Source organism: Levilactobacillus yiduensis (genome assembly GCF_024718525.1).
Taxonomy (GTDB): Bacteria; Bacillota; Bacilli; order Lactobacillales; family Lactobacillaceae; genus Levilactobacillus; species Levilactobacillus yiduensis.
Map to the genome: position 1 here is coordinate 1 of NZ_JAMXAZ010000018.1, position 56,812 is coordinate 56,812.

A 56,812-nucleotide genomic window follows, 5' to 3' on the forward strand; every position below is an offset into this window, starting at 1 on the left:
AAGCATCATTTATTTAAGTTAGATACATATTATATGTACGAAGGCATTTCGTTTACACAAGATTCTTGACGCTACCGATTTATTTCTGTTTTTAATTAACTTGACCATTATAGGGGTTACACCTTAAGGCAACTTAAGTTCCGCTCAACCTTAAGAAAAAAACAAAGCGTCACCGCCGTAGCAGTGGCGCTTCTCCGGTTGTTAAATTGTGTGGACTGGCCGCCTACCGTTCGGCAAATATGGGACTGGAACGCTGTGGGCGGACCGGACCGAGCCTGAGGAGCGGTCTCGGTCTCGCTTTGAGCCAATAGCCCGCGTCTCAAAGACGCCAGTTCCCTAAGCGGGTAAAGAACCACCCACTAAGGGAACTTCCACGGCTGAACCCATATTTGGCGAACTCTCGGCTACGATTGCTGATAACCAATCGCCAACTTGTCTAGCGCAATTGCTGGCTTTTCAGTTGAATTAGGACTAACACAACATCAAGCCCTAACTCGCCGACACTCTAGATGGCTCAGCCCTAGTTTCACCCATTACCCTGGTAGCTACCAACTCAGGACTAGGCTTGCGGCTGCTTACTCAGTAGGTCGACCAAATCAGTGGCCGGAATCTTGCCGAAGTAGCTAGGAACATCTAGGTCGTCGAACACGGCTTGAATGGCCGCTGGCGAATAGGCGACGCCGGTCAGCTTGGCCGTGACGTCTTCAATCGGTAATTGGCCGAAGAAGTCGCCGTGGATTTGAATGGCCTTGATCTTGCCCCCATCGACGTCCAGGTCGAACTCGACCGTGCCTGCTGGGAAATGTTGCCGGCGGTTCAGGGAATAGGCCGGATCATTGCCGTAGATCCAATCCCAATTGTTAAAGTACTGGTCAGCGAGTGCCTTCACGCCCGCTTGATCCTCAGACGTCAATTCGTAGTGATGGGCCTGCGTCAGGTCAGTCACCCCGAGGATTTCCTTGGCCAAGGTGTCGCGGAATTCTTCAATCGTCAGATTTTGGAATTCGGGTGCACAGTACGGTTTCAAATTGGTGACCCGGCTCCGTACCGACTTGATGCCCTTGGTCGCCAGCTTGTCGGCCGGTACCTGTAGGGCGTGTGCAATCTGCGTTTGATCCACGTCATACATCAAGGTGCCGTGAGAAAACATGCGGCCATTTTCCACGTGCATGGCGTTGCCGGAGAACTTCTTACCGTCAATCGTCAGGTCATTGCGCCCAGTCATTGCCGCGCCGGTCGCCCCCATTTGATGAAGGGCCTTAATCACGGGATCCGTAAACCGCTTGAAATTGCCGACAGCATCCCCGTCATCCTTGGTGATGAAGCTAAAGCTGACATTGCCCAGGTCATCGTAGACCGCACCACCCCCGGAAGTTCGCCGGGTCAAGATGATGTTGTGGTCCTTGACATACTGCTGGTTAATTTCTGCCAGCACATTTTGGTAGCGCCCCACAATGATGCACGGTGAGTTCACATAGAAGTACAGGATGGGCTCCGTCAGGTCGGCGTGCTCCATCAGGTAGGTCTCAATCGCTAAATTTTGTCGAATATCTAAACTTGGACTTGCTAAGTAACGCATCCAGTCATCCCTCTCGAATAGTCTGTCAATATTCTACCACAAAATGAAAGCGTTACCGTATCAGGCGTTCAACCGCACGCGGCTGTGATGATAGCCATAGCTCACGTAGACGATCAATCCAAGGACGACCCAGACGCCAAAGGCTTGCCAGGTAAAGGCTTGCAGCTGCGTCATCAAGTAGACACAGGCTAGGAATGAAGCAATCGGCAGATACGGATACCAGGGCACCTTAAACGAGGTATCCAGGTTTTTGAAGCGTTCGTCATGCCGTAAGAAGACGATGCCCAGAGACACCATGGCGAAGGCCGACAACGTCCCGATGTTAACCAGTTCGGCAATCTTGTCAATCGGGATCACAGCTGCAAAGAGACTGGCCACGACGCCAAAAATCCAGGTGTTGGCGACCGGCACGTGGGTCTTGGGATTGAGCCGTTTCAGTGGTGCCGGTAACAGGCCATCCCGACTGATGGCAAACAACAACCGAGTTCCGCCGTAAGACATGACGATCAGCACCGTGGTCATCCCCACGATAGCCCCCAGGGAGATCACGCCGGACGCCCAGTTTTGATGGACCAAGGTCAACGCCAGGGCCACTGGATCAGCGACGCCCAACTTGGTGTAGTGCACGACGCCCACCAGAACAGCGGACAGGCTAATGTACAGCACGGCCGCCACCAGCAGTGAACTGATGATACCAATTGGCATGTTGCGCTTGGGGTCCTTGACCTCTTCGCTCGCGGTCGATACGGCGTCAAACCCAATGTAGGCGTAAAAGGCCACGGCCGCACCCTTGAAGATACCGCTGGTCCCAAATGGCAGGAACGGGTCATAGTTGGCTGGCTTCACGTAAAAAATGGCAATACCGATAAATAACAGAATAACCAGAATCTTCACGATAACCATGATGTTGTTGATGCGGGCGGATTCTCGAATCCCCTTGGACAACAGCCACGCCACCAGCATGGTGATCACCAGTGCCACGATGTCGACGCCACCACCATGTACGCCGGCAGTGCCGGCCGCTGCCTGAAAGAAGTTGGGCAACTTGATGCCGAATCCTGCCAGCAGATTTTGAAAGTACGACGACCAGCTGACGGCCACCGAGGACACCGCGAATAAATATTCCGAGATCAGGGCCCAGCCTAAGATCCAAGCGGCAAATTCACCGAAGACGGCATACACATAGGTATAGGCACTCCCGGCCAACGGAATCGTTGAGGAGAATTCTGAATAACACAATGCCGCCATCGCACAGACCACCACGGCAATCAGGTAAGACAACATGACCCCCGGCCCAGTGTAGTTCGCCGCAATCAGCCCCGGTGTAATGAAGATCCCGGAACCGACAATGGCGCCAATCCCCATGGTCGTCAGACTAAAGGCGGTCAGCGTCTTCTCCAGCCCAGTCTTCTTGTATAAGTCCGTTTGCACCTGCTTTTTAATAAAGAGTTGCCGTGGTCGTCCCACTGACATCCCCTCCTTCCAAATATTTAATTAGAATACGATTAAAACTAATTTATATATTCTAATTTCATTTGGCTAAGATGTCAATAGACAATCCGCTGAAAACGTTTTGTTCCTAGGATTATTCGCCCTGATTTTCTTGTCAACCCTAAAATTATTTACATCGATTTTTTTCACAGAAGCGTAGTTAGATCCGGGGGCGTTCCCGCCGACCACCGCCCGCTGGCGCCTGGTCCAGAAACGCGCTGAGCTTATTTTCAAAGGCGGCCTGCTTACTGGGAAGTTGCGGCCGCTGCTGCGCCAACTGGACCAGACTACGGTAACCGGCCGTTCCCCCTAGCTGTGTCACCTTATGGTCCCGGTCGGCCACGACCTGCGCCACCACCGTCAACGCGTTATTCAGGCCATACTGAAAGCACCGTGTTTCCGCCGAATAGCGCCGGTGGCGGTCTTGCGTGATCGAGATGTCATAACCGACTCGGTGCCGGGATTTTTGCCCCATCGGGTGGTCGCTGATCCGAATCTCCTTTAAGACGTCGTGGTCCAGGTGCAAGTAGAGACTGGGCGTCCGGTGATGGGTCATGGTCACGTGGATGCCGGCGTTACGCAATTGCACCAATAGCGTATGAATCAGCCGCCGGATCTGCTCATCGTCTGGGTTCATCGGCGGCCTCCTTTACGCGGATCCGGTCGGTGACGGTCTCCCCCATCTCAAGGGTGCGGGCCGCGCCATTCAGCTGGCCGTTCAAGGTAAACAAGTCTTCAAAATGCATGTTGGTCATCCCCTACTCCTAAAAGTTAGTCCCAGCATACCGTGCTCGTGACGACTGGTCTAGACCCACGCATTTAGCTACAGATAAACTTAAACTCTAATAATTTAATTTATACCAACCGCCATTGGAAAATTTATTTCCCCCGTGGCGGCGCGCTATTTTTACTATAAATGTCCGCGACACACGTCAGTCGTCTCCGGAAAAAATCTCGTCAAATTTTAATTTAAGTATTTACAATTTGAAAATTGGTGCTAGTATTAATGCCACAAGATAAAAAACGCAGGAAAGACCAGTACGTTTGATCACCCCGTCAGTGAGTTGGGAACTAGTGCAAACCCAATCGGCCGTGAGCTTACCGAATAACACTTTCTTAGTTGCTGCCTGAAATGACGTTGTCACGTTAGGGTAAGCCGTTAACCGGTACGTTACCATCGGTAGAGTATGTTTGTACTCTAATTGAGCTGGCCGATCATCTGGATCGACAACTTGGGTGGTACCGCGAAAAGGTTTTTCGTCCCTTGATTCTACAAGGGATGGAAAACCTTTTTGTTTTATCTTAAAAAAATTGGCCCACAAAAGGAGAACGTGCTTATGCATTTAATCATTCCAAAATCATACGATCCAAAATTATCCGTTCGGGAGACCCAGACTGCGATTCGCTACATCCGGGAAACCTTCCAAGAAGAATTTGGTCAGCAATTAAATCTGTCGCGGCTGTCCGCACCAATGTTTGTCGAAAAGTCAACTGGCCTAAACGACAACTTGAACGGGGTCGAAAAGCCGGTCTCCTTTACCATGGCCGACATGGGCGACGAAACCATTGAAATCGTCCACTCCCTGGCCAAGTGGAAACGGGTGGCCCTGAAGCGTTACGGCTTCAAGATGCACGAAGGCCTCTACACCAACATGAACGCCATTCGTAAGGACGAGGACCTGGACAACTTCCACTCCGCTTACGTGGACCAATGGGATTGGGAAAAGGTCATCGCCAAGGACGAACGGACCGAGGAAACATTGAAGCAGACGGTGCGGACCATCTTCAAGGTCATCAAGCACATGGAACACGAGGTGTGGTACAAGTTCCCTGAAGCCGTCCACCACCTGCCAGATGAGATTCACTTCATCACGACGCAAGAACTGGAAGACATGTACCCCACGATGACGCCGCGCGAACGGGAAAACGCCATTGCCAAGAAATTGGGCTGCGTCTTTCTGATGAAGATCGGTGACGCCTTGAAGAGTGGCAAACGTCACGACGGCCGGGCCCCCGACTACGACGACTGGACGTTAAACGGCGACATTTTGTTCTGGTACGAACCGTTAGACCAGTCCATCGAAATCTCCAGCATGGGGATCCGGGTCGACGCTGCGGCCATGAAACGGCAATTGAAGTTAGCACACGCCGAAGACCGCGCCAAGCTGCCTTACCATCAAATGGTCTTGAACGAAGAAGTTCCTTACACCATCGGCGGTGGCATTGGCCAATCCCGCTTGTGCATGCTGTTGCTGGGTAAGGCCCACGTCGGTGAAGTACAAGCTGCATTGTGGCCACAGGAAATGATTGATCAATGTGAGGCTCACGGGATTCATTTGTTGTAAACGATTGTATTAAAAGAGCACCCCCAAAGGACGGCTGACGTCTCTCCTGGAGGTGCTTTTTGAATTCTCTATGACTTAGCTAATTCTGGAAATGAAGCAACTTGACGTAACACGCGAATGCCCTCTTGATACGTATCCGCTAAAATCTGCGCCACTGTTTTCTGTTCATTAACGAGCGGCGCAATCTGACCAGCCATTACAGCGCCTTTGTCCGTCACATTCCCCTGTTCAGATGCTTCTCGAAGTGAACTAGTTGCCACCGCTTGTAATTTCTCAGCGGCAACGCTAGGCTTATCTGACTGCTCAATCTGGGCCATTCTCTTTGATAAGTCATTTTTCAACTGCCAGCACGGTGCGCCCGTGGATGCTCCTGTCATAGTGACATCGCCATCAACCGCATGAACAACGGCATCCTTGACGTTTTGGTGGGTACTGCCTTCCGTGGCGACCATGAATGCCGTCCCCATTTCAATACCGGCATACCCAAATACTCTGGCTGCAGCGTAGCCCTGACCATCGGCGATCCCGCCAGAAGCCACTAAAACGGCATGCTTCACCACTGCACGCACTTGCGGTAACAGGGCAAACGTCCCCTCTTTAGAAATGTGGCCGCCACCTTCCCAGCCTTTGGCAATAACGACATCAGCACCACACTCATCAGCCACCTGAGCTTCTTGACTCGTCATGACTTTCGTTAATACCGTCATCCCCAAGGCGTGCCAACAATCAAACCATTTTTGCGTAAAATCATGGACTAGCCCAGAAAAATTATCCGCATAGATGTAGCCGACCTGTTCTCGGGCGGCAATTTCTGTGATCCGTTCTAAATTGGCTTCTGCTTCAGGAAACAGTGTCACGTTGATGGCAAACGGCTTATCGGTCAATTTCCGGGTTGCCTTAATTTCTCGTTCAACAACCTCAGTTGGTGCGAAGCCAACACCCAGAACACCAAAACCACCGGCATTGCTAACCGCACCTACCAGTGGTGCCATCGAGGTCCACGCCATCGGGCCACAAATAATCGGGTATTTTACATTCAAAGCGCTTTCAAGAGACTTCATCAAAATCACTCCTCATTTAGAATACCCTAAGTGTAGCGAGTCTTGCGGCAACAAGGTAGACACTTTTGCTAATCTGTCAAAAGCTTGGCGAGCCCTTGGAAAACACAGGTGTTGATCACCTGAACTAAATCCGCCTCAGAGACGTCTTGATGCTGAAAGAACCAGAGAATCGTCGCAATCATCGAAGCCGCGAACAACTGCGAAAAGTAATCCTGTTGCTGCGGCGGTGTTTTCGGCCAATAACGGCGGACTTGTTCCGAAATAGATTGGGCGACTTGATCCTGAAACTCGGCACGCAAATGCAGCTGCGTGCGTTGAATGGCAAATAGTCGGCGAATATCATCTTGCTTCGACCGTAAGACACGCAAACTTTCTGCCGTCGTTTGCATGTTCATCGTGTGTGCACTCGTAAAGACCCGGCTCACGTGTAAGATTACATCCTCTAACTGCGCGGATAGGGTCTCCCGGGCAAGGTCATCCTTGTTATCAAAATAAACGTAAAACACCGTCCGCGTCACCCCAGACTGCCTCATGATGGTCCGCACCAACAATTTTTCGTATGGCGTGGTCTTTAATAGCACTAAAAACGTCTGCATTATTCTATCGTCTTCCACGGTCATCGCCCTTTCCCAGCACCACCTAAAAGTACCATCCGTTTACCCCATATTAGGCGATAAACAGGTGGCACTATTTTATAAACAACTTACAATCTCTCACAGCGATGTCTATCGCGCAATTCCCAACTGCTTGCGAGCCTCTTCAGCTGAAACTGTTCCACCTTGCTCAGCCTTTTTGAGCTCAGCTAAGAGCGCCTGATCAATGTCTTCACGATTGTACTCGTCTCGATTGACCTGAACCATCGTCCTCACCCACCTCATTGATTTGCTCAAATATACCATATTCATCAGGCAAAGCAACAGTCTTCATCACGCTCCTACCAGCTATCAACCGACCAAATCATTAGCTGATTAAATAGCTATAGCTTATTTCTTCAACGTCGCATCAAGCTTCTCCACATTGGCAATCGGCCCGACCACCGTCAGTACGTCATGGAGCTGCACGATGTCCGTTGGTTGCGGGGAGATGTTGATGGCGTGGCCGTGCTGGATGGCAATGACGGTCAGGTCAAAGCGCCGCCGTAAGTCGAGCTTGACCAGGTCCTGGTTGACGAAGTTAGGATCGGTAATGACGACCTCGGCCAACGTGTACTCATCACTCAGGTCGATGAAGTTCAGGATGTGATTAGACAACAATTTGCGCACGATGCTGTGCCCCATGTCCCGTTCGGGGAAGATAACCTGGTCCGCCCCCACGCGTTTCAACACGCGCCCATGATCGCTGGTTTCAGCCTTGGCAATCACCTTCTTGGCACCCAGTTCCTTGGTCAACATGGTCGTCAGAATGCTGGCCTCCATGTTGTTGCCGATACCGACGATCACGTAATCAAAGGTATCGATGTTCAGGCCGCGCAGCACGTCTTCATCCCGAGTATCCGCAATCAAGGTCTGCGTGGCGATGTCCATCATCTCGTTGACGGGCTCTTCTTTGACGTCGACCGCCAAAACATCCTGATGGGACGCCACTAGTGTTTGCACGACGCTTTGGCCAAACCGGCCGAGCCCCAGCACCGCAAAACTCTTTTTCGTCATTTCAAAAACTCCTTAGCCAATTAAAATGTTTTCTTCAGGGTAACGAATCTGGTTGAACTTGGTCTGCCGCTTCGATAACGAGTACAGCGACGTGAAGATACCGACCCGCCCAACAAACATCAGCAGCATGATGACCAATTTGCCGATGACCGTCAGATGCGGTGTCAATCCCAGACTCAGGCCAACCGTGCCGAACGCCGAGAGCACCTCAAAGACGATGTATTCCAGGCCAAAGCCCTTAGGAATCCGCTCCGTTTGCGTCAGGATCAAGGTCGCGACCACGACGACCACGCTGGCCAAAAAGACCAGCAGTAAGGCCCGGCTGATATTGGTTTGGCTGAAGCGCCGCCGACTGAACTCAACGTCCTTTTTCCCCCGCAGCTGCGCAATGCTTTGCAGCATCAGGACACCGAACGTGGTGGTCTTGATCCCACCGGCCGTCGATCCTGGCGTCCCACCGACGAACATCAAAATCATCAACAGGAAAATACTCCCAGCTTGCAAGTCGTTGGTCGGCAAGGTCACCAGCCCCGCGGTTCGCGGCGTTACGCTCAAGAACAGCGTATTGACTGTCCGGTTGAACCACGACGTGTGCTTGGGCAGCAGTGACAGGTCCTTTTCCGTGACCAGCAACAGCAAGAAGCCCACCACGAATAACGTGCCCGTCGTGACCAGCGTCAACTTGGAGTTCAAGCTCAGGCGTTTGCGCTCATGGAACAACAGCAGGTCGCGCCAGACCAGGAAGCCCAGGCCCCCACCAATAATCAGGAGAATCGTCACAATCAACAGGTAGGAGTCACTCTGAAATCCCATCAGACTGTTGCCGAAGATATCAAAGCCGGCATTACAAAAGGACATGACGGAATGGTAGACCGACGCGTACAGGCCCCATTTCCAGCCGTAACGCGGAATGAAGTCAAACATCAGTAACAGTGCCCCACCGACCTGAAAGAGCGCAGAGAGGCCGACAACGTACTTCATGACGCTCTTGGTGTCGCTCAGGTTCTCCAGGTTCAGGGATTCCTTGACCATCAGCTGCGTCGACAGGTCCAGATTACGCCGAATAATGTTAAACAACAAAACGGCAAAGGTCATGTAGCCCAACGCCCCCACTTCGGAGAGCACCAGAATCACGACCTGACCGAAAAACGACCAGTGCTCGGCCGTGTTGACCACCGTTAGTCCGGTGATACAGGTCGCCGACGTCGCCGTAAACAACGTATTAATGAAGCTCGTCCCCCGCATGCCGTTGGTTGCCACGGGCAGGCTCAGCAGGATGGTCCCCACCGTGATCAGGAGAATGAAGCCCCAGACCATCTTTTTTGACAATGTATCGAATAATTTTGAATGCGAAATTTTTTCCATAAGTCTTCCAGTCCTATTAAGCTATTCTCTTCAGCTTAAGCCAAACGTAGCGGGAAAACAATACCCATTTCGCCTGGAATTTACGATGGGCGAGCGTACCGGTGACCAATCGTTTCGGGGTTATCGCTTTCACAATGAATACAAAAAATCCCCACCAAATAACTGGTGAGGATTTCCCAATTGCTAATATCGAAATATTAACGCTTGGAGAATTGTGAAGCCTTACGTGCCTTCTTCAGACCTGGCTTCTTCCGTTCCTTCATCCGGGCGTCACGAGTCAAGAGACCCGCACGCTTCAGCGGACCACGGAAATCTGGGTCAACTTCGAGCAATGCCCGAGCGATCCCGTGACGAGTTGCGCCGGCTTGACCGGAGAAACCGCCACCGCGCACAGTAACTAATGCATCATAGTTACCAAGCGTTTCCGTAACGTTGAATGGTTGTAAGACAACTTCCCGAATACTTGCGAATGGGATGTAGTCTTCGATTGCCTTGTTGTTCATAACGATTTTACCTGAGCCGGGTACTAAACGTACACGTGCAGAGGAGTTTTTACGACGGCCAGTGCCGCGATATTGAACTTGTGCCAATTTGGTTTTCCTCCTTAGATAAGGTTAGTAATGTCTAATACTTCTGGCTTTTGTGCTTCGTGCTTGTGGTCTGCACCAGCGTACACGTGAAGCTTCAATGCCATTTGGTGACCTAAGGAGTTCTTAGGGAGCATACCTTGTACAGAAGTTTCGATCAATTTTTCTGGGTTCTGTTCCCGGAAGTTACCAGCAGTCCGTGACTTCAAGCCACCAGCGAAACCAGAATGGTGGTAGTAGACTTTATCGTTGGCCTTACGACCAGTTAAAGCGATTTTTTCAGCGTTGATGACGATTACGTTATCACCAGTGTCCACGTTAGGGGTGAACGTTGGCTTGTTCTTACCACGTAATACAGAAGCAACGACTGAAGCAAGCCGACCTAAACTCACGTCGGTTGCGTCGACAATGTACCATTTGCGGTCAATGTCGTTAGGTTTTGCCATATAAGTTGTACGCACGTTAAATTCCTCCATAAATCTGTGTTTGTCTGACACCAAGTAAACTTTCCGGGGCTTATCGTGGGGCAAACAATACCAACAACCATAATACAAAGTTTTTCCCATAAAGTCAATGATTGTTTGCCCCTAAACCTAAAATTACCGTTGATGTTGCGGCAATTTCGTCGGATGTTCGGGGTCCTCCCCCTGATAATACACGTGTTTTAAATACAGGCCAGCCGCCGGTACGGTCCGCCGTGCCTGCTTGCGATCTTTGACCTGATACAGCCGCAAGATGTCGTGGACCGGCCGCGTTCCCGAGCCGATTTCGACCAGCACGCCGACCATGATGCGGACCTGATTGTACATGAAGCCATTGCCGTAAAATTCAAAGACCAATTCATTGTTGGCGTGATCGATGTGGCAAGTGGCCTCGTAAATGGTCCGGACAAAGGTCCGTGTCTGCGCGCCCGAGGCAACGAAGCTGGTATAGTCGTGCTCACCCACCAGATCTTTTAGGGCGATGTTGATTTTGTCCAGGTCAACGGGAAATTTCCACTGACCGGTATAGTGGCGTTTGAACGGGTTTCTGAACTCGCCCATGTCCATGCGGTACAGGTAGCGTTTGCCAGACACATCATAGCGCGCGTGAAAGTCAGCGGAGACCAGCTCGACCTTTAGGACCTCCATATCCATGGGTAACATGCTGTTTAAGCCCTTGCGCATGTTGTCCGCGGGAATCACGAAGGGAAAGTCGAAGTGGGCCACCTGGGCCAGCGCATGGACGCCTGCGTCGGTCCGCCCTGAGCCGTAGATAACGATGGCGGGATCAGGGTTCTTGGCCATTTTGTTAACGACCTTGGTCAAGACGCTTTCCACGGTCCGTTTATTGGGCTGCCGCTGGAACCCGGCAAAGTCGGTCCCGTCATACATAAAGGTTACTTTGTAGCGTTGCATTCAGTTCCTCCTACCAACGACGACAAGCGAGAATCGCCGCAAATCCAATCAAAAATAAAATCCAGGTTATCGTGTCACGCTTTTGCCAGGTCAAGATGCGGTACTGGCTCCGGTGCTCGCTGTCTTGATAACCGCGCGCTTCCATGGCCGTTGAGAGATCTTCGGCCCGGTTGAAGGCACTCATGAACAACGGCACCATCAACGGAATCAGGGCCTTGGCTTGCTTGAACAGGCCGCCCTCCCCGAAGTCGACACCACGGGCGCGTTGGGCGTTCATGATCTTGGTCGCCTCATCCATCAGCGTTGGCACGAACCGCAGCGCAATCGACAGCATCATCGCCAGCGTGTCTACGGGCACGTGGAGCCACCGCAGCGGCTTCATCAGCGATGCCAAGCCAGTTGCAATATCCAGCGGCTGCGTCGATAACGTTAATAACGTCGACATCATGATAATCAACAGGAACCGGATGAAGATATAACCAGCATTGATCAGCCCGAACTGACTGATGTTGATGAAGGCCCAGTGAAAGTAGGTGTGCCCACCCACGGGGCTAAATAAGAGCTGTAAGACCACGGTGAACACAATCAGCCACAGCAGCGGCCGAATGCCCCGTAGAAAGAAGCCTAGGCTGATTTTAGACGCCAGGATCGACCCCAACGTCAGTCCAATCAAAATCAGATAACTCCACGGATTGTTCGCCAGAAAAACTAAAATAATATAGCAAAAACTCAGCATTAATTTGGCCCGCGGATCTAAGCGATGCACGACCGAGTTCAGGGGCAGGTACCGCCCAAAGATAAATTTAGACATGGTCAGCCCCCTTTGCTGGCCAGCGTGCCGCAATTTGGTCGGCCAACTGGTCGGCCGTTAGCGGCAGGGTGTCCCAGGTCAAGCCACGTTGGCGTAGCTGTTGGGCAAATTGGGCGGCACGGGGCACGTCCAGCTGGTTGGCACGCAACCAGTCGGGATCGGCGAAGACCTCGCTAGGCGTGCCAAATTTGACCAGCTTACCTTCCCGCATGACCGCGACCTGTTCGGCGTACTGGGCGACGTCTTCCATCTGGTGAGTCACCAGCACGATGGTCAGCCCCTGTTCACGGTGGAGCCGCTCAAAGAGCCCCATCATGGCTTGGCGACCCTGGGGATCGAGTCCCGCCGTCGGTTCGTCTAAGACCAAGACTTGGGGCTTCATGGCCAAGACACCCGCAATGGCCACCCGCCGCATTTGCCCGCCGGAAAGCTCAAATGGGGAGCGTTCCGCGTAACTGGTATCAAGACCCACTGTCGTCAACATCTCGTCGGCCAACGCATTGGCATCGGCCTCACTCATGCCAAAGTTCTTCGGGCCAAAGGCAATGTCTTGACGAATCGTTTCCTCAAAGAGCTGACTCTCAGGGAACTGAAAGACCATGCCGACGTGTTGCCGCAGCGGCTTTAAGGCCGCGTTGGTCGTCGCCGGGGTGACGGTAAAGTCGTCAACGTGGATCGTCCCCGCGCTGGGTTTATACAACGCGTTGAGTTGTTGGATCAGCGTGGATTTGCCACTCCCCGTATGTCCGATGATGGCCAGATAGCCATGATCCGGCACCTGAAAGGAGACGTCCTCGACCGCAGTGTGGGCCATGGGTGTTCCCGCCTGATAAGTATAGGTTACGTGTTCGAAAGCGATTGCCACAGCCATTCCTCCATTTCTGCCGTCGTCTGGTAAGTCGTGGGTGGGGTGATGCCCCGTTGCTTCAGCGCCGCCTGTAATTTGACCGAAAATGGCACATCCAACCCCATGTCGATCAGGGCCTCACCGCGCGCAAAAATGGTCGCCGGCTGGGCCTCCTCAATCAGCTTACCGTCGTCAATGACTAAGATGCGATCAGCACCAGCAGCCTCGTCAATGTCGTGGGTGATGGAGATCACGGTCAGGTCCTGCTGCTCACGCAACTGCCGCACCAGCGCCAACATGTCCTGGCGCCCCTGGGGGTCCAACATGCTCGTAGCTTCATCCAAGATCAAAATATCCGGGGCAATGGCCACGATACCGGCCAACGCCACCCGTTGTTTCTGCCCACCAGATAGGGAGCTGGGTTCGCGTTGCGCAAACTCAGCCATGCCCACTTCATCTAACGCCGCCTTGACCCGTGGTACCATCTCCGAGCGAGCAATCTGCCGGTTCTCCAAGCCAAAGGCCACGTCGTCTTCCACCGTGGCACCCACGAACTGGTTGTCGGGGTTCTGGAAGATCATGCCGATCTTCTCGCGCACGTCCCAGACGGTCTCGGGGGTCAGGGCGATGCCGCCCACGGTGACCGTCCCTTCCGTAAACGGCAGCAGGCCATCTAGGGACTTGGCCAGAGTCGATTTACCACTCCCGTTGTGGCCCACGATTGCCAGCCATTCACCGGTGTGGACATCAAAACTCACGTCCGTTAATGCCGGCCGCTGGTCTTCGCCATATGCATATGAAAGGTGTTTTACTTCAATGATATTTGCCATCCGCGTTTTTAATTCTCCTAGTAAAATGTCACCGCTAATTATAGCAAAGTTTTGTGAATTTCCGAAGTGTTCCGGCAAATTATCCGTAATCTCAATCCGGGACTGCGTCAGATCAAAAAAAGTGTACAAAAAAAATCACTAACAAACCAGCGGCGCTGAGGCGTTAGCCCCCATTCAAGCTAGACTCGGAAAGAATTTCCTCCATCATCGTAGCGCTCTATACCACATGGTTCTAGTGATTAATTTGTAACTATTATTCCCCGTTTAAGGACGCGGACACTCCCGAATCGCTTGACTAAAAATTAGTCAACGAATTCCAAGATGGCCATAGCAGCGCCATCACCGCGACGAGGCATCGTCTTCAAGATACGCGTGTAACCACCGTTACGATCAGCGTACTTAGGTGCCAATTCGCTAAATACCTTTTGCAATGCGCTAGTCACGACAACATCATCGCCGTCTTCTTTAACATCTGCAACCACGTTACGGATGAAAGCAGCAGCTTGACGCCGGGCGTGTAAGTCGCCTTGCTTACCCAAGGTAATCATTTGGTCAGCCGTCTTGCGAACTTCCTTAGCGCGTGCTTCAGTCGTTTCGATGCGGCCGTTCAAGATTAAACTAGTGGTCAAATCGCGTAACAAGGCACGACGTTGAGAACTAGTCCGTTGTAATTTACGGTAACTCATAACCAGAAACCCTCCTTTGAGTGTCTAAAATTAGTCTTCCTTCCGAAGTGACAAACCTAAGTCAGCTAACTTAGCCTTAACTTCTTCAAGGGACTTGCGACCCAAGTTACGAACCTTCATCATGTCTGCTTCGGTCTTGTTGTTCAATTCCTGAACCGTGTTGATACCAGCACGTTTCAAGCAGTTGTAAGAACGAACGGACAAGTCGAGCTCTTCGATGGTCATCTCAAGCATCTTTTCCTTGTGCGTTTCTTCTTTTTCAACCATGATTTCCGCATTCTTAGCTTCGTCGGTCAGGTCGACAAACATAGCCAGATGTTCGGTCAAGATCTTTGCAGCCAATGCAATGGCTTCGCTTGGATTAATTGAACCGTTTGTCCAAACATCCAGGGTCAATTTATCGTAGTCAGCCCGTTGGCCAACCCGTGCATTCTCTACTTGGTAGTTAACCCGTTCGATCGGGGTGTAAATGGAATCTACAGCTAAAACACCAATTGGCATTTCTGTATTGCGAGCTTTGTTCTCGTCAGCAGAAACGTAGCCTCGGCCCTTATCCGCAGTCATTCGCATGTGGAACGTTGCCCCATCAGCAACTGTAGCAATGTACAGATCTGGGTTCAAAACGTCAACGTCAGCACCTGCCACAATATCACCAGCAGTGATCTGAGCGGGTCCCTTAACGTTGATTTCCATCGTTTCTTCCTGATCGTCAGCACCGTTCAACTTCAGCGCAATCTTCTTAACGTTTAAGATGATTTGCGTGACGTCTTCTACGACACCTTCGACAGTCGAAAACTCATGCAGAACCCCGTCGATTTGAATGCTGGTAACAGCTGCACCAGGTAATGATGAAAGTAAGATCCGCCGTAAGGAGTTGCCTAAGGTTGTCCCGTAACCACGTTCCAACGGTTCAACAACAAACTTACCGTAGTTGTTACTCTCATCAATTTTATGAATGTTAGGCTTTTCAAATTCAATCATTCTTATCGTTTACCCCTTTCAAACCGCGTTGAGCTCCTATAAGTCAATCCCATCATGAAGGTTGCCCTCATTAATGAAACGCTCACGTTAGACCCGACGGCGCTTTGGAGGACGAGTACCATTATGAGGAACTGGGGTAACATCGCGGATAGCCGTGACTTCGATCCCAGCAGCTTGGATTGCCCGAATAGCAGCTTCACGTCCTGAACCAGGACCCTTAACAGCAACTTCTACGGACTTAACACCGTGTTCTTGTGATGCCTTGGCAGCGGCTTCAGCGGCCATTTGTGCAGCAAATGGCGTTGACTTCCGACTACCCTTGAAACCTAAAGCACCGGCAGATGACCAAGCAATAGCGTTCCCTTGAACGTCAGTGATCATAACCAAAGTGTTGTTAAACGTAGCATGGATGTGTGCAACACCGGATTCAATATTCTTTTTGACCCGACGCTTGCGACTAGTTTTTCTAGTAGCCATAAAGTGATAAACCTCCCTTACTTCTTCTTCCCGGCGATCGAAACGGCTTTACCCTTCCGAGTGCGGGCATTGTTTTTGGTGTGTTGGCCGCGAACAGGCAGTCCACGACGGTGACGCATACCGCGGTATGAACCGATTTCTTGCAAGTTCTTGATGTTCAGGCTAACTTCACGACGTAAGTCACCTTCGACCTTGTACTTGTCGACTTCGGCACGAACCTTATCTTCTTGTTCAGGGGTTAAATCACGAACCCGAACATCTTCTGAGACGCCTGCATCAGCAATGATCTTGTGTGCAGTGTTGATCCCAATTCCAAAAATGTAAGTCAAACCGTAAGCGATTCGCTTATCACGTGGTAAATCCACTCCAGCAATACGTGGCATTTAAGTGCACCTCCTATAAATTGAATTACTTACCCTGGCGTTGTTTGTGCTTAGGGTTGGCTGAGCAAATAACCATTACTCGACCCTTACGCTTGATAACCTTGCAGTGTTCGCACATTGGCTTAACTGATGGTCTTACTTTCATGAATATCCCTCCTACATCTGTCCAGGCGGTTACTTAAACCGATAAGTAATCCGGCCTTTAGACAAGTCATACGGTGACATTTCAACAGTTACTCGGTCACCAGGCAGAATCCGGATGTAGTGCATCCGAATCTTACCGGAAACGTGAGCGAGAATCTCATGACCGTTTTCTAATTCGACCCGAAACATTGCGTTAGGTAATGTTTCGGTAACTTTACCTTCGACTTCGATGACATCGCTTTTCGCCACGAAAGTACCTCCCTTTTAATTGCGTGTAAAATACACGTAAAAGCGGTGGGGACAAGGACCTGCCCCCGCCTAGCACCTGTGAATTGCGACAGCGCGCCATTTACAGGCTAAACCTGAATAAGCTTACCATAATTCTAACGAAGACGCAAGAATTAAGCGACCTGTTACAGGTTCTTCAGGATTTTTTCGATGTCGACATAAACATCATCGATGTCACGGTCACCATCAACAGTGAACAATAAGCCCTTCTTGGTGTAGTAATCCACCAGCGGCGTATTCATTTTCAGATTAACCGCTAACCGGTTCTTCACCGTTTCTGGCTTGTCGTCTTCACGTTGATAGAAGTCATGCCCACCACAGACATCACACGTGCCGGCAACTTTAGGTTGCTTGTAGAGCTTGTGGTAAGTTGCGCCACAAGTCCGGCAGATGTAACGACCAGAAAGGCGTTCTACCAAGACATCTGGTTCGACGTGAATGTTGATCACGGCGTTGATGGTCCGGTCCAGTTCAGGGCCAAAGGTGTCTAACGCTTCGGCTTGAACTAAGGAACGGGGGAACCCATCCAACATGAACCCGTCTTTGGTATCATCCTGAGCTAACCGGTCGCGAACGATACCGTTAGTGACTTCGTCCGGTACCAATTCACCCTTGTCGATAAATTTCTTCGCAGCTAAACCCATTTCAGTCTCGTTCTTCATCGCTTCACGGAAGATGTCTCCCGTAGAAATATGCGGTAAGTGGAACTCCTTGATAATCTTTTCAGCTTGCGTGCCTTTACCAGCACCCGGTAAACCCATGAGAATCAAATTCATTGCTGTCATGTTCGTTCTCCTTATTCGAAAAATTGCCCGAAAAACACAAGCAGGTGTGCTAATAGATCAACACACCCGCTGGAAACTCATTAAGCTGGTTCTGGACCTTGGATAAAGCCAACGTATTCGCGCTTCATCATCAATCCGTCAACTTGCCGCATGGTTTCGATTGCAACACCAACGACGATTAAGAGGCTGGTCCCGCCTAAACCAATTGACTCATCTAAGTCCCAAAGGTTTTGGGCTAATAACGGAATTAAGGAAATGAATCCAAGGAAGAGTGACCCAACAGTGCTGAGTCGCATCAATAAGTTGGAAACATATGACTGTGTTTCGTGACCCGGCCAAACACCAGGAATGTAGCTCCCCTGCTTTTGCAGGTTCTCAGCTAACTTTTCTGGGTTGACTTGCACGAACGCATAGAAGAACGTGAACACAATGATCAGAACAGTGTACAAAATGGCCCCATCGACCGTTTGCATATTGAAGACATCCGTTAACGTCTGGTACCAAGCATCTTGGGAGTGCGTGTTTTGGAATGCCATCAGAATAGTCTGTGGCGTTGCAATAAACGAACTAGCGAAGATAACTGGGATAACCCCAGCAACGTTAACCTTTAATGGAAGGTAGCTGCTATCTGGCGAACCAGATACCCGCCGCGTGTACTGCATAGGTACCCGCCGTTCCGCTTGCTGAACCCAGGTGGTAAAGGTCACAATGACCAGAACCAAGACGATTAAAGCAAGAACGAAAATAACACTCTTCCACATGGTGCCCGCCGAAGCGTCAACGAAGTAAGTTTGGTATACCTTGTAAACAGAAGTTGGCGTCCGGGCAATGATCCCCGCAAAGATAATCATTGAAATCCCGTTACCCAACCCACGATCGGTAATCATATCACCCATCCAAGTCGTTAACATGGTTCCCCCAGTCAGGATCAACCCGATTGAAAGGTACGTGGTAACACTTGGATTTTGGACTAATTTCAGTGAACTTAAGGCACTGAAACCAGCCGTGATCCCGATGGACTGAACGAATGCCAAAGCAATCGCTAAGTACCGAGTGGCCTGGTTCAACTTCCGCCGACCAGTATCCCCTTGCTTGCTCCATTCAACGAAACGTGGAACGATGTCCATTTGTAGCAATTGAATAACGATTTGTGCAGTGATGTAAGGTGAAACCCCCATCGCGAAGATGGAATAGTTGGTCAACCCACCACCACTGAAGGTATCTAAAATACTAACCAATCCAGAAGACGCAACGCTTTGAAGTGCCTTTGCGTTAATGCCGGGGACGGTAATATAAGTACCCAACCGAAAGACAATCAAAACCAATAGAGTAAAGAGAATTTTTTTACGAATATCTTTAATCTTAAAGGCGTTTTTCAAGCTTGATAGCATTAAATCACCTCAGTTTTACCACCAGCAGCCTCGATAGCTTGGGCGGCTGACTTGGAGAACTTAGCGGCTTTCACCGTCAACTTCTTCGTTAACTCACCGTTACCCAAGATCTTAACACCGGCCTTTTCGTTTTTAACGATACCGGCTTCAACCAGGGCAGCTGGAGTTACTTCAGCACCATCATCAAAGACGTTCAAAGCAGCTAAGTTTACGACAGCAAATTCCTTGCGGTTAATGTTGGTAAACCCACGCTTTGGGATCCGACGGTACAATGGCATTTGGCCACCTTCAAAACCCAAACGAGTCTTGCTACGAGCCTTTTGACCTTTTTGGCCACGGCCAGCGGTCTTACCATTACCAGATGAATCTCCACGGCCAACCCGGTTACGAACCTTCCGTGAGCCTTCAGCAGGTTTTAATTCATTCAACTTCATGCTATTGCGCACCTCCTTATTTAATGATATGAGAATTACTTAACTTCTTCAACCTTAATCAAATGTGCGATTTGGAAAAGCGCACCACGAGTAGCGTCGTTATCTGGTTGGATAACGGTGCTGTTTACTCGGTGTAAGCCCATAGCTTCCACAATCTTCCGCTGTTTAGGGAGGCGGTGAGCAACACTATGAATTAAAGTAACTTTTAATTGAGCCATTTTAATACCCCTCCTTATTCAGCTAAGTGTTGAAGAGAGACACCACGGAGAGCGGCAACTTCTTCAGCACGCTTCAACTGAGCCAAGCCATCAAAAGTGGCCCGAACAGCGTTGACTGGCGTGTTAGAACCTAAACGCTTGGAAGTAACGTCAGCGACACCAGCTAATTCCATGACGGAACGAACGGAGCCACCGGCAGTAACCCCAGAACCTTCAGCGGCAGGCTTGAGCATGATCTTGCCCCCACCAAATGAACCGAGAACTTCGTGAGGAATGGTCGTTCCCACGATAGGTACTTCGATCAGGTTCTTACGAGCGGCTTCAACGGCCTTACGGATAGCTTCTGGAACTTCTTGAGCTTTACCAGTACCAAAGCCAACGTGACCGTTCTTATCGCCGACGATGACAAGCGCAGCAAACCGCAGACGACGGCCACCTTTAACAACCTTAGTGATACGGTTGATAGCAACAACGTTGTCTTCAAGTTCTAACTTGTCAGGATCAATAAATTTTGCCATGTGTGGTTATTCCTCCTTACTGTTAAAATTTCAGCCCGTTTTCGCGAGCAGCTTCTGCCAATGCTTGGACACGGCCATGGTACAAGTACCCGCCACGATCAAACACAACATCACTAATCTTCTTTTCGACAGCGCGCTTAGCAACCAATTCACCAACAGCCTTAGCTTGGTCGGTCTTGTTGTCGCCATTGACATCGCTATCTAACGTTGAGGCACTAACAAGCGTGACACCCGCTACGTCATCAATGACTTGAGCGTAGATGTTTTTGTTAGAGCGGAAAACGTTTAAGCGTGGGCGTTCTGCAGTCCCAGAAATTTTGTTCCGGACACGCATATGACGCTTTTGACGTGTCTTGTTCTTATCTGGTTTTGAAATCAAAATAGTCACCTCTTTGTAGAATTATCAGCTTTAAGCTGCGTTAATGTTACTTACCAGTTTTACCTTCACGGATACGAACGAATTCGTTTTCGTAACGGATACCCTTACCCTTGTAAGGTTCTGGTGAACGAACGGCACGAACTTCAGCAGCGAAGTCACCGACTTCTTGCTTACTAATACCGGAAATGTTGATAGTGGTGTTATCTGGAACCTTAACATCTAAGGTTTCAGGAATAGCCATTTCAACTGGGTTGGAATAACCAACGCTCAATACCAAGGTCTTGCCCTTAGCTTGAACACGGTAACCAACACCGACCAGCTTCAAGGTCTTAGCAAAGCCACTTACAACACCTTCAACCATGTTGTTTAAGTTAGCTCGCTGAGTCCCATGAAGGGCCCGCGTCTTGTTGTTATCATCTGGACGATCAAAGTCAACCGCACCATCACTAATCTTCATAGAAATGATGTTTGAGAAAGTCCGGGTTAAAGAACCCTTAGGACCCTTGACGGTCACTTGATCACCATCGCGTTTAACTTCAACGCCGGCTGGGACGTTGACAGTTTTATAACCAATACGACTCACTGTAAGGCACCTCCTATCTTCTTAAAAGTTTTACCAAACGTAGGCGAGAACTTCGCCACCGATTTTCTTGGCGCGCGCTTCTTTATCAGTAATTACACCTTCAGAGGTGGAGATAATAGCGATACCCAAACCGTTTAATACCTTTGGTACAGCGTCGGCCTTAACGTATGAACGTAAGCCGGGCTTTGAAATACGCTTTAAACCACTGATGACACGTTGGTTATCCTTACCGTACTTCAGGAACACGCGGATGATGCCTTGCTTGTCATCATCGATGTATTCGACGTTACGGATGAACCCTTCGCGCTTCAGGATTTCAGCGATGTCACGTTTAATTGTTGATGCAGGTACTTCGAGTGATTCGTGACGCACCATGTTGGCGTTACGGATCCGCGTCAAGAAGTCTGCAATAGGATCAGTCATGGACATTAACGTTTACCCTCCCTTTGTTTAAAATTCGTTTTACCAGCTAGCCTTCTTCATGCCAGGAATTTGACCCTTGTGGGCTAATTCGCGCATGCAGATACGGCAAAGATGGAACTTTTGATAAACAGAGTGTGGACGTCCACAACGTTCGCAACGAGTATAATTCTGAGTAGAGAACTTCGCAGGACGCTTGTTCTTAGCAATTTGAGATTTCTTAGCCAATTTGTGTGAACCTCCTTATATTAGTGTGCAAACGGCATACCGAATTGAGTCAATAATTCGCGTGACTCTTCATCAGTGTTAGCCGTCGTAACGATAACGATGTCCAAACCACGAACACGGTTAACGTTATCAAAGTTAATTTCTGGGAAAATCAATTGTTCCTTAACACCCAGGGTGTAGTTACCGCGACCATCAAAGGCACGCTTGCTAACACCACGGAAGTCACGAACACGTGGCAATGACACGTTGATTAACTTGTCCAGGAATTCGTACATCCGGTCCCCACGCAGGGTAACCTTAGCACCGATTGACATGCCTTCACGAAGACGGAAGGTGGCGATTGACTTCTTGGCCTTAGTAACCAATGGCTTTTGACCAGAAATCAAACCCAATTCTTCAACGGCTTCGTCCAAGTTCTTAGCGTTGGAGACAGCATCACCAACACCCATGTTCAAAACGATCTTGTCGATCTTCGGCGTTTGCATAACAGAACTGTAGCTGAACTTTTCCACCAATGCTGGTGTAATTTCATTAACGTACTTTTCTTTTAAACGAGCTGACATGAAATTATGTTCCTCCTTTCAAAGATTATTTGTCGATGGTTTCGCCGGACTTCTTAGCGAAACGGACTTTGTGACCATCTTCTACTCGAACGCCAAGCCGGGTTGGTTCGTTGTTCGAAGGATCGATGAGCATAACGTTGGATGCGTGAATTGGCGCTTCAATATCGATAATGCCACCTTGTGGGTTGGCTTGAGAAGCTTTTTGGTGCTTCTTAATCATATTGACACCTTTAACGATCACACGATTCTTGGCATTCATGACTTTGGAAACAGTTCCTTCTTTTCCTTTGTCTTTGCCGGCGATCACGCGGACCTTGTCACCAGTTTTAATAAGCATTCCTGTGGGCACCTCCTTGTTAAACGTTTCTTGATTACAGTACTTCGGGTGCTAATGAGATAATCTTCATGAAATCGTTGTCACGTAATTCACGGGCAACTGGTCCGAAGATCCGAGTCCCTTGTGGGCTCTTATCGTCTTTGATCAGCACTGCAGCATTTTCATCAAAGCTGATGTATGAACCATCGTTACGACGTACACGGGACTTCGTACGAACAACAACGGCCTTCACAACGTCACCTTTTTTGACAACGCCACCTGGTGTTGCTTGTTTGATAGTAGCGACAATGATATCACCAATTCCGGCGTAGCGACGCTTGGAGCCACCCAGAACTTTGATAGTCAGAATTTCACGGGCGCCAGAGTTATCGGCTACCTTTAAGCGACTTTCTTGTTGGATCACAGCTAGTGTCCTCCCTTCAGTTCTAATTCAGAATACGATAAAAACGACACCTAAATGATTACTGCTTTTTCAACAATGTCGACTAAGCGGAACCGCTTGGTAGCAGACAGAGGACGAGTTTCCATGATTTCAACAATGTCGCCAGTGTGGGCTTCGTTGTTTTCGTCATGTGCCTTGTACTTCTTGGAGTACTTGACACGCTTGCCATATCTTGCATCCGTCTTCGTCGTTTCTACAACGACAGTGATCGTCTTTTCCATTTTGTCGGAAACGACACGACCACGGTAAACCTTGCGGTTATTACGTGCATCACTCATGTATTAGTGACCTCCTTCTTATCGTATTCTACTTGTTCAGTTCTTGTTGGCGAAGAACGGTTTTAATCCGTGCAATGTTCTTGCGAACTTGCTTCAACCGTGCGGTGTTTTCCAATTGACCAGTAGCTAATTGGAAACGCAGGTTAAATAATTCGTCCTTGTAGCTCTTTTCTTTATCGAGCATTTCAGCAGTGGTTAATTCGTTGATGTCTTTAGTTTTCATTTGATTCGCCACCTACTTCCTCTCGGGATAAAACTTTCGTACGAACAGGAAGCTTCATGGCAGCCAAACGTAAGGCTTCGCGAGCAGTTTCTTCAGAAACGCCACCCACTTCAAACAGAACCTTACCGCGCTTAACTGGGGCTACCCAGCCATCAGGCGTACCTTTACCATTACCCATCCGGACCCCAACACCTTTACTGGTGTAGGATTTGTGAGGGAAAATCTTAATCCAAACTTTCCCACCACGCTTCATGTAACGTGTGATTGCCACACGGGCTGCTTCGATTTGACGGTTGGAGATCCACTTGGAATCCAACGATTGTAAACCGTAGTCACCGAAAGCAACGCTCTTGCCACCCTTGGCTTCGCCACGTAGCTTACCACGGTGGACACGACGGAACTTTACTCGCTTAGGTACCAGCATGCTTATTTCCCTCCTTGTCCGTTAGTATGTTTCTTTTCGGGAAGAATTTCACCACGGTAGATCCAGGTCTTAACACCCAGAGAACCATAAGTGGTGTGCGCTTCAACCCAAGCGTAATCGATGTCAGCACGTAACGTGTGCAGAGGAACCGTGCCTTCAGCATAGCTTTCGACACGAGACATATCAGCACCGTTTAACCGGCCAGCAACTTGCGTCTTAACACCCTTGGCGCCAGAACGCATCGTCCGTTGCATCGTCCCACGCATAGCGCGACGGAAAGCAACACGGCCTTCCAATTGACGAGCAATGTTTTCGCCGACTAACTTGGCATCCAAATCTGGCTTCTTGATTTCCACGATGTTGATGTGGACACGCTTGCCAGTTAAGTCGTTCAGTTCCTTACGGAGATTTTCGACTTCGGAACCACCCTTACCAATAACCATCCCTGGCTTGGCAGTGTGGATTGAGATGTTGACGCGGTTTGCAGCCCGTTCAATCTCAACAGTTGAAACAGAAGCATCTACAAGACGCTTTTCGATAAATTTACGGATTTGAAGGTCTTCCTTCAGGTAAGCAGCGAAATCCTTTTCAGCATACCACTTTGCTTCCCAATCGCGAATGATACCGACCCGTAATCCAGTTGGATTTACTTTTTGACCCACGCGTTATCCCTCCTCTTTTTCAGATACAACAACCGTAATGTGACTCGTACGTTTGTTGATTGGTGAAGCAGAGCCTTTGGCACGAGGACGGAACCGCTTAAGGGTTGGTCCTTCGTTCACATAGGCTTCGCTAACAACTAGATCTTGACGATCTAAGTCAAAATTGTTTTCTGCGTTAGCAATTGCAGAGTTTAAAACCTTTGCCACAACCGGTGATGCGCCACGCGGTGTGAACTTTAAGATTGCGATTGCTTCAGCGACGCTCTTGCCGCGGATAAGATCGATGACAAGGCGGACTTTGCGAGCAGCAATCCGAACCGTCTTAGCAGTCGCTTGCGCTGATGTAACTTGTTCAGCCATTAGTTAATCCTCCTTATCAACGAGTTTTCTTGTCGTCGCCACCATGACCACGGAATGTCCGGGTTGGTACGAATTCGCCAAGCTTGTGGCCTACCATATCTTCTTGAACGTAAACTGGTACGTGCTTCCGTCCATCATATACAGCGATAGTTAAACCTACAAAGCTAGGGAAAATAGTAGACCGGCGGGACCAGGTCTTGATGACAGCCTTTTTGTCTTGATCCTTTTGTGCATCAACCTTTTTCAGTAAATGCGCATCGGCGAAAGGTCCTTTTTTCAAACTACGACCCATTTATGAAACCTCCTCTACTTGTGGCGCATCGTGGAACACGATGATCACCAGGTCTCTTGACTTCCGGATAACCGGAATATTACATCTTAGAACCTTTACGATGACGAACAATGAACTTCTCAGTCTTGTTCTTCTTCGAACGCGTCTTCTTACCAACAGTCTTCTTACCCCATGGAGAAAGAGGAGATGGTAAACCAACAGGTGCTTTACCTTCACCACCACCATGTGGGTGATCGTTAGGGTTCATAACTGAACCACGAACGTGAGGACGTTGACCAGCCCAACGATTACGGCCAGCTTTACCAACGTTAACTAATTCGTGTTCTTCGTTACCAACGGCACCGATAGTTGCACGGTTAACGTTCAAGACCATCCGAACTTCACCGGAAGATAAACGAACTAATACGTACTTTTCATCGTTAGCTTTACCTAACAATTGTGCTGAAGTACCAGCAGAACGTACCAATTGGCCACCCTTACCAGGCTTTAATTCGATGTTGTGAATAACCGTCCCAAATGGGATGTTCTTCAATGGTAATGCGTTACCAGTCTTGATATCAGCTTCTGGACCAGATTGAACCTTGTCGCCAACCTTTAAGCCCTTAGGAGCCAAGATGTATGACTTTACACCATCAGCATAAACTAATAATGCAATGTTAGCAGTCCGGTTAGGATCGTATTCGATAGCCTTAACGGTTGCTGGAACATCATCTTTGATCCGCTTGAAATCGATGATCCGGTATTGACGCTTGTTACCACCGCCACGATGACGGACAGTCATCTTACCAGCGTTGTTACGGCCAGCAGAGTGACTTTGTGAATCAAGCAATGACTTTTCAGGAGTCGTCTTAGTGATGACGTCTTTGTAAACCAAGCTCGTCATGTTACGACGACCATTGCTTGTTGGTTTGTATTTCTTAATCGCCACGTTATTTCCCTCCTATATCTGAGATTTTATTCTTCGTTGAATAACTTGATTTCTTTTGAGTCGGCAGATAAGCTGACAATAGCCTTACGACGCTTCTTAGTGTAGCCTTCGTAACGTCCTTGACGCTTCTTCTTACCCTTTAAATTCATGATGTTAACCTTAACAACCTTAACGTCGAAGATGTCTTCTACGGCATGCTTGACTTGAGTCTTGGTTGCTCGTACGTCAACGTCAAAGGTGTAACGCTTGTCGTCCATAGTTGCCATCGTAGCTTCGGTAACAACTGGGCGTAAGATAATGTCACGTGATTCCATTATGCGAGCACCTCCTCTACTTGAGAAAGAGCTGGTTGGGTAATCACTAACTTGTCCGCGTTGGCAATGTCTAAGACATTCAAGCTCTTGGCTGGAATAACCTTAACATTTGCTAAGTTACGGGCTGCTAAAGCAGCAGTTACGTTGTCGTCTTCAAGGACAACCAACGTCTTAGTCGTGACATTCAAACCAGCCAACACAGCAGCGAATTCTTTCGTCTTAGGAGCGTCGAATGCTAAACCGTCAAGAACGACTAAGCTTTCGTCCAGAACCTTTTGTGAAAGAACTGACTTCAATGCTAAACGGCCAACCTTCTTAGGAAGGCGGTAACTGTAAGAACGAGGGGTAGGGCCAAAGACCACACCACCACCGACCCATTGTGGGGAACGGATGGAACCTTGACGGGCACGACCAGTACCCTTTTGACGCCATGGCTTCTTACCACCACCACGAACGGCACTCCGGTTTTTAACGGCGTGGGTCCCTTGGCGAAGGGAAGCTCGTTGCATCAAAATCGTATCGAATACGACGCTTTCGTTAGGTTCGATGCCGAAGATATCGGCGTTCAAATCAACATTGCCGTTTTGGCTACCATCTTGTTTGTATAATGCTACGCTTGTCATTTAATTATCCTCCCTTCCTATTTATTTTTCAGAATGCTTTGGGCGTGGTGGGCGAACAGCACTCTTAACAGTAACGAGTGACTTGTTGGCACCAGGCACATTGCCCTTGATCAACAGAACGTTGTTATCAACGTCAGCCTTAACGATCACAAGGTTTTGGATAGTAACTTGCTTGTTACCCATCCGACCTGGGAGCTTCATGCCAGGGAATACCCGGTTAATGATGGCACCCAGAGAACCTGGACGACGGTGGTAACGAGAACCATGGGCCATAGGGCCACGGCTTTGGCCGTCCTTATGAATGTTACCTTGGTATCCATGACCTTTAGTGACACCAGTGACATCCACGATGTCTCCTGCTTGGAAGGTATCAACTTTAACTTCGTCTGCTACCTTGTAATCTCCCAGCTCAACATCTCTGAATTCACGAATGAAGCGCTTAGGAGTCGTGTTTGCTTTTGCTACATGACCTTGTTCGGGCTTGTTGCTGAGTACTTCACGCTTGTCTTGGTAACCAAGTTGAATGGCATCGTAACCGTCGTTTTCCATCGTCTTAACTTGTAACACAACGTTTGGCGTTGCTTCGACAACAGTAACGGGGATTAATTCGCCAGCATCAGTGAAGACTTGCGTCATCCCGACCTTTTTCCCTAAGATTCCTTTAGTGGTCATGAGTACACCTCCGATTATATTGTATTTAATATTCTTGAAAATTATAACTTGATTTCGATGTCAACACCGCTAGGCAGGTCAAGCTTCATTAATGAGTCGACCGTCTTTGGCGTTGGGTTAACGATATCAATCAAACGCTTGTGCGTCCGCATTTCGAATTGTTCACGTGAGTCCTTAAACTTATGTGGTGAACGTAATACGGTGTAGATTGTCCGTTCAGTTGGCAATGGGATTGGGCCTGAGATGCCGGCACCAGTTCTCTTCGCAGTTTCAACAATCTTGTCCGCTGATTGATCGAGGATACGATGTTCGTAAGCCTTCAACCGAATCCGAATTTTTTGTTTTGCCATTGTGTTCCCTCCTTCGTCTATTTTAAAAATAAGACTAACTCCGTGGAAATTCCCGCCACACCCTCATGGCAAAGCGGCCGGGTGTGTCGCAATATCCCACATCATCGCTAAACTTTTGTCCGAACCCCCAGGGGCACAAAAATACCCCGGGAAATACAGCACTTGACTATCATACTAAATAAACTGCCGACTGGCAAGGGTTTTCGCTGAATTTCTCAAACTTTTTGTGAAAAATGCCAGCTACTTGACGTCGATCAATTTTTAGTTGGTTGGGAAATGCCGGATGACTTTCTACTATTGAGTAGTCCCTTGGCCAGTCCCCACCCAATGAGGCAGGTCAAGACATCGGCTATTGGTTGCGCCCAGATGATGCCGTGATAGCCAATTAACCGGGCCCCAATCACGATGGCGAGGTAGAAGACAACGCCCTGCCGCGCAATTGACATGATAAAGGCACCAATGGCCTTCCCTGTGCTCTGGAAGACGGTCGTGTACACCAGGACGGCTCCCACAAACGGCGTCGTCACTAGGAAGACCCGCAGCATATAAGTCCCTGCCGTAATAACCGCCTTACTATGGAGGAATAAACCAATAATCTGTGGTGCCAAGACCATCAGAACCACTGCTAGAATCAGTGCGTAGCCCACTTCGACTAGGAGATCAAAGTGCAGGATCTTTTTGAAGCGTGCCATGTTCTTCGCCCCATAGGTGTACCCAATCAGCGGCTGGGCGCCAAAAGCGAACCCAACCATGACCAGCATGATGATCATATAGACTTTCAACACGATCCCCATCGCCGCTACCTTCGTTGGCCCAAAGGCAATTAAGTACCGGTTCAAAACGGTGGTCCCGAACGCCTGCATCAGATTGGTGATCGACCCAGGAATCCCAATGGCCAACACCTGCAGGATCCATGCCCAGCTAATCTTGCTCAGCCGCGCATCAACCGAAATGACTTGGCAATAGCGTTTGGTCAGGTAAACCAGTGTTACCGCCGAAATGGTGTAGCCAATCACGGTTGCCAGCGCTGCCCCAGCTGCGCCGAGTCCTGCAGGAAAGATCAGGATGGGGTCCAAGATAATGGTGATCACGGTCCCCACCATAGTTCCGGCCATGGATTGGGCCGCGAACCCTTCCGTCCGAATGAGGTTCCCCGGGACGATGGATACGATAATGGGCATCGCCCCAAGCGCCATGATGCGGTAAAAGGCCCGCGCATACGGGTACGTCGCCGGAGTGGCCCCCAACAGGTACAGGAATGGCTTCATGAACACCAGCAAAATGACAGTGGTCAGCAGACCGATAATCACGGCGCCGTACAGGCAAAAACTGCTCACACGACTCCCCGTGGTGTAGGCCTTTTCTCCCAGCAATCGTGAAATCAGCGAGCTGCCACCCAACCCAAAGATATCGCCAATTGCAATCAGCAACGAGAACAAGGGCGTGCACAACGCCACCCCTGCCACCAAGTTGGTGTTTTGGGTCTGGGACACGAAGAACGTATCCGCTAAATTGTAGATCATGCTGGCCACCATGGCTAGGACCACCGGCAAGGCCAACTTAAAATACGCCCGCGGAATCGGGGCGTGCTCGAATAACTCTTCCATAACTCACTCTCCAATTCCTTTTGACACATGCGTGATTATTATACCGCAATTTTCAACGGCAATGCTAGGTGGTCTTGGCCGCCTTACCGGTCGCTGGAGATGAGTCGGAACGCTGAGGGCGCCGGCTCAAGCCAAAGAACGGTCTCGAGCCTCACCTTGAAGCCGAAAATTCGCGTCTCCAAGGTGCCAGTTCCCTAAGCGTCGTAAAACCACGCCACTAAGGGAACTCCCACAGCTGAACTCATCTCCAGCGACCTCCCGGCTACGGTGGTGGTATCCAGTAATCACTAGCCTAATCTCGTCGATTACCAGTGACATATCAAACTCAAGCGCACATGGCATTACGTCTCTCACATCCAAAACCGGATTTCGTACTGCTACGCCATCTCCCCCTACAGACACGCGCAACACACCTTTTCAGGTCAACCACATTCCCCACAACACCCTCTGCCGACACCGACAACCGCCGCCTTTCCCAAGACAAAACAAAAAACGCCTAACCCAAAAGTTAGACGTTTCCTTTTAAACAACAGACAGACTAGTCTTCGACCGGAGTGCCGCCGTTCTTCTTGATAATGTCAGCTTGAACACTCTTAGGCGTTGGTTCGTAGTGATCAAACGTCATGGTAAATGTCCCACGACCTTGTGATGCTGAACGTAACGTCGTAGCGTAACCGAACATTTCGGATAACGGAACGTAAGAGTGGATCATTTGTGCGTTACCACGTGCTTCCATACCATCAACCTTACCACGACGAGCGGTAACTTGGCCCATGATATCACCCATGTATTCTTCAGGAACCAAGATATCAACCTTCATGATTGGTTCAAGAATAACAGGGCCAGCAGACTTAACAGCGTTCCGTAAAGCCAATGATGCGGCAACCTTGAAGGCTGCTTCACTAGAATCGACTTCATGGTAACTACCATCGTATAACTTGGCCTTAACATCAACCAATGGGTAACCGGCTAAGACACCGTTTGCCATGGCTTCTTGCAGACCTTGGTCAACTGAAGGGATAAATTCACGAGGAACAACCCCACCAACGATAGCGTCTTCGAATTCGTAACCCTTACCACGTTCGTTAGGGGTGAATTCAATCCAAACGTCACCATATTGACCTTTACCACCAGATTGACGAACGAACTTACCTTGGACCTTAGTTGACTTCGTGAAGGCTTCACGGTAGGCAACTTGAGGGGCACCAATGTTAGCTTCAACCTTGAATTCACGCTTCATCCGGTCGATGATGATATCCAAGTGAAGTTCACCCATCCCAGCGATCAGCGTTTCACCAGTTTCAGGGTTAGTTTCAGCCTTGAAAGTTGGGTCTTCTTCAGAAAGCTTTTGTAGGGCGGTGTTCATCTTATCTTGGTCAGCCTTCGTCTTTGGTTCTACGGCAACCTGGATAACTGGATCTGGGAAGTCCATAGATTCCAAATGTAATGGGTGATCTGGGTCAGTCAAAGAGTCACCAGTAGTGGTGTTCTTCAAACCAATGGCCCCAGCGATATCACCGGAGAAGACTTCTGGAATTTCTTGACGGTGGTTAGAGTGCATTTGCAGCAAACGACCAACACGTTCACGCTTGTCCTTCGTGGAGTTCAGCACGTAAGAACCAGCTTCCAGAGTACCGGAGTAAACCCGGATGTAAGTCAGACGACCAACGAATGGGTCAGTGGCAACCTTAAATGCTAAGGCAGCAAATGGCGCATCGTCATCGGCACGTAATTCAACGGCTTCGTCAGTATCAGGAACAGTAGCGTTGTAAGGCTTAACATCCAATGGGGATGGTAAGTAGTCCACAACGGCGTCCATCAACATCTGAACACCCTTATCCTTGAAGGCAGAACCAGCGAAGACTGGGAATAATTCCAGCTTCAAGGTTGCCCGACGGATAGCGGCCTTTAATTCGTCCTTGGTGATTTCTTCACCTTCGAGGTACTTTTCCATGATTTCATCGTCAACGTCAGCAACGCTTTCGATCATAGCTTCGTGCCGCTTTTCGGCTTCTTCCTTCATATCTGCAGGAATATCAACCGTGTCCCATGAAGAACCTAATTCGTCTTTATCGTAAACGTAGGCCTTCATTTCGATCAAGTCAACGACACCTTGGAAGTTGTCTTCGGCACCGATAGCCATTTGTAAGGCTAAAGCGTTGGCTTGTAAACGTTCGTGGATGGAGTTAACTGAGAAGTCGAAATCGGCACCCAGCTTATCCATCTTGTTAACGAACACGATACGAGGAACATCGAAATCTGAGGCTTGACGCCAAACAGTTTCGGTTTGAGGTTCAACACCGGCTTGACCGTCTAAGACGGCTACGGCACCATCCAACACACGCAGGGAACGTTCAACTTCAACAGTGAAGTCAACGTGTCCTGGGGTATCGATGATGTTAATCCGGTGACCCTTCCATTCCGCAGTAGTAGCGGCAGAAGTGATCGTAATTCCCCGTTCTTGTTCTTGTTCCATCCAGTCCATTTGTGAAGCCCCATCATGGGTTTCACCAATCTTATGGATTTTACCAGTATAATACAGGATACGCTCAGTAGTCGTCGTCTTCCCGGCATCGATGTGGGCCATGATACCGATGTTACGAGTCTTCTCAAGCGGAAATTCACGAGTATTAGCCATGATTAATGTGTAACTCCTCTCAATTTGATCGTAGATTGTGCCAAAAAGTGACTACTAACATCGCAATTGATTTTAGTAGCCACTCTCGATTAAAGGATTGCTCCTCTAAGCTAGAGTCAAAAATGTTAAATAACACTCTGCTCTAACATTTTATCACACTGTAGGCATGGCAGTGCGATAGCTGCTCTTACCAGCGGTAGTGAGCGAAGGCACGGTTGGCATCTGCCATCCGGTGCGTATCTTCACGCTTCTTAACGGCAGCACCGGTGTTGTTAGCAGCGTCCATGATTTCACGAGCAAGTCGTTCAACCATGGTGTGTTCGCCACGTAAACGTGAGTACTGAACCATCCAACGAAGGCCTAAAGTGGTCCGACGATCTGGCCGAACTTCGATAGGAACTTGGTAGTTTGACCCACCAACACGCCGAGCCTTAACTTCCAAGACTGGCATAACATTCTTCATTGCTTCTTCGAAGACTTCCACTGGATCGTTACCAGTTTCGTTCTTAATGATGTCGAAGGCACCATAAATGATCTTAGTTGAAGTTCCGCGTTTCCCATCCATCATCGTGTGGTTGATCAGACGAGTGACCAACTTTGAATTGTAAATTGGATCAGGAAGGACTTCACGCTTTTGTACGTTTCCTTTTCTAGGCATTGTTAATATCCTCCTTGAAATGCTGTTACAGGTCGGTTGACGGCAACCGTGCACCCGACCTTAATTTTGAGTCTCGGTCTAGCCCTTAGGCTTCTTAGTCCCGTACTTGGAACGACCTTGACGACGGTCAGTAACACCGGCAGTATCGAGGGCACCACGGATGATGTGGTAACGAACCCCAGGTAAATCCTTAACCCGGCCGCCCCGGATGAGCACAACACTATGTTCTTGCAAGTTGTGGCCAATACCAGGAATGTAAGCAGTCACTTCAATTAAGTTTGACAACCGCACACGTGCATATTTACGTAAAGCAGAGTTAGGCTTCTTTGGTGTCATGGTACCGACACGAGTGGCAACCCCACGCTTTTGTGGAGCTGGATTCTTAACTTGAGCTTTTTTGAAACTGTTATACCCGTAGTTTAAAGCTGGGGCATCTGATTTAGAACTTTTAGATTTACGACCTTTACGCACCAATTGGTTGATAGTAGGCATCTAAATAGTCCTCCTTTCCGTATACTTTCTAGAGTTATAAGTCCACACATCCAGGTGGTTCATTTTCCTGTAAAGAAAAAAGACGACCCAGATTGAGATTTAATTGAAGTGTCCTCCCCGCCGTCAGTCAGCATGTCTGGTAGTGAATACCCGAGACCTGTCTGCGAAAAGCACCTTGAATAGAATACCATGCCAAAAAGTCCCTGTCAACCGGCCACTTCGCAATTTTCCAGAAATATTTCACGATTTTTTACGGAGTTGATGGGTAGAGGTGAAACTTTCATGACAATTATTCTGTTTATTTATGGGGCTTGCCTGGGGTCGTGGCTGACCGCCATGGCCGACCGTTATGCGACCGGCGCCTCACCCTTTTATCCGGCATCCCACTGCGACACCTGTCAAACGCCCCTGGCCTACTGGCAACTGGTGCCGGTGCTCAGTTACCTATTGTTACGGGGACGCTGCCACTACTGCCAGCAACGGATCCCACCCACAACACTGGTGCTTGAAGTCGGGGTCGGTCTCTTATTGACGACGCTCACGCCAGCCACCGTGCGGCCGTTACTTTGGTTAGGGCTATGGGGATTCGCCGCGCTATGTGACGCGCGCACCCAAACCTTTCCCGGCTGGATTGTCTGGTTAGCCTGGCCACTAACGGTCTGGCAGCTTTCCTGGTCGGCGGTTATACTCACTACCCTCCTCCTGCTGGGCATTCAATTTCTCTGGCAGCGTTGGCCCACCCCACTCATTGGCGACGGCGACCTCGAATTGATTCTTGCTTACATTATTTATTGGGGCGTCACCGCTACGGCACACTGGCTCCTGATCGCCAGTGCCCTGGCATTGTGGCGGGCGCGCGACCGCGGGCGGATGGCCTTTTTACCCTACTTAGTGGGCAGTGCGGTGGGGTGGTGGCTGATTCGATGAAGGATAATATCTTACCATTCAAAGCAGCAGAAACAACAAAGGTTCGCGCAACAACTGTTCACAACACATTCTCCGTAGATCGCCAATTGATCAATTCTAAAAATTATCATGATTTATTTTTGCAACTGAAGTTCTCTCCACCAGTCTCCGAATCGATTTACCAATGTGCAATGGCAATTCTGTCACACCGCAACGGCACTAACTTTGAAGATCTCTACGCAATTGATGCACGACTAGGTAAATTACTCGCCCAAAACTCATCCAGTACGACTCCCCTCCGTACGTTTTTTAACCGGGAAGATTTCACAACCTTACGCAAACAACCTAATCCCGTTATTTTAATTCATAACCATCCTAATAGTACGCGTCCTTCTATCACCGATATCATGACATTGGCTAATTATCCCTTTCTAGCAGCTAGCGTAATAGTCGGTCATGATGCCACCCTTCAAATAATCCGCATACGTTTTCAGAAGTCACAGCTAGAGGCAATGTTTAATATCTGGTATACTAACTACAAGAAAATTGGGTTCCCAAAGCAAGAGGCAATATTGCTGGCCACCGACAACTTATATCTTAAGGAGGCTGTTTATTTTGAAGAACACCATCCCTGAACCTGATTCACTAATCATTGACGACACACTCGACCGCAAGCTCACGCCAACAGAACAAGCTGAGCTGAATAAACGGGTCCACTCACCAGAGTATCAACAAGCAACCGCCGAAGCTGAAAAGGAATTTGCTCGGCGATTTCCAGAGTACACTTCATCCCAAAAATAAATAGCAGTCATTCAGAGGTCTCGGCTCACTAGCCGGGACCTCTTTTTTTGCCGCTACTACCAAAGAACACGGCAGGTAGCCATTTCCCGCTACGGTGCCGAAACGTGCGCCAAAAGGCAGCCGGCTCCGCTTAAAACTGGTAGTCAAACAATTCAGGCCCGGAATTATTCGACTACCAGCCTTAATGCTCACCGGCTAACCGCCATTTGCCCCACTCTTGTATACAAAAAGGGACCCGCCATCACTGACGAGCCCCCGACCAGCAAGCTAGTTGTCACTAGGCCTGTGAGTCTTCTTGCATTTGTTTTTCTAAGTCGCTGATAGAATAAACGCCTTCGGTTGACGTGCCGCCAACTTCTTTGGGCTTGATCTGACGGTAATCTGGCATCCCAGTACCGGCAGGAATGATCTTCCCAATGATGACATTTTCCTTCAAACCAACCAGTGGATCGTTCTTGCCCCGAATAGCAGCATCGGTCAAGACACGTGTCGTTTCCTGGAAGGATGCGGCTGATAAGAAACTGTTGGTTTCCAAAGCAGCCTTCGTGATCCCCAAGATAACTGGACGTGCGGTGGCAGCAATGCCCCCATCGATCAACGTCTGGTAGTTAGCCCGACGGAAGTCTTGAATATCCATCAAAGTCCCTGGCAGCACATCCGTGTCACCTGGATCCATGATGCGGACCTTCCGCAGCATTTGTCGAACCATGATTTCCACGTGCTTATCACTGATAGCCACACCTTGCATCCGGTAAACTCGTTGCACTTCACCCAAGATGTAAGTTTCAGTAGACAAGACATCGCGAACCCGCAGCAATTCCTTAGGATCAACAGACCCATAGTTCAAGGCGCCACCACGGTGGATAAAGTCGCCTTCACTGACCCGCATACGAGCCGTGATTGGTAACGTGTAACTCCGCGTATCGGCTTCACCCTTAATGGTGATTTCCTTGGTCCGTTCAGCTGGGTTTTCTTCGATTGATTCAACCGTCCCAGTAACTTCAGTGATCTCAGCTTTACCTTTAGGGTTCCGAGATTCAAATAATTCTTGAACACGAGGCAACCCTTGGGTAATATCTTCGTTCCCGGCAACACCACCGGTATGGAAGTTACGCATGGTCAGCTGGGTCCCAGGTTCACCGATTGATTGTGCGGCAACAGTCCCGACAGCTTCACCAACTTCAACTTCGTCACCAGTAGCCATGTTCCGGCCGTAACAATGTTCGCAGACACCATGTTCAGTGTTGCAAGTAAAGGCGGAACGAATGGTTACTTCTTCGACACCAGCGTCAACGATTTGTTGGGCCGTGTCTTCAACGATCATTTGGTTCTTAGGAACGATCACGTCCCCAGTCTTTGGATCGTAGACGGTCTTTTGGGTGTAACGCCCTAAGATCCGGTCGTACAATGGTTCGATCATTTCGTTACCATCAGTGATGGCGCGAATCTTCAAGCCACGGTCAGTCCCACAATCCTTTTCCCGAATGATAACGTCTTGGGCAACATCGACCAGCCGCCGAGTCAGGTAACCTGAGTTGGCAGTCTTCAGCGCCGTATCGGTCATCCCTTTACGAGCACCGTGGGTCGAAATGAACATTTCCATCACAGACAGGCCTTCACGGAAGTTAGACGTGATTGGCAGCTCCATGATGTCACCACTAGGAGCGGCCATCAGACCACGCATCCCAGCCAGCTGCGTAAAGTTAGAAATGTTCCCCCGGGCACCAGAATCACTCATCATAAAGATAGGGTTCTGTTGGTCGAAACTGTGAATCAAGGCGTTTTGAATGTCATCCTTGGCATCGTTCCAGATACCAATGACCCGTTCGTAACGTTCATGATCGGTAATCAGACCACGCCGGAATTGCTTGGTAACCGTCGCAACCTGCTTGTGGGCAGCGTCGATGATTTCTGGCTTTTCTTTCAAGTCGGTAACATCGACCATCCCCACCGTCAACCCAGACTTAGTTGATTCGTCGTAACCTAAGTCCTTGATCCGGTCAAGCAGCTTGGAAGTTGCGGTCACTTTGTATTGTTGGTAAACCGCCGCGATGATGTCAGACAAGAAGCCCTTCTTGAATGGCCCGATCAGTTCGGCGTTTTGCAGGTAATCATGAATGTCTTCGCCCGGTTCCAAGAAGTACTTGTCCGGAACGGCGCCATTCAGGTTCGTGCTCGTTGGTTCGTTCAGGTATGGGAATGACTTTGGCAGGATGTTGTTGAAGATCAACTTCCCAACGGTCGTTACCATAACCTTACTGCGTTGTTCGTCAGTAAATGGCTTGTCTGGCATGGAGGAAACCTGAACACCCACACGACTGTGCCAGTGAACCAGACCGTTCCGGTAAGCGATAACGGCTTCGTTGAGGTCGGTAAAGATCATGCCTTCCCCTTCACGGTTATCTTCTTCCATGGTCAGGTAGTAGTTCCCGATAACCATATCTTGAGAAGGCGCAACAACAGGCTTCCCACTGGCAGGTGCCAGGATATGGTGAGCCGCTAACATCAGCAAACGTGCTTCAGCTTGTGCTTCGTCAGATAATGGCACGTGAATGGCCATTTGGTCCCCATCGAAATCGGCGTTGTAGGCTTCACAAGCCAATGGGTGTAACCGCATCGCTTTACCACTAACCAAGACTGGTTCGAACGCTTGAATCCCCAAACGGTGAAGCGTAGGGGCCCGGTTCAACAGAACAGGGTGTTCCTTGATGACGTCTTCCAAAACGTTAAAGACATCGTCATCTTCACGGTCGATTTGGCGCTTGGCGTTCTTAATGTTGGAGGCTAAGCCCCGGGCAACCAGTTCCTTCATGATAAATGGCCGGAATAATTCCAAAGCCATTGGGACTGGCAGACCCATTTGGTTGAACTTGAGGGAAGGACCAACGTCAATAACGGAACGACCAGAGTAGTCAACCCGCTTCCCTAACAAGTTTTGCCGGAACCGACCTTGCTTCCCTTTCAACATGTGTGAAAGAGACTTCAGTGGCCGGTTACCTGGGCCAGCAACTGGACGGCCACGGCGACCGTTATCGATCAAGGCGTCAACGGCTTCTTGGAGCATCCGCTTTTCGTTTTGAACGATGATACCAGGTGCGTTCAGGTCTAACAACCGCTTCAACCGGCTGTTCCGGTTGATAACCCGCCGGTACAAGTCGTTCAGGTCAGACGTTGCGAAACGCCCACCTTCGAGTTGTACCATTGGCCGTAAGTCAGGTGGAATGACCGGAATTGCGTCCATTACCATCCACTCCGGACGGTTACCAGAAGTCACGAAGGCTTCCAAGATGTCCAAACGACGAACGGCACGCGTCCGCTTTTGGCCAGTGGCTTCCTTCAGTTCTTCCTTTAATTCTGCAACTTCTTTATCCAGGTCTACGGCCATCAATAACTTCTTGATGGCTTCGGCACCCATTTCAGCCTTGAAGGCGTCACTACCGTATTCCACGAGCTTGTCACGGTAATCACGTTCGGAAAGTAATTGCTTCTTTTCGAGTGGCGTGTTACCTGGATCCAAGACGACGTAGGATGCAAAGTAGATGATTTCTTCCAAAGCCCGTGGGCTCATGTCGAGGACCAAGCCCATCCGGCTAGGGATCCCCTTGAAGTACCAGATGTGGGTAACAGGAGCAGCCAGTTCAATGTGGCCCATCCGTTCACGACGAACCTTAGAACGGGTAACTTCGACCCCACAACGGTCACAAACGACACCCTTGTAACGGATCCGCTTGTATTTTCCACAAGCACATTCCCAGTCCTTGGTAGGACCGAAAATTCGCTCGTCGAACAGCCCGTCTTTTTCAGGCTTTAATGTCCGGTAGTTGATGGTTTCAGGCTTCTTGACTTCCCCATAAGACCAGCTACGGATCTTATCAGGTGAAGCCAGCCCGATCTGCATGCTTTCGAACTTATTGACATCGACCAAAGAAGCGACCTCCCTTATTAATTAGTCTTGCGTGTTTGGTTGACTTTCATTTTTCGTAGACGTTGATGCCGCCTTGCTGTCATCGCTTTGTGCGGCAGCCTTACGTTCCTCTTGCTGTTGGGCGTACTTGCTCAACGCATCCACGTTCACAACATCATCGTCATCGTCGTCCATATCACGGAGTTCGATTTCTTCGTTGTTCCCGTTTAAGACCTTCATATCCAGCCCTAAGGATTGTAATTCTTTAACCAGCACACGGAATGATTCAGGCACACCAGGCTTTGGAATTGGATCGCCCTTGACGATGGCTTCGTAGGTCTTCACCCGACCAACCACGTCATCAGACTTGTACGTCAAGATTTCTTGCAACGTATAAGCGGCACCGTAAGCTTCCAAGGCCCAAACTTCCATTTCACCGAAACGCTGACCACCAAATTGCGCTTTCCCACCAAGGGGTTGTTGCGTAACCAGTGAGTAAGGTCCAATGGAACGGGCGTGCATCTTGTCGTCGACCATGTGGGCCAACTTCAGGTAGTTCATGACACCCACGGCAACCCGCTTGTCGAATGGTTCACCGGTCCGACCATCGTATAAGACGGTCTTGGCATCGGAGGCCATGCCGGCTTCCTTGATAGCATCCGCAATATCCGTATCACGGGCACCATCAAAGACAGGCGTTGCAACGTGGATTCCTAATTTACGAGCAGCCATCCCTAAATGCAATTCGAGCACTTGCCCGATGTTCATCCGGGAAGGCACACCCATAGGACTCAACATAATGTCGATTGGGGTCCCATCTGGCATGTACGGCATATCTTCTTCAGGGATAACGACTGAAACAGTCCCCTTGTTACCGTGACGACCAGACATCTTGTCCCCAACTTGGATCTTCCGCTTTTGGGCGATGTAGACCCGAACCATCATATTGACACCAGGTGATAACTCATCCCCGTTTTCACGGGTGAAGATCTTAACATCCTGGATGATCCCGCCACCACCATGTGGCACCTTCAGGGAAGTATCCCGTACTTCACGGGCCTTTTCACCAAAGATGGCATGCAGCAGACGTTCTTCGGCAGATAATTCAGTAACACCCTTAGGCGTGACCTTACCAACCAAAATGTCGCCGTCTTGAACTTCGGCACCAATCCGGATAATCCCGTCTTCGTCCAAGTTCTTCAAGGCGTCTTCCCCAACGTTAGGGATTTCACGCGTCATTTCTTCAGGTCCCAGCTTCGTATCACGTGCTTCTGATTCGTATTCTTCAATATGAATCGACGTGTAAACGTCATCGCGAACCAACCGTTCGTTGATCCCGATGGCATCTTCAAAGTTGTACCCTTGCCAAGTCATGAAGGCAACCAATGGGTTTTGCCCTAAGGCTAATTCCCCATTTTCCATGGAAGGGCCATCAGCCAAGATTTCATCGTTGTCGACATGGTCGCCGACCTTAACGATTGGCCGTTGGTTGTAGTTCTTCCCACCGTTTGACCGGCGGAACTTCATCAGCTTGTAAGTGTCCAAAGCACCATCGTCGCGCCGAACACGGATTTCCCGTGCATCAACGTATTCAACGGTTCCGTCGTGTTGACTGATTAAGGCAACACCGGAGTCATGGGCAGCTTTGTATTCGATACCAGTCCCAACTAATGGCGCATGAGGGTCCAGCAATGGCACAGCTTGCCGTTGCATGTTGGCACCCATCAAGGCCCGGTTGGAGTCATCGTTTTCCAAGAAAGGAATACATGCCGTGGCCACAGCAACAACTTGCTTAGGCGAAACGTCCATGTAGTCGATCCGGTCAGCAGAAGTTTCGATGTTGTTATCTTCGTCACGGGCCATGATGGTATCCGTTGCGAAGGAACCGTCATCGTTCAACGGCGTGTTGGCTTGAGCCACAACGTAGTTATCTTCTTCGTCAGCAGTCAGGTAATCGATCTTGTCGGTAACCTTGTGCGTATCCCAGGAAACACGACGGTATGGCGTTTCGATAAAACCATACTTGTTGACCCGTGCATAACTGGACAGACTGTTGATCAACCCGATGTTAGGACCTTCAGGCGTTTCGATTGGGCACATCCGACCGTAGTGGGTGTAGTGCACGTCCCGGACTTCATAACCGGCACGGTCACGCGTCAACCCACCAGGCCCAAGGGCAGACAACCGACGCTTATGAGTTAATTCACCCAGCGGGTTGGTCTGATCCATGAATTGAGACAATTGAGATGACCCAAAGAATTCCTTGATAGAAGCCACAACTGGGCGAATGTTGATCAATTGTTGTGGCGTTACCGTCGCAGCATCTTGAATGGACATCCGTTCACGCACAACCCGTTCCATCCGGGATAACCCGATCCGGAATTGGTTTTGCAGGAGTTCACCCACGGAACGAATCCGCCGGTTACCCAAGTGGTCAATATCATCGGTATTGCCGATCCCAATTTGCAGGTCGAAGAAGTAGTTCATGGAAGCAATGATGTCGGCTGGGCGAATGTGCTTCAGCTTGATATCAATGTTGCCATTCCCGATAACAGGAACTTCTTGTTCTGGATCGTCAGGAGATTCAACTTTAATGATTTGTAATTTCAGTGGTTCCGTGACAACGGCTTCGTCTGAAGGTTGGAAGGTAACCATCTTGAAATCGTCTTGATCCAAGTATGGCGCCAACGTCTTCATGACGTCCTTGTCAACGACCGTGCCCTTTTGCGCGATGATTTCACCGGTATCAGGGTCAGCCAACGTTTCGGCTAAGGTCAGGCCCAACAAACGGGTCTTCAAGCTCAGCTTCTTGTTAGTCTTGTAACGGCCAACGGGCGCCATGTCGTAACGCTTAGGATCAAAGAACCGTGCCGTCAGTAAGCTCCGTGAAGAGTCTGCCGTCTTAGGTTCACCTGGCCGCAAGCGTTCGTAGATGTCCTTTAAGGACTCTTCGACACGGGAGTCATCGGTGTTCTTGTGGATATCCTTTTCCAACGTCCGTGAAAGACTTTCGTTGTCACCTAAGATATCTAAGATTTCATCGTCAGAACCAAATCCTAAGGCCCGAACTAATTCGGTCATTGGGATCTTCCGGGTCCGGTCGATCCGGACGTAGGAAATGTTCTTGGCGTCGGTTTCAAATTCCAACCAAGCACCCCGGTTAGGAATGACGGTCGCGCCAAAGACGGTCCGGCCATTCTTATCGGTATCTTCATTGAAGTAAACCCCTGGTGAGCGGACTAATTGAGAAACAATTACCCGTTCTGCCCCATTAATAATGAAGGTCCCTTGGGCCGTCATTAATGGGAAGTCACCGAAGAAGACATCTTGCGATTTGATTTCGCCCGTTTCGTGGTTGGTTAAACGTAAAGTCACGTGCAGGGGTGCCGAGAAGTTGGCATCGTGCTCCCGTGCTTCATCCACGGTATATTTGGGTTCCAGTAACTGATAATCAACAAACTCTAACGAAAGGTTTCCTTGAAAATCTTCGATTGGCATGATGTCGTCGAACATATCGCGTAAACCTTCGTCGAGGAACCAGTTGTAGGAATTGGTTTGAATTTCAATCAAGTTAGGTAAATCAAGAACTTCCTTGATTCGCGAATAGCTACGGCGTGTACGGTGTTTCCCGTATTTAACTAAGTGTCCTGCCAAGTTGTTCACCTCTCCTATTTATTCTGTGACTGGCCAAACCGAATATTACATTTTGGTTACAAATGCAGTTTCGCTCGGTTTTTTGGCAAAAAAAATCCAAAAACAAACTTGGAGCTTGCTTTTGGCTTCTTATAACGAACGCCACCGGACAATAGATCGGCGCGTTCAATTTCAGTTCACAGTTGCATACAAATGATATAGTACTAAATCTATTGGCAAATGTCAATAAGGAGCACTCACTTTTTAACCGCGACCCCAAATAAGATCAAGCGGATCAGCGCCAGCGTTTGATCATGCTGGGACGCGTCTGCCGGACCAACGTGGTGGAAGGTGTTAAAGAGCGGGCTCAGGCTGGTCAGATAAAATGATGCGGCATCTTGGGCCGATAAGCCGGGCTGTAGCGTCACGACATCCAGCTCGAAGAACTTCTGTAGTGGTCCCAAGTAATCTTGCATGAAGACCATCCCCAGTTGCCGCTTGTTTCCCGGCTTTAAGAACCGAAAGCTGCTGTGGATCACCGTGAAGACGTCGCGGGGATGGACCCCCGTCAGCACCTCTGTCACCGCCGCTAAGGCCTCGACTGGGTCGGGTTGGTCAGTTGCCGCTAGGCGGTCGTTGACGGCTAAGATGCCCTCTTGGACCTCCTGACCGACACTCTTGATCACTTCAAGGAAGATAACCTCCTTGTCGCTAAAGTGGTGATACAGCGCTGGCTGGGTAATGCCGACTTCCTTTGCAATCTCGCGTGTTGAAGTCGCCTGGTACCCCTGGGCCAAGAACTGTTCTCTGGCAGCCTGTAAAATCGCTGCGTGCGTGTGGCTTAACTGTTCTTCTCTCTTCATGGCTCTCGTCCTTTCCTGACCTACTGTGATTGCCGGTTAGCTAGTTAGGTAACTTTTCGAAATAACCACTTGGCAAATCCCTTGCCATCGCGCACAGTAGTTCGTCTGGTAACTTTAGTTTACCACATCTCACTTATCACTTGTTAGACCAAGTCGCGGTTCCCTGGCAAACGTAACCTTTTCGCAAAAAAGCGTCCAGGACCACCGCTAGTTAGCAGTGATTCTGGACGCTTCGTTACATTTAAATTAGTTGGTTCTGGCCGCCTGCCGTTGCGCGACTAGGTACTGGAACGCGGTGGGCGCCGGGCCGAGCCATAAAGCGGTCTCGACCCTCAACTCGGAGCCGAAAGCCCACGTCTCCAAGTTGCCAGTTCCCTAACCGGTAAAGCCCACCGCTAAGGGAACTCCCACGGCTGAGTACCTAGTCGCTCCACTCTCGGCTACAAGCGTGTTGCCCACTAACCACTGGCTTAATTCTCAGCATTAGTTGATTTACAGTCATATCGAGAGAGAGTGATGACAACTGCCGGAGTCGGCCAAGGACAGGGCTGGTTGTGTCAGCCCAATTAGCTGGTATTTTGTACCAGACTACTGGACGGAGGCCATTACTGGCTAGTGACTAGCTACTGTCTTGGGTGTCCCCTTGGCGTCAGGGGCTTTCACGTTGACCGTGACCTCACCCTTCGTAGCACCAATCGTCACTTGGTCGCCCGTCTTGATTTCCCCGTTCAACAGGGATTCGCTCAGCTTATCTTCGACCTGTGTTTGCAGTGCCCGGCGAATTGGCCGTGCCCCGTATTCAGGATCAAAGCCCGCCTTAGCTACGGCGTCGATTGCGGCTGGCGTAATCTTGAGCTTGATGTTTTGTTCTGCCACCCGGTTGACGATGTTCTTGGCCATCAACTTCACGATTTCGTGGAGTTCTGGCTTCTTCAAGGAGTGGAAGATGACCGTTTCATCGATTCGGTTCAGGAATTCTGGCCGGAACGATTGCTTCAAGGTCTCACGAATCGTTGCCGCCATGGCCTTGTAGTTGTCCGCCATGTCTTCGGCACCAAAGCCGACTGTCTTTTCATCCCGCAGCTTCGTGGCTCCTAAGTTAGAGGTCATGATCAGGATGGTGTTTCGGAAGTCGACCTTACGTCCCTTGGAATCAGTCAAGTAACCGTCATCTAAGACTTGCAACAGGATGTTAAAGACATCTGGGTGGGCCTTTTCCACTTCATCGAAGAGGACAACGGAGTAAGGCTTTTGCCGAACTTTTTCGGTCAATTGGCCACCTTCGTCGTAGCCCACGTAACCAGGCGCTGACCCGATCAACCGACTAGTCGAGTACTTTTCCATGTATTCGCTCATGTCGACACGAATCATGTTGTCTTCTGACCCGAACATGGCTTCGGCCAAGGCCTTGGCCAATTCCGTCTTCCCGACACCGGTTGGTCCCAGGAACATGAATGAGCCAATTGGCCGGTTCGGATCCTTTAAGCCAGACCGTGCCCGTCGGATGGCCCGCGAAACGGCCGAGACTGCTTCTTCTTGACCAATGACCCGTTCGTGCAAGATCTTTTCCAAATTAACCAGGCGATCCGCATCCGTTTGCTTCAATTGTGTTACCGGAACACCGGTCCATTCAGCGACCACATCGGCCACATCTTCGCCAGTCACATTGAGACTGTAATGACGGTCATCCGTGTCCGCCTTAGCGGCATCCTTGGCTGCCCGTGCATCGACCTTTTCACGCAAGGCCATTTCTTCAGTCCGGAGCTTAGCGGCGCGTTCGAAGTCTTGGTCTTCAATGGCCTTTTCCTTTTCATCCGCCAAGTCCTTAAGTTCTTGCGCTTGCTTGGATGCGGCGGTCGGCTTGTCCATTTGGTCGATTCGAACCTTGGCTGACGCTTCATCCATCAGATCGATGGCCTTGTCAGGCAAGAACCGGTCACTGATGTAACGCGTTGACAGCTTAACAGCTTGGTCAATGGCGTCATCAGTAATGTTGACGTGATGGTGGTCCTCATACCGCGGCCGCAAGCCATCCAAGATTTCCTTGGCTTCGTCCGGCGTTGGTTCATTGACTTGGACAGTGGCAAATCGCCGTTCCAAAGCGGCATCGGATTCAATGTACTTTTGGTATTCGTCCAGCGTCGTTGCCCCAATGGTTTGGAGTTCGCCACGAGCCAAGGCCGGCTTCAAAATGTTTGACGCATCAATGGCCCCTTCAGCACCACCGGCACCGATCAGCGTGTGTAATTCATCAATGAAGAGAATAACTTGACCATCGTTATAGATTTCTTCGATGACTTTCTTCAACCGGTCTTCAAATTCGCCCCGGTACTTGGTGCCAGCGACCAACGAGCCCATGTCGAGCATCATCAAGCGCTTGTTCTTCATATCATCAGGGACGTTGCCGGCCACGATGCGTTGGGCTAAGCCTTCCGCAATCGCCGTCTTCCCGACCCCGGGTTCACCGATCAATACTGGGTTGTTCTTGGTCCGCCGACTCAGGATTTGAATGACCCGCTTAACTTCCTTATCACGGCCGACAGTTGGATCCATCCGTCCTTCCTTGGCTGCATCCGTTAAGTTACGGGCCAAAGAATCCAGCGTTGGCGTACCACCTTGAGGCGTGTTGCGCCGTGTCCGGTCCGCGTTCCGCCGCTTCGGTGTGTCCGCAATACCGAGCTTACGCAAAACAACCTTGCGAGCGTCGGCCAGTTCAACGTTTAAGTTTTTCAAGATCCGTGACGATAAGATCGTGTCATCACTGAGTAAAGCCAACAGTAAGTGTTCCGTACCAATCTTAGTGGCACCCAAGCGCTTGGCTTCGTCACCGGCTAAGGCCAGCATCGACTTGGCTTTCGGTGAGTACGGCAGGTAGCTGTCCTTATCCATGTTGGCTAAGGTCCCGTAACCCGTGAACCGTTCGATCTCTTCGCGGACATCATCGTCGCTAACGGAGAATTGTTGTAAAACCTTGTTGGCAATCCCGTTCTTTTCAATGGTGAGGGCTAACAGCAAGTGTTCCGTACCGACTGCTTGGTGCTTGAAATATTTTGCTTGTTCCTGTGCCAAAACAAGGACGCTCTTAGCACTCGGTGTAAATAGGTTATCCATTGCAACTCCTCACTTTCTTAACTCTCGTAACGTAAGTGGTTTAAAATCGATACCAAAATCTGGGCGCGGACCCGTTCACTGGTCTGGCGGTCGCCAGTGTGAACAGCATCCTTTTCGATCGCAGCCAAAATGATATTGGCCTCACGCCGATTAATGGTACCAGCCTCAAATAGGCTCCGCACAACGGCCAAGCCATCGTGGCGAGTAACCTGATCACCCACCGCGCTAACCAAGGAATCGATGAAATCCAAGTTATCCAGCAACTTGACCTTTTCGATTCGAATGTACCCGCCGCCACCACGTTTACTCTCCACGACGTAACCATCTTGAATCGTAAAACGGGTCTTGATCACGTAATTGATCTGGGAAGGTACTACGTTGAATTGATCAGCGATTTCCGCGCGCCGGATCTCCACCTGCTGAGACTCAGCCAAAATCTGCTTGAGGTAAGACTCAATAATATCTGAAATATTTTGATTCTCCATTATCGTCCCCCCTTCGGTGCAGTTCTTCTGACTAATGTTGACTAATATTATACGAACTTTCCATAAAAATGCAACGGATTAGACCGCAAACCCTACAGAAGTTCTGGAAGATAAGCATAACAAAAAAACGGCCGACTTCCAAACGATTAGTAAGGAGTCGACCGACAAACAATTTTTATGTAAATTCGGGATAAAAAAATCGGGAAGACAAGATTTGAACTTGCGACCCCCACGTCCCGAACGTGGTGCTCTACCAAGCTGAGCTACTTCCCGAAATAGCCCGCTGACTTAGTTGTCAGTTAATCGGGAAGACAGGATTCGAACCTGCGACCCCCTGGTCCCAAACCAGGTGCTCTACCAAGCTGAGCTACTTCCCGAAAAGTGCTTATGCGCTAAAACATAAGCGACAAAAATGCACCCAGTAGGAGTCGAACCTACAACCTTCTGATTCGTAGTCAGACACTCTATCCAGTTGCGCTATGGGTGCATAATTATTATTAAGTTAAATGCCGAGGACCGGGATCGAACCGGTACGGTCATCACTGACCGCAGGATTTTAAGTCCTGTGCGTCTGCCAATTCCGCCACCCCGGCAAAAGGGCAAAAGCGGAAGACGGGATTCGAACCCGCGACCCCCACCATGGCAAGGTGATGTTCTACCACTGAACTACTTCCGCAAATTGGCTATTAAATTAAAGGTGCCATGCCGACTAGAGGATTCGAACCTCCGACCTCCTCATTACTAGTGAGATGCTCTGCCAACTGAGCTAAGTCGGCAAAATATTTTTAAAATATTTTGCAATATTTAGTTATGCAGGTGAAGGGACTCGAACCCCCACGTCATAAGACACTAGAACCTAAATCTAGCGCGTCTGCCAGTTCCGCCACACCTGCAACGTTGGCGAACTAACCGCCAGGGACCGTGGTCCCGATGGAGGATACAGGGCTCGAACCTGTGACCCTCTGCTTGTAAGGCAGACGCTCTCCCAACTGAGCTAATCCTCCATGGACTTTCAAATGAGAAACAATGTTCTCGTTTGAAACAACTATTATAATTTACCATGCCGAGCAAATGATGTCAACAACTTTTTTGAAATATTTTGAATAAATATTCGTTAGCTGAATAACTACCCGGTAAGCAACAAATAATATTCTAACCTACTAGCGAAGAAAAAGCCAGCTTTTTTTCAAAATAATTTGAATTTATCAATCACGACGATGCGCGGCCACTCCACTGACAGCCTCTCTTGGCTGTCGGAATTAACCAACAAAAACTATTTTATACGAAGGACCTAGACGCGTCAATAAGAAATTACAAAAATATTCAAAAAAATGAGTGTTTACCTAAAAATCTTTCTGCCGCTATGCCTGATTCCCTCTCCCAATCCCTCAGCGCCCCCTGATCAAGACCAAATAAAAAGGCCAGGACATTTGCCCTGACCCCTGGTCGCTATCTCGGCCACTGCTGCCAGTAACTGCGTGAGACCACTTTTGATGTTTATTTACTTGCGTCGACCCAGTCGCTTCCTGTTACACAGAAACCGAGCCGAACCCTGCCACCGACTACCAAGAGTCAAAGTGACGTGGTGCAAAAACAGTTCAGCCGGAGTCAGCGCCACAAGTGTGGAGCCAGCTGTGTCGACCCAGTTAGCTGGCGTTTTAGGCCAGGTTACTGGGTGGGACGCCTTCAGAGACTCGCGGTCTTAGCGAGGCTTTGGCGCGAGGTGGAAGCCCGTTCTTTGGCTGGAACCGTTCCCCATAGCAGGCGGAGTGCTTGTGGCGCTGACGGAGAGAGGAACCTATTTCGTAATCTTCGTGACGCCGCCCATGTAAGGAACCAGCACGTCTGGAATCGTTACGGTGCCATCGGCGTTTTGGTAGTTTTCCAAAATGGCTGCGACCGTCCGGCCAACGGCTAAGCCAGACCCGTTCAGCGCGTGAACGTATTGCAACTTGCCATTGTCGTCACGGTATTGGATATGTGCCCGCCGTGCTTGGAAGTCCGTGGTGTTTGAGCAACTAGAAATTTCCCGGTACGTGTTTTGTTCTGGGAACCAAACTTCCAAATCATGTGTCATAGCCGCCGTAAAGCTCATGTCACTGGTCGTCAGGGTAATGACGTGATAAGCCAGTCCCAGCTTCTGTAAGAGGCTCTCAGCGTGCTTGGTCAAGGCTTCCAGTTCATCCCAAGAGTTTTCTGGCTTGCAGAACTTAACCATTTCGACCTTGTTGAATTGGTGCAGGCGGATCAGGCCACGGGTGTCACGACCGGCACTCCCGGCTTCGGAACGGAAGGCAGGTGTCAAAGCGGTGAACCACACTGGCAGGTCCTCTTCAGGGATCACTTCGTCACGGTAGTAGTTGACCAAGGGGACTTCGGCCGTTGGAATCAAGGTCATTTCCTCGTCACGGAGTTGGTAAACGTCTTCCTTGAACTTAGGGAATTGGCCAGTTCCGTACATGGAATCGTCGTTCACGATGTAAGGTGGCAAGACTTCCTTGAAGCCCGCCTTGGTGTTCTCATCCAAGAAGAAGTTGTAAACGGCCCGTTCCAAACGCGCACCGAGACCCAAGTAGTACAGGTAACGGCTCCCAGATACCTTGGCACCGGCTTCGAAGTCTAAGATTCCCAGGTCTTCACCCAGTTCGTAGTGGGCCTTAGGCGTGAAGTCCATGTTCGGCTTCTCACCCCATTGGCGCAACTCAACACTGCCGTCTTCCGTCAGCCCTACTGGTACGTTGTCATTCGGAATGTTTGGCAAATGAGCGGCCGCATCATGGACCTGTGCCTTTAACGTATCCAATTGGGCGTCGATGTCCTTGATCTCACCACTGACTTGACGCATCTCGGTGATCTTGTCATTGGCGTCTTGCTTGTTACGCTTCAATTGAGAAATTTCATCAGAAACCGTGTTACGTTGGGCCTTCATGGTCTCACTCTTCACGATCAATTCCCGACGCTTGGCATCTAAGGCCAACAAACTGTCGATATCAGCGGGATCAACACCCCGTGTGGCTAATTTTTCCTTGATAAAGTCTGGTTCTTGGCGAATCAATTTTAAATCTAACATCTTGTTTGCTCCTCTCTTTTTTCACGGATGATACAAAAAAGGCCTCCGTCACATGGGACGAAGACCTTCGCGGTACCACCCAAGTTCGTAACCAGTCGCCCAGTTACACCCTTGAACATGATAACGGTTTGCACCGTGCGGCATTACCCGCCCACTATTTCTCGTGCTGGAAGATTCGACGTGGCGGTTTGCAGCTTTCCCCGCTTCTCTGGCCGTCTACTAAATAGGCACAACGTGTTTTTGATTAGTCTCATCATACCGCATTTCTTGGCAGATAACAATTACTAACTTTTTTCTTTAACAACTGACAATGGTCCCATCCGCCTGCCGTTGCGCGAAAGTTGTGCCGGAACGCTGTGGGCGGACGGGGCGAGCCAAAATGCGGTCTCGCCCCTCGCTTTAAGCCGTAAATCACGTCTTAAAGACGCCAGTTCCCTAACCGGCACAACCCGCCACTAAGGGAACTCCCACGGCTGAGCACAACTTTCGCTTCACTCTCGGCTACGGTGGTGATTGCCACTAACACGGACTAACGTGGACCATAACCGTCCATTGCTAGCTGGCGATTGGTGGACTATCTTGCCGGAGGAGGTCAGGGATGGCGCCAGCTGTGTCGACGGTGTTGGCTGAGGTCTTTTCTCAGCCTACAGCGTGGGACGACTTTGGAGACTGGCGGTTCTGAGCCAGGCTTCAAAGCGAGCCGGAAGCCCGCTTCTGGGCTGCAGGCGTTCCCCATAGTAGGCAGAATCCCTGGCAGCCGCAGGCATGGGCGACCACTAGTGCAACAGCAGGCAGCCAGATCAATCCATAGTGCCCCAACACGCGTGCTTACCGCGTGCTTACAATGAAGCGATTTTTTCGTCGATGAGTTGTAGCACTTGTTGACGTGCAGCTGGGTCTTCCACGAAGTCTAGCTTGTCGCCGTCGATTTGCATCTTTGGTGACTTGTCGTAAGCGTTGTACCAATCCACGTAGCGTTGGTCCAGTTCTTGGTAGTACTTGTACAGGCTTGGATCATGGTCGATCTGTTCGTATGACCGGCCCCGCTTCTTGATGCGTTCCAACATCGTTTCAAACGAAATGTTGATGTGGATCAACAAGTCAGGGTTCTTCTTGTGCGTGGCGTCTGGTAATTCTTGCATCATGTTGGCCAGTAAGGAATCGTAAATGTCGACTTCCGTGCTGGTTGCGCGGCCCAGGTCGGCGTTTAGGTGAAAGAGCAAGGAGTCTTCAAAGATCGAACGATCCAAGACACTTTCATCATCGGCGTTGGCAGCTTTGATGCTGTCGAGCCGTTTGTTCAAGAAGTAAATTTGTAACAAGAAAGCATACTTCTGCGGGTTCTGGTAGAACAGTGGCAAGATTTTGTTGTCATCCACTGATTCGTAAAATGCTGGTTTGTTCAAGTGGTCGGCTAATAACGAGGTCAAACTCGTTTTGCCGGCGCCAATAGTTCCCGATAATACAAGCATGCGATCTTCTCCTTTAAATAACGACGGGGCCGTGACGACAGCCACAGCGTTTCCCTATCTCTAACTAAAACGGGTACAGCAGGCGTCCTGCCCACTGACCCACTCTCAAAAATTCAACACCACATATTGTACCAACCTCCCGGATAAAAGACAATATGTCGTGGCCATTTTCTCGATTTCACTGGAACCAAAACGACGCCTAAGCTGGCAACCACCAGCTTAGACGCCGCGATATTTTTATTTAAAAATTACGTGTGCCCACACTTAATTTCTGTTAATCGTTTGGTGTTGTTTCCTTCAGCGTCCCATCACGGTGAACTGGGGAAACATCGACTTCGCTCAATGGAATCAGCTTCGTGTGCTTCTTGATCTTGTACCCGATGTAGAGAATCAAGACTAATGGCACACTGATGTAAGTGACCAAGACTTGTTCCCAGTTACCGGAGAAGAAGGATTGTGGGTCTTGCCCAACAATCACAGCCACACACAGGAACAGTGCCAAGATTGGCCCAACTGGGAACCACTTTGCATGATAACTCAGTTCAGATAACTTGTGTCCTTGCTTGATAAATGCCCGACGGAACCGGTAATGCGATAAGGCAATCCCGAACCAAGCAATGAAGCCGGTTAACCCACTAGCAGCAACCAACCACATGTAAATTTCTGGACCGGCAATACTACTGATGAAGGTCAAGGCAGCGACAATCGTCGTCGCGAACAAGGCAGGATAAGGAATCCCGTTCTTCCCAGTCCGTTCGAACAAGCTTGGTGCGTAACCTTCCTTGGATAAGGAGTACAGCATCCGCGTGGAAGCGTACATCCCTGAGTTAGCAGCGGAAATAACTGACGTTAAGATAACGGCGTTCATGACACTAGCGGCAGCGGCCAAGCCGGCACGCTGGAAGACCAACGTGAAGGGACTGATGGCAATGTCACTAGCAGATGACCCTAACAGGTCCTTGCTGGTGTAAGGCAAGACAGCGGCGATAACAAAGATAGCTAAAATGTAGAATAAAATGATTCGCCAGAAAACAGAATTGATTGCCTTGGGAACACTGTGTGCAGGATCTTCGGATTCACCAGCGGTAATCCCGACCAGTTCAGTTCCTTGGAACGAGAACCCGGCAACTACGAAGACACTCAAGATAGCTGGGAAGCCACCCACGAATGGCGCCTTCTTGTAGGTGAAGTTCTCTAAGCCAGTGGCGTGACCACCCATGATTCCAACGATCGTCATTAAGCCGACAGCCAGGAAGACGAAGATGGTAACAACCTTGATCAAGGACATCCAAAATTCGGTTTCCCCGAATGCTTGGACAGCCAAGGCGTTGATCAGAAAGACAATGCCCAACGCAACGGCACTCCAGATCCAACTTGGCACCCCGGGTAACCAGAACTTCATGACTAAGGCAGCCGTAGAAATGTCGACGGCCACGGTAATGGCCCAGTTGAACCAGTAGTTCCAGCCCATCGCAAACCCTAAGGCTGGGTCAACATACTTAGCTGAATACGCTGCGAACGAACCGGAAATCGGCATGTTCGTGGCCATTTCACCCAAACTGGTCATCAGGAAGTACACCATCAAACCCATGGCAACGTAGGCTGCTAACGCCCCACCAGGACCGGCAGTTGAGATAGCCGACCCACTGGCAACGAATAACCCAGTCCCGATACAGCCGCCCAACGCGATCATTGACACGTGACGCGTCTTGAGTCCCCGCTTGACCTGATCTGAGGCCGCGCTGGTTGTTGCATTTGTCATATTCTGTTCCATAAATGTTTCCTCCTTCTTGATTAGAAGGACTTCCTCGAAACGACCCAGTCCAATAAAAAAATCTCCTTCGCCAGAAAAGCCCGCGAAAGAGATTGGAAGTTTCATTATTCCAAGTCAATATCGTTGAAAGCGCCCCGCAACCCATATTTGGCTGCGACAGTCCCTGATCTGTTGAACCAGGACCCAACCACCACGCTATGTCCTCACGTGTTGATTTCGGCGACCGCCCCTTTAACTTTCCTTCAGCGATGTGACCCATCTCCGGAAAGCGACTCTTGTTGGTCGCGCCTCTTCTATTCGATACTTCGTAGTATACCCATCACCAACTTACATTGCAAGCTCAAATTTTGAAAAATGCACCTTAATTTTTTCTAGCCGGTAAATCTAAGCGAAATAATCGTTCAGGCGTAGGTGCTTTATCGCCAATCTGTGGGCCCACAAAATGCTGTAAGACCGCGGTAAATCCAAGCTTCTCGAGCACCCGCTGGGACTGGTGGTTGGTCACAAAGCAGGTAGCCCAGATTGTCTGCGATTGTTGCTTTGCTTGTTGAACTAACTGTAAGCTGCCGTCGATGGCCTCGGGCATGATGCCCTGCCCCCAGTCCTGGGGATCGAGGAAATAACCCAGGTCGTATTCCGTGGCACTCGGCATCCCCTCTGCCGTGAGGTGTTGGTAAAACAAGATGGTCCCCATGAAGCGCTGGGTGCTCTTATCCTCGATACTAAAGGCAAACGGGCTTTGGCGGTCAGCCGCTAGCCACCGTTTGACCTGTTCAGTGGAGACGTCCGCCGGAGACCCGTTAGCCGCAGCCACTACCGGCAAGGTCAACAAACGCTGGTACCCTGGCAAGTCACTTTCTGTCAAGGGACGGACCCGCACCCGTGACGTTTCAATAATCCGATTCATTCTGCGTTTCCTCTTTTCCCGTTCGCATGCCAAATGCGTTATACTTTAATCATAAAGTGGTGGGTCACCCCGACCGTTGATGCGTCGCGGCCACACTGGGGTGACGCCCTTTGTTTGGAAACCCTGACCATCTGGCCAAGTCGTTTCCCGTTAAATCCTATCATGACTTATTTCAGGAGGTTTCGCAATTGAAAACAATCACTTTGCCACTGGCACCAAACTCGCCAGCTTACTTACAAGCCTATCTTCGCCAACCTGAAGAAGATACCGGAACTTACCCCGCCATCATCATCGTCCCGGGCGGCGCCTACACCCACATCCCCGAACAACAGGCGGAAGACCTTGCCTTAGCCTGGTCCGCTCGCGGCTATCAGGCCTTCTTCCTGCGCTACACCTTTGCCGGTGAGAAATCCCCACTGTTACCGACGCCGGTCGTGGAACTGGCCAAGAGTGTCGCGCTGTTGCGGCGTAACGCCAACGCTTGGCTGATCGACACCGACCATATCTTTGTGGCAGGCTTCTCTGTCGGCGGCCACATCACCGCGTTGTTCAATGACCTGTGGCATGACGACGCCTTCAATAAATTGGCCGGCACAACACCGTACGAGATCAAGCCACGCGCCGTCATTCTCAGTTACCCGGTCATCACGCCCGCTGCCGGCTATCCCACTGATGCCGAGACACTGGCTAAATGGACGGATGACCCCGACCAAATTGCGGCCGACAAGCGCGTCACGCCGCGCAACGTGGCCACGTTCATTTGGGTCACCGCCGAAGATCCCCTGGTTCCCGTGCAAAATGCGCTGGCGTACGCTCAGGCCTCGATTGCCAATCACGTGGATACCGAGCTCCACGTCTTCCACCAAGGCCCTCACGGCTTAGCACTAGCCAACCAGGTCACCGCCTGGAAGCCGGGCGCTAACCTGCCTCACGTGGCCCACTGGATGGACCTCGCCGAAGAATGGTTACATGAACTGGACTAGTTGGTGAGGACTGGCCGCCTACCGTCCGCCAAATATGGGCTGGAACGCGGTGGGCGGACCGGACCGAGCCTGAGGAGCGGTCTCGGCCTCGCTTTGAGCCGAAGACCGCGTCTCAAAATGGCCTCATAGCCGAAACGTGTGCCAACAGGCAACTGGTTCCGCTTAACACTGCTAAGCAAATAATCCAGGAGCAGGATTATCCGCCTAGCACCGTTAATGCTCGCCAGTTAACCGCCTATTGTCACACTCTTTTGCAACGGCTGAACCCATATTTGGCGAACTCTCGGCTACAGCAGTACTTGCCAACAATCATCGGCTTACCCCTCGGTAACAGTTAACTTGTCAACTAACACCAGCCAATGCAGTTTTACTGATAGACGTCAACTTGCCGGAGGCAGCTAGGGTGGAGCTAGCTGTGTCGGCCCAGTTAGCTGGCGTTTCTTGCCAGGTTACTGGGCGGGACGACTTGAGAGACTGGTGAACTTTGCCAGGCTTTCAAGCGAGCCGGAAGACCGCTCCTCAGGCTGAAGGTGTTCCCCATAGCAAGCGGAGCCCTGGCTGACGTAGGAGCCCAGTTTCACCAATGCCTAGCGGGTAGAACGCTGTCGTCTGCCAAACAACGCGGTGCTTCTACCTTCAATCTTTTATCGACAACCAGTAAATTTTAAAACCGCAATCCCTTCTCGCCTTGAGAGGGGATTTTTGTTTGCCCTGGCCAGTTCTGCGGGCAAATAAAAAGACAACCACCCAACCAGATGATTGCCTCACGTCTTAAATTTCTGAGCGCTTCAGCAGCGGCCATTTCTGCATGACCGGCGCTAAGCGAATGTAGAGTCCTTCTGCGAACTGTAACCAAAGGTAAGCTAATAAGGCTGCGCCGATGGTATCCGTTGGGAAGTGGGCGTTTAAGTATACCCGCGAGATCATGACGAGTCCCAGCCAGATGATCAACAGGATACGGACCAACCATGCCCGCCAAGCCGTCACAATCATCGGGACCAAGATGACCCAGATCATGGCAATGATCAAGAACGTCCCGAAGACGTGGCCACTGGGAAAACTATAGCCATCATCAATTGCTAAGTGGGTCGAGGGCCGGGCCCGCTTGACCAGTTCCTTCACCAGACTGGCAATGACATCCCCGCCAGCCAAGGTCGCCAGAC

General features: G+C 50.0%; 63 protein-coding genes, 8 tRNA genes and 1 riboswitch (1 of these 72 cut by a window edge). Of the genes, 5 read left to right on the forward strand and 66 right to left on the reverse strand.

Translation table 11 applies throughout. The annotated features are described in order from the left end of the window. Positions 1-559: 559 nt before the first annotated feature. From lplA to NGM66_RS09980, 4 genes are all read right to left on the reverse strand, one after another. Complete coding sequence (lplA, locus tag NGM66_RS09965; RefSeq protein WP_208909209.1) at positions 560-1,579, reverse strand: lipoate--protein ligase; 1,020 nt, start codon at positions 1,577-1,579, stop codon at positions 560-562. A gap of 60 nt (positions 1,580-1,639) precedes the next feature. Beyond that, the gene (locus NGM66_RS09970) at positions 1,640-3,046 is read right to left on the reverse strand and encodes an APC family permease (RefSeq protein WP_208909208.1); all 1,407 of its coding nucleotides are present in this window, start codon (positions 3,044-3,046) and stop codon (positions 1,640-1,642) included. Between the two features lie 184 nt (positions 3,047-3,230). After that, positions 3,231-3,707: a hypothetical protein gene (locus NGM66_RS09975; protein ID WP_208909207.1), complete on the reverse strand. Its 477-nt coding sequence runs from the start codon at positions 3,705-3,707 to the stop codon at positions 3,231-3,233. Further along, positions 3,691-3,825, reverse strand: a complete 135-nt coding sequence (locus NGM66_RS09980; RefSeq protein ID WP_258115594.1) for a hypothetical protein — start codon at positions 3,823-3,825, stop codon at positions 3,691-3,693. The genes NGM66_RS09975 and NGM66_RS09980 overlap by 17 nt, the downstream gene beginning before the upstream one ends. Positions 3,826-4,407: 582 nt before the next feature. Between NGM66_RS09980 and asnA the strand changes: the two genes are divergently transcribed. Then, positions 4,408-5,415 carry an aspartate--ammonia ligase gene (gene asnA, locus NGM66_RS09985; protein ID WP_208909206.1) on the forward strand — a complete coding sequence of 336 codons (1,008 nt, stop codon included), beginning with the start codon at positions 4,408-4,410 and terminating at the stop codon, positions 5,413-5,415. 68 nt (positions 5,416-5,483) lie between these two features. Here asnA and NGM66_RS09990 read toward each other — a convergent pair whose 3' ends face one another. From NGM66_RS09990 to rpsL, 44 genes are all read right to left on the reverse strand, one after another. After that, positions 5,484-6,476 carry an NAD(P)H-dependent flavin oxidoreductase gene (locus NGM66_RS09990; protein WP_208909205.1) on the reverse strand — a complete coding sequence of 331 codons (993 nt, stop codon included), beginning with the start codon at positions 6,474-6,476 and terminating at the stop codon, positions 5,484-5,486. Positions 6,477-6,544: 68 nt separating this feature from the next. Next, positions 6,545-7,072, reverse strand: a complete 528-nt coding sequence (locus NGM66_RS09995; protein WP_258115595.1) for a TetR/AcrR family transcriptional regulator — start codon at positions 7,070-7,072, stop codon at positions 6,545-6,547. Between the two features lie 129 nt (positions 7,073-7,201). Then, positions 7,202-7,336: a hypothetical protein gene (locus tag NGM66_RS10000; protein ID WP_258115596.1), complete on the reverse strand. Its 135-nt coding sequence runs from the start codon at positions 7,334-7,336 to the stop codon at positions 7,202-7,204. A 123-nt stretch (positions 7,337-7,459) separates the two neighbouring features. Then, positions 7,460-8,125: a potassium channel family protein gene (locus NGM66_RS10005; protein WP_208909203.1), complete on the reverse strand. Its 666-nt coding sequence runs from the start codon at positions 8,123-8,125 to the stop codon at positions 7,460-7,462. Between the two features lie 12 nt (positions 8,126-8,137). Next, positions 8,138-9,490, reverse strand: a complete 1,353-nt coding sequence (locus tag NGM66_RS10010; RefSeq protein WP_208909202.1) for a TrkH family potassium uptake protein — start codon at positions 9,488-9,490, stop codon at positions 8,138-8,140. Between the two features lie 197 nt (positions 9,491-9,687). Continuing rightward, on the reverse strand, positions 9,688-10,080 hold the full coding sequence (gene rpsI, locus NGM66_RS10015; protein ID WP_011668466.1) for a 30S ribosomal protein S9: 393 nt from the start codon (positions 10,078-10,080) through the stop codon (positions 9,688-9,690). Positions 10,081-10,094: 14 nt separating this feature from the next. Continuing rightward, entirely contained in the window at positions 10,095-10,538 is a 444-nt protein-coding gene (rplM, locus tag NGM66_RS10020) for a 50S ribosomal protein L13 (protein ID WP_208909201.1), read from the reverse strand. 138 nt (positions 10,539-10,676) lie between these two features. After that, positions 10,677-11,474, reverse strand: a complete 798-nt coding sequence (gene truA / locus NGM66_RS10025; RefSeq protein WP_208909200.1) for a tRNA pseudouridine(38-40) synthase TruA — start codon at positions 11,472-11,474, stop codon at positions 10,677-10,679. 10 nt (positions 11,475-11,484) lie between these two features. Beyond that, a complete protein-coding gene (locus NGM66_RS10030) occupies positions 11,485-12,285 on the reverse strand; it encodes an energy-coupling factor transporter transmembrane component T family protein (RefSeq protein ID WP_208909199.1) in 801 nt (266 codons plus the stop codon). After that, a complete protein-coding gene (locus NGM66_RS10035; RefSeq protein WP_208909198.1) occupies positions 12,278-13,150 on the reverse strand; it encodes an energy-coupling factor ABC transporter ATP-binding protein in 873 nt (290 codons plus the stop codon). Before NGM66_RS10035 ends, NGM66_RS10030 begins: the two co-directional genes overlap by 8 nt. After that, positions 13,126-13,962 (reverse strand): energy-coupling factor ABC transporter ATP-binding protein, encoded by an 837-nt coding sequence (locus NGM66_RS10040; protein ID WP_208909197.1) that lies wholly within the window; start codon positions 13,960-13,962, stop codon positions 13,126-13,128. The genes NGM66_RS10035 and NGM66_RS10040 overlap by 25 nt, the downstream gene beginning before the upstream one ends. 302 nt (positions 13,963-14,264) lie before the next feature. After that, positions 14,265-14,648: a 50S ribosomal protein L17 gene (gene rplQ / locus NGM66_RS10045; RefSeq protein ID WP_020090123.1), complete on the reverse strand. Its 384-nt coding sequence runs from the start codon at positions 14,646-14,648 to the stop codon at positions 14,265-14,267. A gap of 30 nt (positions 14,649-14,678) precedes the next feature. Further along, complete coding sequence (locus NGM66_RS10050; protein ID WP_208909196.1) at positions 14,679-15,629, reverse strand: DNA-directed RNA polymerase subunit alpha; 951 nt, start codon at positions 15,627-15,629, stop codon at positions 14,679-14,681. Between the two features lie 87 nt (positions 15,630-15,716). After that, positions 15,717-16,106 carry a 30S ribosomal protein S11 gene (gene rpsK, locus NGM66_RS10055; RefSeq protein WP_125574870.1) on the reverse strand — a complete coding sequence of 130 codons (390 nt, stop codon included), beginning with the start codon at positions 16,104-16,106 and terminating at the stop codon, positions 15,717-15,719. Positions 16,107-16,123: 17 nt separating this feature from the next. Beyond that, positions 16,124-16,489, reverse strand: coding sequence for a 30S ribosomal protein S13 (gene rpsM, locus NGM66_RS10060; RefSeq protein ID WP_208909195.1), 366 nt, complete (start codon positions 16,487-16,489; stop codon positions 16,124-16,126). A gap of 25 nt (positions 16,490-16,514) precedes the next feature. Then, complete coding sequence (rpmJ, locus tag NGM66_RS10065) at positions 16,515-16,634, reverse strand: 50S ribosomal protein L36 (protein ID WP_011668476.1); 120 nt, start codon at positions 16,632-16,634, stop codon at positions 16,515-16,517. Positions 16,635-16,663: 29 nt separating this feature from the next. Beyond that, entirely contained in the window at positions 16,664-16,882 is a 219-nt protein-coding gene (infA, locus tag NGM66_RS10070; protein WP_011668477.1) for a translation initiation factor IF-1, read from the reverse strand. A 164-nt stretch (positions 16,883-17,046) separates the two neighbouring features. Continuing rightward, positions 17,047-17,697: an adenylate kinase gene (locus tag NGM66_RS10075; protein ID WP_308707515.1), complete on the reverse strand. Its 651-nt coding sequence runs from the start codon at positions 17,695-17,697 to the stop codon at positions 17,047-17,049. 89 nt (positions 17,698-17,786) lie between these two features. Continuing rightward, a complete protein-coding gene (gene secY / locus NGM66_RS10080; protein WP_208909194.1) occupies positions 17,787-19,097 on the reverse strand; it encodes a preprotein translocase subunit SecY in 1,311 nt (436 codons plus the stop codon). Then, positions 19,097-19,531 carry a 50S ribosomal protein L15 gene (rplO, locus tag NGM66_RS10085; RefSeq protein ID WP_125574874.1) on the reverse strand — a complete coding sequence of 145 codons (435 nt, stop codon included), beginning with the start codon at positions 19,529-19,531 and terminating at the stop codon, positions 19,097-19,099. Before rplO ends, secY begins: the two co-directional genes overlap by 1 nt. A gap of 35 nt (positions 19,532-19,566) precedes the next feature. After that, complete coding sequence (gene rpmD, locus NGM66_RS10090; RefSeq protein ID WP_125574875.1) at positions 19,567-19,749, reverse strand: 50S ribosomal protein L30; 183 nt, start codon at positions 19,747-19,749, stop codon at positions 19,567-19,569. A 14-nt stretch (positions 19,750-19,763) separates the two neighbouring features. Further along, entirely contained in the window at positions 19,764-20,267 is a 504-nt protein-coding gene (gene rpsE, locus NGM66_RS10095) for a 30S ribosomal protein S5 (protein WP_125574876.1), read from the reverse strand. A 22-nt stretch (positions 20,268-20,289) separates the two neighbouring features. Continuing rightward, on the reverse strand, positions 20,290-20,655 hold the full coding sequence (rplR, locus tag NGM66_RS10100) for a 50S ribosomal protein L18 (RefSeq protein ID WP_308707493.1): 366 nt from the start codon (positions 20,653-20,655) through the stop codon (positions 20,290-20,292). 37 nt (positions 20,656-20,692) lie between these two features. Continuing rightward, the gene (gene rplF / locus NGM66_RS10105; protein ID WP_208909193.1) at positions 20,693-21,229 is read right to left on the reverse strand and encodes a 50S ribosomal protein L6; all 537 of its coding nucleotides are present in this window, start codon (positions 21,227-21,229) and stop codon (positions 20,693-20,695) included. A 30-nt stretch (positions 21,230-21,259) separates the two neighbouring features. Further along, on the reverse strand, positions 21,260-21,658 hold the full coding sequence (gene rpsH, locus NGM66_RS10110) for a 30S ribosomal protein S8 (protein WP_048735521.1): 399 nt from the start codon (positions 21,656-21,658) through the stop codon (positions 21,260-21,262). A gap of 33 nt (positions 21,659-21,691) precedes the next feature. Continuing rightward, positions 21,692-21,877: a type Z 30S ribosomal protein S14 gene (locus NGM66_RS10115; RefSeq protein WP_082153261.1), complete on the reverse strand. Its 186-nt coding sequence runs from the start codon at positions 21,875-21,877 to the stop codon at positions 21,692-21,694. A 20-nt stretch (positions 21,878-21,897) separates the two neighbouring features. Then, positions 21,898-22,440: a 50S ribosomal protein L5 gene (rplE, locus tag NGM66_RS10120; protein WP_208909192.1), complete on the reverse strand. Its 543-nt coding sequence runs from the start codon at positions 22,438-22,440 to the stop codon at positions 21,898-21,900. 25 nt (positions 22,441-22,465) lie between these two features. Then, positions 22,466-22,777, reverse strand: a complete 312-nt coding sequence (gene rplX, locus NGM66_RS10125) for a 50S ribosomal protein L24 (protein ID WP_125574880.1) — start codon at positions 22,775-22,777, stop codon at positions 22,466-22,468. A gap of 34 nt (positions 22,778-22,811) precedes the next feature. Then, positions 22,812-23,180 (reverse strand): 50S ribosomal protein L14, encoded by a 369-nt coding sequence (gene rplN / locus NGM66_RS10130; protein ID WP_125574881.1) that lies wholly within the window; start codon positions 23,178-23,180, stop codon positions 22,812-22,814. A 50-nt stretch (positions 23,181-23,230) separates the two neighbouring features. Beyond that, entirely contained in the window at positions 23,231-23,497 is a 267-nt protein-coding gene (rpsQ, locus tag NGM66_RS10135; RefSeq protein WP_048735510.1) for a 30S ribosomal protein S17, read from the reverse strand. A 28-nt stretch (positions 23,498-23,525) separates the two neighbouring features. Further along, complete coding sequence (gene rpmC, locus NGM66_RS10140; RefSeq protein ID WP_208909191.1) at positions 23,526-23,720, reverse strand: 50S ribosomal protein L29; 195 nt, start codon at positions 23,718-23,720, stop codon at positions 23,526-23,528. Next, positions 23,710-24,144 (reverse strand): 50S ribosomal protein L16, encoded by a 435-nt coding sequence (gene rplP / locus NGM66_RS10145; protein ID WP_125574882.1) that lies wholly within the window; start codon positions 24,142-24,144, stop codon positions 23,710-23,712. Before rplP ends, rpmC begins: the two co-directional genes overlap by 11 nt. Before the next feature lie 2 nt (positions 24,145-24,146). Next, positions 24,147-24,806: a 30S ribosomal protein S3 gene (rpsC, locus tag NGM66_RS10150; RefSeq protein WP_208909190.1), complete on the reverse strand. Its 660-nt coding sequence runs from the start codon at positions 24,804-24,806 to the stop codon at positions 24,147-24,149. Positions 24,807-24,809: 3 nt separating this feature from the next. Beyond that, the gene (rplV, locus tag NGM66_RS10155; protein WP_048735501.1) at positions 24,810-25,166 is read right to left on the reverse strand and encodes a 50S ribosomal protein L22; all 357 of its coding nucleotides are present in this window, start codon (positions 25,164-25,166) and stop codon (positions 24,810-24,812) included. Positions 25,167-25,182: 16 nt separating this feature from the next. Beyond that, entirely contained in the window at positions 25,183-25,458 is a 276-nt protein-coding gene (gene rpsS, locus NGM66_RS10160) for a 30S ribosomal protein S19 (RefSeq protein WP_048735499.1), read from the reverse strand. A 79-nt stretch (positions 25,459-25,537) separates the two neighbouring features. Continuing rightward, entirely contained in the window at positions 25,538-26,386 is an 849-nt protein-coding gene (rplB, locus tag NGM66_RS10165; protein WP_208909189.1) for a 50S ribosomal protein L2, read from the reverse strand. Between the two features lie 26 nt (positions 26,387-26,412). Beyond that, positions 26,413-26,700, reverse strand: a complete 288-nt coding sequence (rplW, locus tag NGM66_RS10170) for a 50S ribosomal protein L23 (protein WP_125574885.1) — start codon at positions 26,698-26,700, stop codon at positions 26,413-26,415. After that, positions 26,700-27,323 (reverse strand): 50S ribosomal protein L4, encoded by a 624-nt coding sequence (gene rplD, locus NGM66_RS10175; protein ID WP_125574886.1) that lies wholly within the window; start codon positions 27,321-27,323, stop codon positions 26,700-26,702. Before rplD ends, rplW begins: the two co-directional genes overlap by 1 nt. 21 nt (positions 27,324-27,344) lie before the next feature. Next, positions 27,345-27,995: a 50S ribosomal protein L3 gene (gene rplC, locus NGM66_RS10180; RefSeq protein ID WP_125574887.1), complete on the reverse strand. Its 651-nt coding sequence runs from the start codon at positions 27,993-27,995 to the stop codon at positions 27,345-27,347. A gap of 41 nt (positions 27,996-28,036) precedes the next feature. Further along, entirely contained in the window at positions 28,037-28,345 is a 309-nt protein-coding gene (gene rpsJ / locus NGM66_RS10185) for a 30S ribosomal protein S10 (protein WP_011668500.1), read from the reverse strand. Between the two features lie 254 nt (positions 28,346-28,599). Continuing rightward, on the reverse strand, positions 28,600-29,952 hold the full coding sequence (locus tag NGM66_RS10190; RefSeq protein WP_208909188.1) for an MATE family efflux transporter: 1,353 nt from the start codon (positions 29,950-29,952) through the stop codon (positions 28,600-28,602). Positions 29,953-30,490: 538 nt separating this feature from the next. After that, positions 30,491-32,590, reverse strand: a complete 2,100-nt coding sequence (gene fusA, locus NGM66_RS10195; RefSeq protein ID WP_208909187.1) for an elongation factor G — start codon at positions 32,588-32,590, stop codon at positions 30,491-30,493. Between the two features lie 187 nt (positions 32,591-32,777). Beyond that, positions 32,778-33,248 (reverse strand): 30S ribosomal protein S7, encoded by a 471-nt coding sequence (rpsG, locus tag NGM66_RS10200; RefSeq protein ID WP_020090150.1) that lies wholly within the window; start codon positions 33,246-33,248, stop codon positions 32,778-32,780. Between the two features lie 78 nt (positions 33,249-33,326). Further along, on the reverse strand, positions 33,327-33,740 hold the full coding sequence (rpsL, locus tag NGM66_RS10205; protein WP_011668504.1) for a 30S ribosomal protein S12: 414 nt from the start codon (positions 33,738-33,740) through the stop codon (positions 33,327-33,329). A 261-nt stretch (positions 33,741-34,001) separates the two neighbouring features. Between rpsL and NGM66_RS10210 the strand changes: the two genes are divergently transcribed. Genes NGM66_RS10210 through NGM66_RS10220 form a run of 3 tightly spaced genes read left to right on the forward strand, consistent with a single transcriptional unit; the run spans position 34,002 to position 35,447 of the window. After that, the gene (locus NGM66_RS10210) at positions 34,002-34,667 is read left to right on the forward strand and encodes a prepilin peptidase (RefSeq protein WP_245155323.1); all 666 of its coding nucleotides are present in this window, start codon (positions 34,002-34,004) and stop codon (positions 34,665-34,667) included. Next, entirely contained in the window at positions 34,664-35,281 is a 618-nt protein-coding gene (locus tag NGM66_RS10215; protein WP_208909186.1) for a hypothetical protein, read from the forward strand. Before NGM66_RS10210 ends, NGM66_RS10215 begins: the two co-directional genes overlap by 4 nt. Continuing rightward, positions 35,262-35,447 (forward strand): hypothetical protein, encoded by a 186-nt coding sequence (locus NGM66_RS10220; RefSeq protein ID WP_208909185.1) that lies wholly within the window; start codon positions 35,262-35,264, stop codon positions 35,445-35,447. The genes NGM66_RS10215 and NGM66_RS10220 overlap by 20 nt, the downstream gene beginning before the upstream one ends. A 277-nt stretch (positions 35,448-35,724) precedes the next feature. Here NGM66_RS10220 and rpoC read toward each other — a convergent pair whose 3' ends face one another. From rpoC to NGM66_RS10305, 17 genes are all read right to left on the reverse strand, one after another. After that, the gene (gene rpoC, locus NGM66_RS10225) at positions 35,725-39,372 is read right to left on the reverse strand and encodes a DNA-directed RNA polymerase subunit beta' (RefSeq protein ID WP_208909184.1); all 3,648 of its coding nucleotides are present in this window, start codon (positions 39,370-39,372) and stop codon (positions 35,725-35,727) included. A gap of 21 nt (positions 39,373-39,393) precedes the next feature. After that, the gene (rpoB, locus tag NGM66_RS10230) at positions 39,394-43,014 is read right to left on the reverse strand and encodes a DNA-directed RNA polymerase subunit beta (protein ID WP_258115599.1); all 3,621 of its coding nucleotides are present in this window, start codon (positions 43,012-43,014) and stop codon (positions 39,394-39,396) included. A gap of 227 nt (positions 43,015-43,241) precedes the next feature. Next, on the reverse strand, positions 43,242-43,847 hold the full coding sequence (locus NGM66_RS10235) for a TetR/AcrR family transcriptional regulator (RefSeq protein ID WP_208909182.1): 606 nt from the start codon (positions 43,845-43,847) through the stop codon (positions 43,242-43,244). 612 nt (positions 43,848-44,459) lie between these two features. After that, entirely contained in the window at positions 44,460-46,958 is a 2,499-nt protein-coding gene (locus tag NGM66_RS10240) for an ATP-dependent Clp protease ATP-binding subunit (RefSeq protein ID WP_208909181.1), read from the reverse strand. A gap of 17 nt (positions 46,959-46,975) precedes the next feature. Continuing rightward, positions 46,976-47,443: a CtsR family transcriptional regulator gene (locus NGM66_RS10245; protein ID WP_208909180.1), complete on the reverse strand. Its 468-nt coding sequence runs from the start codon at positions 47,441-47,443 to the stop codon at positions 46,976-46,978. Between the two features lie 199 nt (positions 47,444-47,642). Further along, positions 47,643-47,716, reverse strand: a tRNA-Pro gene (locus NGM66_RS10250). Between the two features lie 30 nt (positions 47,717-47,746). Further along, positions 47,747-47,820: transfer RNA gene (locus tag NGM66_RS10255), tRNA-Pro, on the reverse strand. Between the two features lie 36 nt (positions 47,821-47,856). Next, a tRNA-Arg gene (locus NGM66_RS10260) sits at positions 47,857-47,930 on the reverse strand. Positions 47,931-47,950: 20 nt separating this feature from the next. Then, positions 47,951-48,036 (reverse strand) — tRNA-Leu (locus NGM66_RS10265). An 11-nt stretch (positions 48,037-48,047) separates the two neighbouring features. Beyond that, positions 48,048-48,119, reverse strand: a tRNA-Gly gene (locus NGM66_RS10270). 27 nt (positions 48,120-48,146) lie between these two features. Then, positions 48,147-48,219 (reverse strand) — tRNA-Thr (locus NGM66_RS10275). A 35-nt stretch (positions 48,220-48,254) separates the two neighbouring features. Next, positions 48,255-48,336: transfer RNA gene (locus NGM66_RS10280), tRNA-Leu, on the reverse strand. Positions 48,337-48,374: 38 nt separating this feature from the next. Next, positions 48,375-48,447 (reverse strand) — tRNA-Val (locus NGM66_RS10285). A 794-nt stretch (positions 48,448-49,241) separates the two neighbouring features. Continuing rightward, entirely contained in the window at positions 49,242-50,513 is a 1,272-nt protein-coding gene (gene serS, locus NGM66_RS10290) for a serine--tRNA ligase (protein WP_208909179.1), read from the reverse strand. A gap of 839 nt (positions 50,514-51,352) precedes the next feature. Further along, positions 51,353-51,985 (reverse strand): deoxynucleoside kinase, encoded by a 633-nt coding sequence (locus NGM66_RS10295; protein WP_208909178.1) that lies wholly within the window; start codon positions 51,983-51,985, stop codon positions 51,353-51,355. Between the two features lie 274 nt (positions 51,986-52,259). Beyond that, on the reverse strand, positions 52,260-53,759 hold the full coding sequence (locus NGM66_RS10300; RefSeq protein WP_209280005.1) for an amino acid permease: 1,500 nt from the start codon (positions 53,757-53,759) through the stop codon (positions 52,260-52,262). Positions 53,760-53,878: 119 nt separating this feature from the next. Continuing rightward, positions 53,879-54,060: riboswitch (Lysine riboswitch) on the reverse strand. A gap of 60 nt (positions 54,061-54,120) precedes the next feature. After that, entirely contained in the window at positions 54,121-54,666 is a 546-nt protein-coding gene (locus NGM66_RS10305) for a GNAT family N-acetyltransferase (RefSeq protein ID WP_208909177.1), read from the reverse strand. A 188-nt stretch (positions 54,667-54,854) separates the two neighbouring features. On the opposite strand from NGM66_RS10305, the gene NGM66_RS10310 reads away from it, so the two are divergent. Beyond that, positions 54,855-55,649 (forward strand): lp_1002 family arylesterase, encoded by a 795-nt coding sequence (locus tag NGM66_RS10310; RefSeq protein ID WP_208909176.1) that lies wholly within the window; start codon positions 54,855-54,857, stop codon positions 55,647-55,649. Positions 55,650-56,420: 771 nt separating this feature from the next. On the opposite strand, the gene NGM66_RS10315 is transcribed toward NGM66_RS10310, so the two are convergent. Then, positions 56,421-56,812, reverse strand: partial view of a phosphatase PAP2 family protein gene (locus NGM66_RS10315; protein ID WP_208909175.1) — the 3' portion only. Its footprint extends 277 nt past the window's final position; only the last 392 of its 669 coding nucleotides appear in the window; the start codon falls outside the window, past its right edge; it ends in the stop codon at positions 56,421-56,423.

What these genes read in the sequence shown, in the direction of transcription:
- lplA (WP_208909209.1), bottom strand. Translation starts at nt 1,579, where the DNA reads ATGCGTTACTTAGCAAGTCCAAGTTTAGATATTCGACAAAATTTAGCG.
- NGM66_RS09975 (WP_208909207.1), bottom strand. Translation starts at nt 3,707, where the DNA reads ATGAACCCAGACGATGAGCAGATCCGGCGGCTGATTCATACGCTATTG.
- NGM66_RS09980 (WP_258115594.1), bottom strand. Translation starts at nt 3,825, where the DNA reads ATGACCAACATGCATTTTGAAGACTTGTTTACCTTGAACGGCCAGCTG.
- asnA (WP_208909206.1), top strand. Translation starts at nt 4,408, where the DNA reads ATGCATTTAATCATTCCAAAATCATACGATCCAAAATTATCCGTTCGG.
- NGM66_RS09990 (WP_208909205.1), bottom strand. Translation starts at nt 6,476, where the DNA reads ATGAAGTCTCTTGAAAGCGCTTTGAATGTAAAATACCCGATTATTTGT.
- NGM66_RS09995 (WP_258115595.1), bottom strand. Translation starts at nt 7,072, where the DNA reads ATGCAGACGTTTTTAGTGCTATTAAAGACCACGCCATACGAAAAATTG.
- NGM66_RS10000 (WP_258115596.1), bottom strand. Translation starts at nt 7,336, where the DNA reads ATGGTTCAGGTCAATCGAGACGAGTACAATCGTGAAGACATTGATCAG.
- NGM66_RS10005 (WP_208909203.1), bottom strand. Translation starts at nt 8,125, where the DNA reads ATGACGAAAAAGAGTTTTGCGGTGCTGGGGCTCGGCCGGTTTGGCCAA.
- NGM66_RS10010 (WP_208909202.1), bottom strand. Translation starts at nt 9,490, where the DNA reads ATGGAAAAAATTTCGCATTCAAAATTATTCGATACATTGTCAAAAAAG.
- truA (WP_208909200.1), bottom strand. Translation starts at nt 11,474, where the DNA reads ATGCAACGCTACAAAGTAACCTTTATGTATGACGGGACCGACTTTGCC.
- NGM66_RS10030 (WP_208909199.1), bottom strand. Translation starts at nt 12,285, where the DNA reads ATGTCTAAATTTATCTTTGGGCGGTACCTGCCCCTGAACTCGGTCGTG.
- NGM66_RS10040 (WP_208909197.1), bottom strand. Translation starts at nt 13,962, where the DNA reads ATGGCAAATATCATTGAAGTAAAACACCTTTCATATGCATATGGCGAA.
- rplQ (WP_020090123.1), bottom strand. Translation starts at nt 14,648, where the DNA reads ATGAGTTACCGTAAATTACAACGGACTAGTTCTCAACGTCGTGCCTTG.
- NGM66_RS10050 (WP_208909196.1), bottom strand. Translation starts at nt 15,629, where the DNA reads ATGATTGAATTTGAAAAGCCTAACATTCATAAAATTGATGAGAGTAAC.
- rpsK (WP_125574870.1), bottom strand. Translation starts at nt 16,106, where the DNA reads ATGGCTACTAGAAAAACTAGTCGCAAGCGTCGGGTCAAAAAGAATATT.
- rpsM (WP_208909195.1), bottom strand. Translation starts at nt 16,489, where the DNA reads ATGCCACGTATTGCTGGAGTGGATTTACCACGTGATAAGCGAATCGCT.
- rpmJ (WP_011668476.1), bottom strand. Translation starts at nt 16,634, where the DNA reads ATGAAAGTAAGACCATCAGTTAAGCCAATGTGCGAACACTGCAAGGTT.
- NGM66_RS10075 (WP_308707515.1), bottom strand. Translation starts at nt 17,697, where the DNA reads ATGAATTTGATTCTCATGGGTTTACCGGGTGCTGGTAAAGGCACGCAA.
- secY (WP_208909194.1), bottom strand. Translation starts at nt 19,097, where the DNA reads ATGCTATCAAGCTTGAAAAACGCCTTTAAGATTAAAGATATTCGTAAA.
- rplO (WP_125574874.1), bottom strand. Translation starts at nt 19,531, where the DNA reads ATGAAGTTGAATGAATTAAAACCTGCTGAAGGCTCACGGAAGGTTCGT.
- rpmD (WP_125574875.1), bottom strand. Translation starts at nt 19,749, where the DNA reads ATGGCTCAATTAAAAGTTACTTTAATTCATAGTGTTGCTCACCGCCTC.
- rpsE (WP_125574876.1), bottom strand. Translation starts at nt 20,267, where the DNA reads ATGGCAAAATTTATTGATCCTGACAAGTTAGAACTTGAAGACAACGTT.
- rpsH (WP_048735521.1), bottom strand. Translation starts at nt 21,658, where the DNA reads ATGTCCATGACTGATCCTATTGCAGACTTCTTGACGCGGATCCGTAAC.
- rplE (WP_208909192.1), bottom strand. Translation starts at nt 22,440, where the DNA reads ATGTCAGCTCGTTTAAAAGAAAAGTACGTTAATGAAATTACACCAGCA.
- rplX (WP_125574880.1), bottom strand. Translation starts at nt 22,777, where the DNA reads ATGCTTATTAAAACTGGTGACAAGGTCCGCGTGATCGCCGGCAAAGAC.
- rpsQ (WP_048735510.1), bottom strand. Translation starts at nt 23,497, where the DNA reads ATGAGTGATGCACGTAATAACCGCAAGGTTTACCGTGGTCGTGTCGTT.
- rpmC (WP_208909191.1), bottom strand. Translation starts at nt 23,720, where the DNA reads ATGAAAACTAAAGACATCAACGAATTAACCACTGCTGAAATGCTCGAT.
- rplP (WP_125574882.1), bottom strand. Translation starts at nt 24,144, where the DNA reads ATGCTGGTACCTAAGCGAGTAAAGTTCCGTCGTGTCCACCGTGGTAAG.
- rplV (WP_048735501.1), bottom strand. Translation starts at nt 25,166, where the DNA reads ATGGCTGAACAAGTTACATCAGCGCAAGCGACTGCTAAGACGGTTCGG.
- rpsS (WP_048735499.1), bottom strand. Translation starts at nt 25,458, where the DNA reads ATGGGTCGTAGTTTGAAAAAAGGACCTTTCGCCGATGCGCATTTACTG.
- rplW (WP_125574885.1), bottom strand. Translation starts at nt 26,700, where the DNA reads ATGGAATCACGTGACATTATCTTACGCCCAGTTGTTACCGAAGCTACG.
- rplD (WP_125574886.1), bottom strand. Translation starts at nt 27,323, where the DNA reads ATGACAAGCGTAGCATTATACAAACAAGATGGTAGCCAAAACGGCAAT.
- rplC (WP_125574887.1), bottom strand. Translation starts at nt 27,995, where the DNA reads ATGACCACTAAAGGAATCTTAGGGAAAAAGGTCGGGATGACGCAAGTC.
- rpsJ (WP_011668500.1), bottom strand. Translation starts at nt 28,345, where the DNA reads ATGGCAAAACAAAAAATTCGGATTCGGTTGAAGGCTTACGAACATCGT.
- NGM66_RS10190 (WP_208909188.1), bottom strand. Translation starts at nt 29,952, where the DNA reads ATGGAAGAGTTATTCGAGCACGCCCCGATTCCGCGGGCGTATTTTAAG.
- fusA (WP_208909187.1), bottom strand. Translation starts at nt 32,590, where the DNA reads ATGGCTAATACTCGTGAATTTCCGCTTGAGAAGACTCGTAACATCGGT.
- rpsG (WP_020090150.1), bottom strand. Translation starts at nt 33,248, where the DNA reads ATGCCTAGAAAAGGAAACGTACAAAAGCGTGAAGTCCTTCCTGATCCA.
- rpsL (WP_011668504.1), bottom strand. Translation starts at nt 33,740, where the DNA reads ATGCCTACTATCAACCAATTGGTGCGTAAAGGTCGTAAATCTAAAAGT.
- NGM66_RS10210 (WP_245155323.1), top strand. Translation starts at nt 34,002, where the DNA reads ATGGGTAGAGGTGAAACTTTCATGACAATTATTCTGTTTATTTATGGG.
- NGM66_RS10215 (WP_208909186.1), top strand. Translation starts at nt 34,664, where the DNA reads ATGAAGGATAATATCTTACCATTCAAAGCAGCAGAAACAACAAAGGTT.
- NGM66_RS10235 (WP_208909182.1), bottom strand. Translation starts at nt 43,847, where the DNA reads ATGAAGAGAGAAGAACAGTTAAGCCACACGCACGCAGCGATTTTACAG.
- NGM66_RS10240 (WP_208909181.1), bottom strand. Translation starts at nt 46,958, where the DNA reads ATGGATAACCTATTTACACCGAGTGCTAAGAGCGTCCTTGTTTTGGCA.
- NGM66_RS10245 (WP_208909180.1), bottom strand. Translation starts at nt 47,443, where the DNA reads ATGGAGAATCAAAATATTTCAGATATTATTGAGTCTTACCTCAAGCAG.
- serS (WP_208909179.1), bottom strand. Translation starts at nt 50,513, where the DNA reads ATGTTAGATTTAAAATTGATTCGCCAAGAACCAGACTTTATCAAGGAA.
- NGM66_RS10295 (WP_208909178.1), bottom strand. Translation starts at nt 51,985, where the DNA reads ATGCTTGTATTATCGGGAACTATTGGCGCCGGCAAAACGAGTTTGACC.
- NGM66_RS10300 (WP_209280005.1), bottom strand. Translation starts at nt 53,759, where the DNA reads ATGGAACAGAATATGACAAATGCAACAACCAGCGCGGCCTCAGATCAG.
- NGM66_RS10305 (WP_208909177.1), bottom strand. Translation starts at nt 54,666, where the DNA reads ATGAATCGGATTATTGAAACGTCACGGGTGCGGGTCCGTCCCTTGACA.